At 69.4% G+C, this 55,965-nt stretch carries 60 protein-coding genes (1 of these 60 only partly in view); 21 read left to right on the top strand and 39 right to left on the bottom strand.

The features are described from left to right. Positions 1–155 precede the first annotated feature (155 nt). The 3 genes from ACAG26_RS24930 to ACAG26_RS24940 all read right to left on the bottom strand — a co-directional run bounded on the left by ACAG26_RS24930 (position 156) and on the right by ACAG26_RS24940 (position 3,341). Positions 156–1,010 (bottom strand): TIGR02569 family protein, encoded by an 855-nt coding sequence (locus ACAG26_RS24930; protein WP_370485763.1) that lies wholly within the window; start codon positions 1,008–1,010, stop codon positions 156–158. Between the two features lie 37 nt (positions 1,011–1,047). Beyond that, complete coding sequence (gene moeZ / locus ACAG26_RS24935; RefSeq protein ID WP_370485764.1) at positions 1,048–2,226, bottom strand: adenylyltransferase/sulfurtransferase MoeZ; 1,179 nt, start codon at positions 2,224–2,226, stop codon at positions 1,048–1,050. 89 nt (positions 2,227–2,315) lie between these two features. Beyond that, positions 2,316–3,341: a DUF3152 domain-containing protein gene (locus ACAG26_RS24940; RefSeq protein ID WP_370485765.1), complete on the bottom strand. Its 1,026-nt coding sequence runs from the start codon at positions 3,339–3,341 to the stop codon at positions 2,316–2,318. Positions 3,342–3,503: 162 nt separating this feature from the next. Here ACAG26_RS24940 and ACAG26_RS24945 point away from each other — a divergent pair, with 162 nt between their 5' ends. Beyond that, positions 3,504–4,163 carry a TetR/AcrR family transcriptional regulator gene (locus ACAG26_RS24945; protein ID WP_370485816.1) on the top strand — a complete coding sequence of 220 codons (660 nt, stop codon included), beginning with the start codon at positions 3,504–3,506 and terminating at the stop codon, positions 4,161–4,163. An 11-nt stretch (positions 4,164–4,174) separates the two neighbouring features. Here ACAG26_RS24945 and ACAG26_RS24950 read toward each other — a convergent pair whose 3' ends face one another. Further along, positions 4,175–4,414 (bottom strand): DUF3107 domain-containing protein, encoded by a 240-nt coding sequence (locus tag ACAG26_RS24950; RefSeq protein WP_370485766.1) that lies wholly within the window; start codon positions 4,412–4,414, stop codon positions 4,175–4,177. Positions 4,415–4,595: 181 nt separating this feature from the next. On the opposite strand from ACAG26_RS24950, the gene ACAG26_RS24955 reads away from it, so the two are divergent. Further along, positions 4,596–5,282, top strand: coding sequence for an MmpS family transport accessory protein (locus tag ACAG26_RS24955; protein WP_370485767.1), 687 nt, complete (start codon positions 4,596–4,598; stop codon positions 5,280–5,282). Positions 5,283–5,666: 384 nt separating this feature from the next. Continuing rightward, positions 5,667–6,827, top strand: coding sequence for a hypothetical protein (locus tag ACAG26_RS24960; protein ID WP_370485768.1), 1,161 nt, complete (start codon positions 5,667–5,669; stop codon positions 6,825–6,827). A gap of 34 nt (positions 6,828–6,861) precedes the next feature. Here ACAG26_RS24960 and ACAG26_RS24965 read toward each other — a convergent pair whose 3' ends face one another. Continuing rightward, positions 6,862–7,548 carry a ferritin-like fold-containing protein gene (locus ACAG26_RS24965; RefSeq protein WP_370485769.1) on the bottom strand — a complete coding sequence of 229 codons (687 nt, stop codon included), beginning with the start codon at positions 7,546–7,548 and terminating at the stop codon, positions 6,862–6,864. A 351-nt stretch (positions 7,549–7,899) separates the two neighbouring features. Here ACAG26_RS24965 and ACAG26_RS24970 point away from each other — a divergent pair, with 351 nt between their 5' ends. Next, positions 7,900–9,381 (top strand): DEAD/DEAH box helicase, encoded by a 1,482-nt coding sequence (locus ACAG26_RS24970; protein ID WP_370485770.1) that lies wholly within the window; start codon positions 7,900–7,902, stop codon positions 9,379–9,381. A gap of 23 nt (positions 9,382–9,404) precedes the next feature. Then, complete coding sequence (locus tag ACAG26_RS24975) at positions 9,405–10,619, top strand: hypothetical protein (RefSeq protein WP_370485771.1); 1,215 nt, start codon at positions 9,405–9,407, stop codon at positions 10,617–10,619. 92 nt (positions 10,620–10,711) lie between these two features. Here ACAG26_RS24975 and ACAG26_RS24980 read toward each other — a convergent pair whose 3' ends face one another. Then, complete coding sequence (locus ACAG26_RS24980) at positions 10,712–11,512, bottom strand: ParA family protein (RefSeq protein WP_095407101.1); 801 nt, start codon at positions 11,510–11,512, stop codon at positions 10,712–10,714. 172 nt (positions 11,513–11,684) lie between these two features. Between ACAG26_RS24980 and ACAG26_RS24985 the strand changes: the two genes are divergently transcribed. The 3 genes from ACAG26_RS24985 to ACAG26_RS24995 are packed head-to-tail and all read left to right on the top strand — an operon-like array spanning position 11,685 to position 13,848. Next, positions 11,685–12,287: an acid phosphatase gene (locus ACAG26_RS24985; protein WP_370485772.1), complete on the top strand. Its 603-nt coding sequence runs from the start codon at positions 11,685–11,687 to the stop codon at positions 12,285–12,287. Then, on the top strand, positions 12,284–13,381 hold the full coding sequence (locus tag ACAG26_RS24990) for an isochorismate synthase MenF (RefSeq protein ID WP_370485773.1): 1,098 nt from the start codon (positions 12,284–12,286) through the stop codon (positions 13,379–13,381). The genes ACAG26_RS24985 and ACAG26_RS24990 overlap by 4 nt, the downstream gene beginning before the upstream one ends. Positions 13,382–13,425: 44 nt before the next feature. Further along, complete coding sequence (locus ACAG26_RS24995; protein WP_370485817.1) at positions 13,426–13,848, top strand: N-acetyltransferase family protein; 423 nt, start codon at positions 13,426–13,428, stop codon at positions 13,846–13,848. On the opposite strand, the gene ACAG26_RS25000 is transcribed toward ACAG26_RS24995, so the two are convergent. Next, entirely contained in the window at positions 13,849–14,235 is a 387-nt protein-coding gene (locus ACAG26_RS25000) for a hypothetical protein (protein WP_370485774.1), read from the bottom strand. Between the two features lie 58 nt (positions 14,236–14,293). Between ACAG26_RS25000 and ACAG26_RS25005 the strand changes: the two genes are divergently transcribed. Both ACAG26_RS25005 and whiB1 read left to right on the top strand, forming a co-directional pair. After that, entirely contained in the window at positions 14,294–15,280 is a 987-nt protein-coding gene (locus tag ACAG26_RS25005) for a diacylglycerol kinase family protein (protein ID WP_370485775.1), read from the top strand. Positions 15,281–15,558: 278 nt separating this feature from the next. Continuing rightward, on the top strand, positions 15,559–15,813 hold the full coding sequence (whiB1, locus tag ACAG26_RS25010) for a transcriptional regulator WhiB1 (RefSeq protein ID WP_071027132.1): 255 nt from the start codon (positions 15,559–15,561) through the stop codon (positions 15,811–15,813). A gap of 62 nt (positions 15,814–15,875) precedes the next feature. Here whiB1 and ACAG26_RS25015 read toward each other — a convergent pair whose 3' ends face one another. Next, positions 15,876–17,351 carry a sensor histidine kinase gene (locus tag ACAG26_RS25015; RefSeq protein WP_370485776.1) on the bottom strand — a complete coding sequence of 492 codons (1,476 nt, stop codon included), beginning with the start codon at positions 17,349–17,351 and terminating at the stop codon, positions 15,876–15,878. 13 nt (positions 17,352–17,364) lie between these two features. After that, positions 17,365–17,580 (bottom strand): biotin/lipoyl-binding carrier protein, encoded by a 216-nt coding sequence (locus tag ACAG26_RS25020; RefSeq protein WP_370485777.1) that lies wholly within the window; start codon positions 17,578–17,580, stop codon positions 17,365–17,367. 120 nt (positions 17,581–17,700) lie between these two features. Here ACAG26_RS25020 and ACAG26_RS25025 point away from each other — a divergent pair, with 120 nt between their 5' ends. From ACAG26_RS25025 to ACAG26_RS25035, 3 genes are all read left to right on the top strand, one after another. Continuing rightward, positions 17,701–18,564, top strand: coding sequence for an LLM class F420-dependent oxidoreductase (locus ACAG26_RS25025; RefSeq protein ID WP_370485778.1), 864 nt, complete (start codon positions 17,701–17,703; stop codon positions 18,562–18,564). A gap of 254 nt (positions 18,565–18,818) precedes the next feature. Then, complete coding sequence (locus ACAG26_RS25030) at positions 18,819–19,475, top strand: hypothetical protein (RefSeq protein ID WP_370485779.1); 657 nt, start codon at positions 18,819–18,821, stop codon at positions 19,473–19,475. 285 nt (positions 19,476–19,760) lie between these two features. Further along, complete coding sequence (locus tag ACAG26_RS25035; RefSeq protein WP_085976515.1) at positions 19,761–19,835, top strand: 50S ribosomal protein bL37; 75 nt, start codon at positions 19,761–19,763, stop codon at positions 19,833–19,835. Between the two features lie 42 nt (positions 19,836–19,877). Here ACAG26_RS25035 and rsrA read toward each other — a convergent pair whose 3' ends face one another. Then, positions 19,878–20,180, bottom strand: coding sequence for a mycothiol system anti-sigma-R factor (gene rsrA, locus ACAG26_RS25040; RefSeq protein WP_370485780.1), 303 nt, complete (start codon positions 20,178–20,180; stop codon positions 19,878–19,880). After that, positions 20,177–20,809 (bottom strand): sigma-70 family RNA polymerase sigma factor, encoded by a 633-nt coding sequence (locus tag ACAG26_RS25045; protein WP_370485781.1) that lies wholly within the window; start codon positions 20,807–20,809, stop codon positions 20,177–20,179. The genes rsrA and ACAG26_RS25045 overlap by 4 nt, the downstream gene beginning before the upstream one ends. 312 nt (positions 20,810–21,121) lie before the next feature. Between ACAG26_RS25045 and ACAG26_RS25050 the strand changes: the two genes are divergently transcribed. Continuing rightward, on the top strand, positions 21,122–21,619 hold the full coding sequence (locus tag ACAG26_RS25050) for an aminoacyl-tRNA deacylase (RefSeq protein ID WP_370485782.1): 498 nt from the start codon (positions 21,122–21,124) through the stop codon (positions 21,617–21,619). A 10-nt stretch (positions 21,620–21,629) separates the two neighbouring features. Further along, positions 21,630–22,478: an SDR family oxidoreductase gene (locus ACAG26_RS25055; RefSeq protein WP_370485783.1), complete on the top strand. Its 849-nt coding sequence runs from the start codon at positions 21,630–21,632 to the stop codon at positions 22,476–22,478. Positions 22,479–22,480: 2 nt separating this feature from the next. Here the strand turns inward: ACAG26_RS25055 and ACAG26_RS25060 are convergent, their stop codons facing one another. Genes ACAG26_RS25060 through ACAG26_RS25075 form a run of 4 tightly spaced genes read right to left on the bottom strand, consistent with a single transcriptional unit; the run spans position 22,481 to position 24,589 of the window. Continuing rightward, the gene (locus ACAG26_RS25060) at positions 22,481–23,290 is read right to left on the bottom strand and encodes an enoyl-CoA hydratase/isomerase family protein (RefSeq protein ID WP_370485818.1); all 810 of its coding nucleotides are present in this window, start codon (positions 23,288–23,290) and stop codon (positions 22,481–22,483) included. A 20-nt stretch (positions 23,291–23,310) separates the two neighbouring features. Continuing rightward, complete coding sequence (locus tag ACAG26_RS25065; RefSeq protein WP_370485784.1) at positions 23,311–23,895, bottom strand: TetR/AcrR family transcriptional regulator; 585 nt, start codon at positions 23,893–23,895, stop codon at positions 23,311–23,313. Positions 23,896–23,945: 50 nt separating this feature from the next. Continuing rightward, positions 23,946–24,347, bottom strand: coding sequence for a PIN domain-containing protein (locus ACAG26_RS25070; RefSeq protein WP_370485785.1), 402 nt, complete (start codon positions 24,345–24,347; stop codon positions 23,946–23,948). Continuing rightward, positions 24,344–24,589, bottom strand: a complete 246-nt coding sequence (locus ACAG26_RS25075; RefSeq protein ID WP_370485786.1) for an AbrB/MazE/SpoVT family DNA-binding domain-containing protein — start codon at positions 24,587–24,589, stop codon at positions 24,344–24,346. The genes ACAG26_RS25070 and ACAG26_RS25075 overlap by 4 nt, the downstream gene beginning before the upstream one ends. 165 nt (positions 24,590–24,754) lie before the next feature. Here ACAG26_RS25075 and ACAG26_RS25080 point away from each other — a divergent pair, with 165 nt between their 5' ends. The 3 genes from ACAG26_RS25080 to ACAG26_RS25090 are packed head-to-tail and all read left to right on the top strand — an operon-like array spanning position 24,755 to position 26,369. Continuing rightward, the gene (locus ACAG26_RS25080) at positions 24,755–26,002 is read left to right on the top strand and encodes an alkane 1-monooxygenase (RefSeq protein WP_370485787.1); all 1,248 of its coding nucleotides are present in this window, start codon (positions 24,755–24,757) and stop codon (positions 26,000–26,002) included. Beyond that, a complete protein-coding gene (locus ACAG26_RS25085; RefSeq protein ID WP_370485788.1) occupies positions 26,002–26,190 on the top strand; it encodes a rubredoxin in 189 nt (62 codons plus the stop codon). The genes ACAG26_RS25080 and ACAG26_RS25085 overlap by 1 nt, the downstream gene beginning before the upstream one ends. Continuing rightward, positions 26,187–26,369 carry a rubredoxin gene (locus ACAG26_RS25090; protein WP_370485789.1) on the top strand — a complete coding sequence of 61 codons (183 nt, stop codon included), beginning with the start codon at positions 26,187–26,189 and terminating at the stop codon, positions 26,367–26,369. Before ACAG26_RS25085 ends, ACAG26_RS25090 begins: the two co-directional genes overlap by 4 nt. 92 nt (positions 26,370–26,461) lie before the next feature. On the opposite strand, the gene ACAG26_RS25095 is transcribed toward ACAG26_RS25090, so the two are convergent. After that, on the bottom strand, positions 26,462–27,235 hold the full coding sequence (locus tag ACAG26_RS25095; protein WP_370485790.1) for an SOS response-associated peptidase: 774 nt from the start codon (positions 27,233–27,235) through the stop codon (positions 26,462–26,464). 44 nt (positions 27,236–27,279) lie between these two features. On the opposite strand from ACAG26_RS25095, the gene aroA reads away from it, so the two are divergent. Next, positions 27,280–28,572 (top strand): 3-phosphoshikimate 1-carboxyvinyltransferase, encoded by a 1,293-nt coding sequence (gene aroA, locus ACAG26_RS25100; RefSeq protein ID WP_370485791.1) that lies wholly within the window; start codon positions 27,280–27,282, stop codon positions 28,570–28,572. Next, positions 28,569–29,549: a ribosome small subunit-dependent GTPase A gene (gene rsgA, locus ACAG26_RS25105; RefSeq protein ID WP_370485792.1), complete on the top strand. Its 981-nt coding sequence runs from the start codon at positions 28,569–28,571 to the stop codon at positions 29,547–29,549. Before aroA ends, rsgA begins: the two co-directional genes overlap by 4 nt. Positions 29,550–29,572: 23 nt before the next feature. Here rsgA and ACAG26_RS25110 read toward each other — a convergent pair whose 3' ends face one another. The 6 genes from ACAG26_RS25110 to ACAG26_RS25135 form a co-directional block, all read right to left on the bottom strand. Further along, on the bottom strand, positions 29,573–31,156 hold the full coding sequence (locus ACAG26_RS25110; RefSeq protein ID WP_370485793.1) for a gamma-glutamyltransferase family protein: 1,584 nt from the start codon (positions 31,154–31,156) through the stop codon (positions 29,573–29,575). A 124-nt stretch (positions 31,157–31,280) separates the two neighbouring features. After that, positions 31,281–32,624: a fatty acid desaturase gene (locus ACAG26_RS25115; protein WP_370485794.1), complete on the bottom strand. Its 1,344-nt coding sequence runs from the start codon at positions 32,622–32,624 to the stop codon at positions 31,281–31,283. Between the two features lie 81 nt (positions 32,625–32,705). After that, positions 32,706–33,839 carry a ferredoxin reductase gene (locus tag ACAG26_RS25120; protein WP_370485819.1) on the bottom strand — a complete coding sequence of 378 codons (1,134 nt, stop codon included), beginning with the start codon at positions 33,837–33,839 and terminating at the stop codon, positions 32,706–32,708. Positions 33,840–33,978: 139 nt separating this feature from the next. Then, entirely contained in the window at positions 33,979–34,494 is a 516-nt protein-coding gene (locus tag ACAG26_RS25125; RefSeq protein ID WP_370485820.1) for a hypothetical protein, read from the bottom strand. 14 nt (positions 34,495–34,508) lie between these two features. Continuing rightward, entirely contained in the window at positions 34,509–35,324 is an 816-nt protein-coding gene (ppk2, locus tag ACAG26_RS25130) for a polyphosphate kinase 2 (protein WP_370485795.1), read from the bottom strand. After that, complete coding sequence (locus tag ACAG26_RS25135) at positions 35,321–36,730, bottom strand: wax ester/triacylglycerol synthase family O-acyltransferase (protein ID WP_370485796.1); 1,410 nt, start codon at positions 36,728–36,730, stop codon at positions 35,321–35,323. The genes ppk2 and ACAG26_RS25135 overlap by 4 nt, the downstream gene beginning before the upstream one ends. Before the next feature lie 185 nt (positions 36,731–36,915). On the opposite strand from ACAG26_RS25135, the gene ACAG26_RS25140 reads away from it, so the two are divergent. Continuing rightward, positions 36,916–37,398, top strand: a complete 483-nt coding sequence (locus ACAG26_RS25140; protein ID WP_370485797.1) for an Rv3235 family protein — start codon at positions 36,916–36,918, stop codon at positions 37,396–37,398. Here the strand turns inward: ACAG26_RS25140 and secA are convergent. The 17 genes from secA to ACAG26_RS25225 form a co-directional block, all read right to left on the bottom strand. Beyond that, positions 37,395–40,235, bottom strand: coding sequence for a preprotein translocase subunit SecA (secA, locus tag ACAG26_RS25145; RefSeq protein WP_370485798.1), 2,841 nt, complete (start codon positions 40,233–40,235; stop codon positions 37,395–37,397). The two genes, ACAG26_RS25140 and secA, sit on opposite strands and share 4 nt — an antisense overlap. 123 nt (positions 40,236–40,358) lie before the next feature. Beyond that, a complete protein-coding gene (gene hpf / locus ACAG26_RS25150) occupies positions 40,359–41,066 on the bottom strand; it encodes a ribosome hibernation-promoting factor, HPF/YfiA family (RefSeq protein ID WP_370485799.1) in 708 nt (235 codons plus the stop codon). A 214-nt stretch (positions 41,067–41,280) separates the two neighbouring features. Continuing rightward, on the bottom strand, positions 41,281–41,916 hold the full coding sequence (locus ACAG26_RS25155) for a ComF family protein (protein ID WP_370485800.1): 636 nt from the start codon (positions 41,914–41,916) through the stop codon (positions 41,281–41,283). 29 nt (positions 41,917–41,945) lie between these two features. Further along, positions 41,946–43,718, bottom strand: a complete 1,773-nt coding sequence (gene lpqB / locus ACAG26_RS25160) for an MtrAB system accessory lipoprotein LpqB (protein ID WP_370485801.1) — start codon at positions 43,716–43,718, stop codon at positions 41,946–41,948. Continuing rightward, positions 43,718–45,373 carry an MtrAB system histidine kinase MtrB gene (mtrB, locus tag ACAG26_RS25165; RefSeq protein ID WP_370485802.1) on the bottom strand — a complete coding sequence of 552 codons (1,656 nt, stop codon included), beginning with the start codon at positions 45,371–45,373 and terminating at the stop codon, positions 43,718–43,720. The genes lpqB and mtrB overlap by 1 nt, the downstream gene beginning before the upstream one ends. Positions 45,374–45,440: 67 nt before the next feature. Then, a complete protein-coding gene (gene mtrA, locus ACAG26_RS25170) occupies positions 45,441–46,127 on the bottom strand; it encodes a two-component system response regulator MtrA (RefSeq protein WP_370485803.1) in 687 nt (228 codons plus the stop codon). A gap of 49 nt (positions 46,128–46,176) precedes the next feature. Then, a complete protein-coding gene (locus ACAG26_RS25175; protein ID WP_370485804.1) occupies positions 46,177–46,806 on the bottom strand; it encodes a dTMP kinase in 630 nt (209 codons plus the stop codon). Positions 46,807–46,892: 86 nt separating this feature from the next. Beyond that, complete coding sequence (gene ahcY / locus ACAG26_RS25180) at positions 46,893–48,350, bottom strand: adenosylhomocysteinase (protein WP_370485805.1); 1,458 nt, start codon at positions 48,348–48,350, stop codon at positions 46,893–46,895. 81 nt (positions 48,351–48,431) lie between these two features. Next, the gene (locus ACAG26_RS25185; protein WP_370485806.1) at positions 48,432–49,127 is read right to left on the bottom strand and encodes a TetR family transcriptional regulator; all 696 of its coding nucleotides are present in this window, start codon (positions 49,125–49,127) and stop codon (positions 48,432–48,434) included. A gap of 5 nt (positions 49,128–49,132) precedes the next feature. Next, positions 49,133–49,315 carry a rubredoxin gene (locus ACAG26_RS25190; RefSeq protein WP_370485807.1) on the bottom strand — a complete coding sequence of 61 codons (183 nt, stop codon included), beginning with the start codon at positions 49,313–49,315 and terminating at the stop codon, positions 49,133–49,135. Continuing rightward, positions 49,312–49,485, bottom strand: coding sequence for a rubredoxin (locus tag ACAG26_RS25195; RefSeq protein ID WP_370485808.1), 174 nt, complete (start codon positions 49,483–49,485; stop codon positions 49,312–49,314). The genes ACAG26_RS25190 and ACAG26_RS25195 overlap by 4 nt, the downstream gene beginning before the upstream one ends. After that, the gene (locus ACAG26_RS25200) at positions 49,485–50,696 is read right to left on the bottom strand and encodes an alkane 1-monooxygenase (RefSeq protein ID WP_370485809.1); all 1,212 of its coding nucleotides are present in this window, start codon (positions 50,694–50,696) and stop codon (positions 49,485–49,487) included. The genes ACAG26_RS25195 and ACAG26_RS25200 overlap by 1 nt, the downstream gene beginning before the upstream one ends. Before the next feature lie 110 nt (positions 50,697–50,806). After that, positions 50,807–52,306, bottom strand: coding sequence for an amino acid permease (locus ACAG26_RS25205; protein WP_370485810.1), 1,500 nt, complete (start codon positions 52,304–52,306; stop codon positions 50,807–50,809). A 166-nt stretch (positions 52,307–52,472) separates the two neighbouring features. Further along, a complete protein-coding gene (locus ACAG26_RS25210; RefSeq protein WP_370485811.1) occupies positions 52,473–52,826 on the bottom strand; it encodes a VOC family protein in 354 nt (117 codons plus the stop codon). A gap of 77 nt (positions 52,827–52,903) precedes the next feature. Then, entirely contained in the window at positions 52,904–53,824 is a 921-nt protein-coding gene (locus ACAG26_RS25215) for a cation diffusion facilitator family transporter (RefSeq protein ID WP_370485812.1), read from the bottom strand. Further along, a complete protein-coding gene (gene manA, locus ACAG26_RS25220; RefSeq protein ID WP_370485813.1) occupies positions 53,821–55,047 on the bottom strand; it encodes a mannose-6-phosphate isomerase, class I in 1,227 nt (408 codons plus the stop codon). Before manA ends, ACAG26_RS25215 begins: the two co-directional genes overlap by 4 nt. Before the next feature lie 17 nt (positions 55,048–55,064). Continuing rightward, on the bottom strand, positions 55,065–55,965 hold the 3' portion of the coding sequence (locus tag ACAG26_RS25225) for a TobH protein (RefSeq protein ID WP_370485814.1). Its footprint extends 170 nt past the window's final position; the window shows 901 of its 1,071 coding nt (coding positions 171–1,071); its start codon lies beyond the right edge, outside the window — the gene reads right to left on this strand; its stop codon occupies positions 55,065–55,067.

Below are 55,965 nucleotides of genomic sequence, written 5' to 3' on the forward strand. Positions count from 1 at the left end.
TGGCGAACACCCGCCGAAGAACTCGAGCGACTACTCTCAAACCCGTCCACATTCGTTGCAGCCACCGCTTGAATCCAAGACGAAATCCGCGACCCTGTGCGCAATCTCAACGCAGCAGCTCACGAACGCAGCAGCTCACGACGGGGCGCAAAGCCCTAGAGCACCAACCGGACCAGCGCGGCGGTGCGGGCCAGGCCGGGGAACGCCTCGGCGGTCGAGCGTGGGTGCAGCGCATGCACCGCAAGCCGAAACATTAACGCCCGCAACAGCATCTGCGGCCACTCCGGCAGCGCGTCCCACCGCTCGATGAGGCCGTCGTCGGCGTCCCCCCAGGACAGGGCGTCGACGACGACCACCCCGGCCGCCCAGGACGCCGGGCGCCAGTACGGGGTGATGTCGGTGACCCCGGGTGCGGCGGCACCGGCGAAGAGCACGGTGCCGTAGAGGTCGCCGTGCACCAGCTGGTTGGGGCTCCTGGTTTGTTTGCGCAGCCGGGCCAGTTGTTTGATCAGGTCCACCGACCGCTGCCCGTCCGCCGAGCCGGGGGCCACCCGGGCGCCCGGCGGCAGCGACTGGAAGGGCCGCTCCTCCCAGGCGGCGCGGTCGGCGGCGATGAAGACATCGACGTCGGCCCACGGTGCGGCCGGCGCCTGGGTGAGAAACCGGGGCCGCTCCAGCTTGCTGGTGGCCTCATGCAGCCGAATCGCGGCCGACACCACCTCATCATGGCGGGGCTCGGGGTTGCCAGCGACAAACGTGTCGGCCCGCCAGCCCGACACCACATAGCGCCCGTCGGTGGAGCGCACCGGCCGCGCTAAGCGCACCCCGTCGACGAACAGTGTTTCGCGGACCTTGGCCGACCAGGCGGCGCGGGCATGGTCGGCCACCAACGACAACACCATTTCGCCGCAGCGCCAGCCGCCTTCCCAGGTGGCGCCCAACGGGACCGGCCGCACCCCGCTCAAGCCGAACGCCGCTAATACATGCTCGGGCGGCCGCTCGACTGTCACCCCCTTAGCCTAACGGGGAAAGGGCAGGTTACTGGCGTTAGTACATCACCATGTCGGGCTGCATCTGCTTGGCCCAAGCAACGATTCCGCCCTGCAGATGCACGGCGTCGGAGAAGCCGGCCTTCTTCAGCGCGGCCAGCGCCTCGGCCGACCGGACCCCGGTCTTGCAGTACAGCACCGGCATCCGGTCTTGGGGCAGCTTGGCCAGACCCTCTCCGGAGTTGATCGACGACTGCGGGATCAGCTCGGCGCCCTCGATGTGGTTGATGTCCCATTCCACCGGTTCACGCACATCGATCAGGGCCACCTTGCTGCCCGAGTCCAGCAAGTCGCGGAGTTCGCGCGGGGTGATGGTCGAGCCGGCGGCGGCATCAGCGGCCTCCTCGGACACCACCCCGCAGAAGTCGTCGTAGTCGATCAGTTCGGTGATCTTCGGCGTGGCCGGATCCTTGCGGATCTTGATGGTGCGGTAGCTCATCTCCAACGCGTCGTAGACCATCAACCGGCCCAGCAGCGGCTCGCCGATCCCGGTGAGCAGTTTGATCGCCTCGGTACCCATCACCGACGCGATCGATGCGCACAGGATGCCCAGCACGCCGCCCTCGGCGCAGGACGGCACCATGCCCGGAGGCGGCGGCTCGGGATACAGGTCGCGGTAGTTGAGGCCACGCCCGTCGGGCGCGTCCTCCCAGAACACCGAGACTTGACCTTCGAAGCGGTAGATCGAGCCCCACACGTACGGCTTGTGCGCCAGCGCGGCGGCGTCGTTGACCAAATACCGGGTGGCGAAGTTGTCGGTGCCGTCCAGGATCAGGTCGTACTGGCTGAACAGGTCGACCGCGTTGTCCGAGTTCAACCGCACCTCGTGCAACCGCACCTGCACCAGCGGGTTGATTTCGGCGATCGAATCGCGGGCGCTTTGGGCCTTGGGCCGGCCGACGTCGGAGACGCCGTGGATGATCTGGCGCTGCAGGTTGGACTCGTCGACGACGTCGTCCTCGACGATGCCGATGGTGCCCACCCCGGCCGCGGCCAGGTACAGCAGCGCCGGCGCCCCGAGCCCGCCCGCGCCGACGAACAGCACCCGCGCGTTTTTCAGTCGCTTCTGCCCGTCGACCCCCACGTCGGGGATGATCAGGTGCCGGCTGTAGCGCGCGACCTCCTCGCGGGTCAGCTCGGCTGCTGGCTCAACCAGCGGTGGCAACGACGTCGACACCGAATCTCTCCTCACGCCTATCCACGATATCCATCTCAGCAGTTGGCCAGGTCAACAGCAAACAGCCGTCGAAGCTTCCCCGCGCCCGGCTAGGCGATCGGGTACGGCCACGGGTTGAACCGGCAGGTCTTCCCGTCCGGCTTGACCGACTCGGGATCGAATTTCGCGTCGTCGTCGTCGGAGGTGGAGAACGTCTGCTGCATCATCACCGGGGCCAGGCCGCCCTGCTTCTCGCAGGGTTCGTGCTGGGTGTAGCCGATGGCGTGGCCAACCTCGTGGTTGATCAGGTACTGCCGGTAGGAGCCGACGTCGCCTTGGAACGGGATGGCGCCGCGCACCCAGCGGGCCTCGTTGATGAACACCCGCGGCTGCTTAGCGGGCCCGTAGACCGGGTTGTAGCAGGAGGCCTCCAGCGGGATGTCGTAGCCGCAGCCCTCCCGCACCGTCAGCGGGGAGGTCAGCGAGACCCGGAAGTCGGGCTCGCCCAGGTCAATCCGGGTGAAGGCGAACTGCGGGTTGTGCGTCCAGCTCTTGGGGTTGGCCAGCGTCTGATCGACCATCCGGGCGAACGCATCGTCACCGCCGAACGCCGTGGTATCGATCCCGTCCTCGACCTCGACGGTGTAGGTGAACGACTTCGCGGTGCCCTCCCCGATCTTGCCGGTGGTACCCGGCACCACATGCCAGGTCTTGGCGCCCGCCTCGGTGACCGGGCCGCCGTCGGGCAGCAGCCCGGTGGGCAGGTTGACGTCAAATTCGGTCAACCCGCGCGGCGGTGCGCCGATGATCTCGGTGCCCGACGAGCCGATGGTCGGTGGCCCCTGGACCGGCTCCTCCACCGCCGGCGCGGGTGCACTGGTCCCGGTCACGGTCTGGTAGATCACCACCACCGTGACCGCCATCAGCACCGGCAGCGCATAGGCACGCCAGCCGTAGGTGGACACAAACCGGCCCAACCAGGTCTGTTTGCGCCATTGGCGGCGGGTGTCCCGGTTCGAACGCATCCGGCCCGGCCCCCCGGCCAGGGGGTCGCGTTGGGCCCGCAGCGGCTCTCGCCACTCGTCGCGAAGCACCGGCACTTGACCGCCGCCGCGGCGCGCCGGGTCGTAGGTCACCGTCCCAGGATCGCACAACCGTCCCTAGCTGGGATTCTTGGCGCGCCGTTAGCGGGGCCCTGTCGGGGAGACGGCAACGACGGCATTGGGTAGTAATGTCGTTGCGACGAGCCGCTCGCGCACAACGCCAGCTGGCGAGCATTAATGCAGATTGAGGACTCGATGAGCGAACTGGCCAACACGGCCGAACGCGCCGGCGCCAAAACGGCCACCCGCAACTCCGGCCGCCGGGGCAACCGGCTGCCGCGCGATGAACGCCGCGGCCAGCTGTTGATCGCCGCCAGTGAGGTATTCGTCGACCGCGGCTATCACGCGGCCGGCATGGATGAGATCGCCGACCGGGCCGGCGTCAGCAAACCCGTTCTCTACCAGCACTTCTCATCCAAGCTGGAGCTGTATCTGGCGGTGCTGCAGCGCCATGTGGACAACCTGGTCTCGGGGGTGCGGCAGGCGCTGCGCACCACCACCGACAACCGGCAGCGGCTGCGGGCCGCGGTCCAGGCGTTCTTCGATTTCATCGAGCACGACAGCCAGGGCTACCGGCTGATCTTCGAAAACGACAACGTCAGCGAGCCACAGGTGGCCGCCCAGGTGCGGGTGGCCACCGAATCCTGCATCGACGCGGTGTTCGACCTGATCAGCCACGACTCCGGCCTAGACCCGCACCGGGCCCGGATGATCGCGGTGGCGCTGGTCTCGATCAGCGTCGACTGCGCCCGGTACTGGCTGGACACCGACCGCCCCATCTCCAAAGAGGACGCCGTGGACGGCACCGTGCACTTCGCCTGGGGCGGACTGTCGCACGTCCCGCTGAACCGGTAGCCCGGCCCCGCTTACGCGGTGGCCGAGCCGATCCCGAAACCCACCTTGCGGCTGTCGGCCACGCCGATCTCCACGTAGGCGATTTTGCTGGTCTGCACCAGGAACCGGCGGCCCTTCTCGTCGGTCAGGCTCAGCACGTCCGCACCCTTGCCCAGCGCGGCGGTGACCAGCTCCTCCACCTCGTCGGGTGTCTGCGCGCTGGTGAAAACCAGTTCGCGCGGGCTGTCCGTGACACCGATCTTGACCTCCACGCCGGCCCCTTTCGTTTAGTAGGCGTCCCAAGCAAGAAGGCTAGTAGACGCGGCGACCCGCGGTGCGCACCAGCCGTTCGCCGTGGGCGATACCCCGGTGCGATAACGGAGCCACAACGATGCCGTAACGGGCCCGCGCGCCGCCCTGGCCAGCGGTGTTAGCGCCCATACCGTCGGCGTCGTGAGCGACCTGAAGACCTACGAGTACGTCGACTATCCCGACGACCTGGACGACGACGCGCTCTACCCGGACGACGACGACTACCGCGAGGACGACGACGACGCGCCGGTGGATCACCGCTGGCGCCCGGTGGCCGTGATCGCCGGCGGCGTGTTCCTGGCCGCAGTCGTGGCCACCGCGGTGATCCTCAACAGCGACGACCGCGGGACCCAGGCGACCGTCGTCGGGCCGCCGCCGACCCGCACGGTGGTCGCCACGCCGCCGCCCACCGCGGCGCCGCCCAGCGAGTCGCTGTCCCCGGAAACGGTGACCACGGTGACACCCAGCGCCGCCCCGTCGCCGTCGCCGGAACCCGCCGAGCCGCCGGAGCCCGCCCCGGTGCCGCAGGCCGCCGCGCCGGCGCCCCCGCCGGTGAATCCGCGCACCGTGGTCTACCAGGTGACCGGGACCAAACAGCTGCTCGATCTGGTCTCCGTGGTCTACACCGACGGCCAGGGCCTGCCGCATACCGACGTAAACGTGTCGCTGCCGTGGACCAAGTCGGTGGTGCTGGAACCCGGTGTCGGCGTGGAGTCGGTAACCGCGACCAGCCTGTTCGGGCAGCTCAACTGCTCGATCGTCAACGCCGCCGGGCAGGCGATCGCTGTATCGGCCAACAACTCGATGATCGCGACCTGCACCCGGTAGCGATTTCCGTTCGTGGCGTTAGCCTTTCGCCCCGCGGCTGCGCCCACGGCCTCGAGGCTGCAGTGCGGGCGCCGAGACTGCGCCCAGGACGCAATTTTCGTGGGAAACACGCCCGCACGGCAGGCTCGGCGCCGTGACTGCAAGCTCGGTGCCGTGAGCCCAGTCTCGACGCCCGCACCGCGGTCTCGGTGCCACCTCGACGCCATCCTCGCGGCCCAGACGGCATTTTCAAGATCAATTGGCTAGCTGCATCGAAGGTTGGCCCGAGGCAACATCCAAAAACTCGGACTAATTTGCCAAATCCTATTGTTTCCTCAGCTTACGCTCAGGTAGCGTGGCGCCTGGTGTGACGAGCACCACAGTTGAGGAAGTAAGGAGCTGGCCATGCAACTCACCCTTCGCCCCTACGTCACCGCCGGCGTTGCGCTCGCAGGCGCCAGCATGATCGTCGCCACCCCGGTGACGACACCCCTCCCCGACGTCCAACTGCCGCCGATACAACTCACCGCTGACACCGGTCTCGGCGCCATCGGCGACGTGCTGGGCACCCTCGACCAAGACGTGAGCCAGGCCATGGGCGGTGTCTTCAGCGGTGGGCTGGCCGGCCTCAGCCTGCCCAACCTCGACAACGTGCCGCTGATCGGCGAACTGTTGACGGGCACTGCCACCCCCGACGCCTTCGTCAACCCCATCACCACGTGGGTCGACGTGCTCACCGCGGCCGGCACTAACCTCTCGAACCTCGGGGCGACCTTCCTTGCGGACCCGGCACCGATCCTGGAGCAATTCATCACCAACCAGATCGGCTATGCGACCGTCATCGCCGGTGCCGGCCAAACGCTGGTCACCGGCGTGGCCGACCAACTGTCGCAGCTGCCCGCGGCCTTGCAGACGGCGTTCACCGATTTTGGGGCCGGCGACATCTCCAAGGGATTGCTCGCGATGTGGGATTGGTTCCTGCTCACGGCCCTGCAGGCGATCGGGCCGATCAATACGATCTACACCGGCGTCATTGACCCGATCGTGGACCATTTCGCGAACCTGGTGCATACCTTCGGCAACGAGTTGCTTTTGGCTGGCCTGGGTGTGCTCCAACCGGTGTTCGGCACCTTCGTCGTGGCGCCGGGCGAAATCGGCGATTCGATTGCCCAGGCGCTGAGCAGCGGAGACTTCCTCACCGCCTTCAGCGACATCCTCAACGCCCCCGCCACGCTGACCGGCGCGCTGCTCAACGGGATCAGCGTGCCTGATATCGGGTCGGCGACCGGGCTGCTCAGTGACCCCGGCGGCACCATCGCCACGTTGTTGGGAATTCGCGACGCCCTCGCGGATGCCCTCGCAACGACGACGGTCAGCCCGACGCTGGCCGGACTCGCCAGCGATCTGCTCGCCGGCCAGACCGCCGACGCCATCCCGGTGGACTTCACCGCGTTCCTGAACGCGTTCGACCTTGGTGGGGCGCTGGACGTTTCGCAGTTCGCCGGGCTCGCCGATCTCACCGCCATACCCGGCGAGATCATGTCGGCGCTGCTGAACATCTTCTAAACCGACACCACGGCGGGCAGCGCACCCGACCCGACTACGCCAGGCCGAGTTCGTGCATCCGCTCGTCGTGGGTGTGCTGCAGTCGGTCGAAGAACCCGGGCAGCTGGTTGAGCCCCTCCGGCCCGGACATCACCAGGTCGACGAGTTCGTCGTGGTCGGCCAGCACGTACTGGGCCTGGGTGATGGCCTCGCCGAGCAATCGGCGCGACCACAGCGCCAGCCGGCTGCGCTGCTTGGTGGTGGCCGCCCGCACCTCGGCGACGACGAACTGGGAGTGCCCGGTCTCCGACAGCACCGCGCGCACCACGTCGGCGGCTTCGTCGGGCAGCCCGTCGGCGATCTCCAGGTAGAAGTCCGCCGCCAGCGCGTCGCCGACGTAGGTCTTCACCAAGGCTTCCAGCCAGGTGCTCGGCGTGGTCAGCCGGTGGTAATCCTCCAGCGCCGGCGCATATTTCGACATCGCCGCCACCACGTCGACGCCCCGCCGCTCCAAGGCCTCGCGCAGCAGCTCGTAGTGCCCCATCTCGGCGGCCGCCATGGCGGCCATCGAGATGCGACCGCGCAGGTCGGGCGCCATCCGTGCCTCTTCGGTGAGCCGGTAGAACGCGGCCACCTCGCCGTAGGCCAGCAGCGCGAACAACTCGGTGATCCCGGGATGATCCGCGGACAACCGCGACGACGGCGGGTCGGTCACCTGGTCTGCGGGTGGGGGGGAACTCATGGCAACACTTTAAGCGCGCTGGCGGCGACCCGCTGCGCCCGGCAACGCCGCGCTGGCGATCGCCCCGAACCGCGCTGGCGGCGACCCGCTGCGCCCGGCAACGCCGCGCTGGCGATCGCCCCGAAACCGCGCTGGCGGGGTCCGGCGGGCGACCAAGTATCATGGTCGGCGGACAGTGCTAACTAGGGCGCTATCCGAGAAATGTGCGTGCACGCAGTTGGCCCCGCCCAGATGAGCGCAGGGCCCGCCAGCCGGCAACGTAAATCGACCGTCAGCTCGTGCGCGCCTGGTAGCTCATTGAACCTCAATGAACCGCGACGAGACTGACAACCGAAAGGCACACTGCCGCGCATGACACATCTTGACCACACCCATACCTTTGCCCACCTCGGTGTGCGCGACGAAATCGTCCGCGCCCTGGCCGAGGACGGCATCGAGAAGCCCTTCGCCATCCAGGAGCTCACGCTGCCGCTGGCCTTGGCCGGCGACGACCTGATCGGTCAGGCCCGCACCGGCATGGGCAAGACCTTCGCGTTCGGGGTGCCGTTGCTGCACCGCATCAGCACCGACACCACCCGGCCGCTGACCGGCACGCCACGCGCCCTGGTGGTGGTGCCCACCCGTGAACTGTGTCTGCAGGTGTTCGGCGACCTGTCCGCCGCCGCCCGCCACCTGACGGCCACCTCCGACGGCGCCGAGCGTCCGATGTCGGTGGTCTCCATCTACGGGGGCCGGCCCTACGAGCCGCAGATCGAGGCGCTGCAAGCCGGCGCCGACGTGGTGGTGGGCACCCCGGGCCGGCTGCTCGACCTGGCCCAGCAGGGCCATCTGCAGCTGGGCGGCCTGTCGGTGCTGGTGCTCGACGAGGCCGACGAGATGCTCGACCTGGGCTTCTTGCCCGATATCGAGCGCATCCTGGCGCAGATCCCGGACACCCGCCAATCGATGCTGTTCTCGGCGACCATGCCGGACCCGATCATCACGCTGGCCCGGACCTTCATGAACCAGCCCACCCACATCCGCGCCGAATCGCCGCACCAGTCCGCCACGCACGACACCACCGAACAGTTCGTCTACCGCGCGCACGCGCTGGACAAGGTGGAACTGCTGGCCCGGGTGCTGCAGGCCCGCGGTCGCGGCGCCACCATGATCTTCACCCGCACCAAGCGCACCGCCCAGAAGGTCGCCGACGAGCTCGGCGAACGCGGCTTCAAGGTGGGCGCGGTGCACGGCGACCTGGGTCAGATCGCCCGCGAGAAGGCACTGAACGGGTTCCGCGCCGGCGACATCGACGTGCTGGTCGCCACCGACGTGGCCGCCCGCGGTATCGACATCGAGGACGTCACCCACGTCATCAACTACCAGTGCCCCGACGACGAGAAGACCTACGTGCACCGCATCGGCCGCACCGGCCGCGCCGGGCGCACCGGCATCGCGGTCACCCTGGTGGACTGGGACGAGCTGGCCCGCTGGACCATGATCGACAAGGCGCTGGACCTGGAATGCCCCGATCCGGCCGAGACCTACTCCAGCTCCCCGCACCTGTACACCGAACTGGACATCCCCACCGAGGCCACCGGAACCGTCGGGACGCCGCGCAAGTCGTCGGGCAAGTGCCCCGACCGCGACGCCCAGAAACCCCGCCAGCGCAACAGCACCCGGACCCGGCGCCGCACCCGCGGCGGCAAGCCCGTCACCGGGCCCGCCGGCAATGGGGAGGCGAGCAACGCCGACACCGCACCCGCAACGTCCGGGGAGGCCGGAAACGGCGGGCGCCGGCGGCGTCGTCGCCCCCGCAAAGCGGCCGCCGCCGGTGCGGCGAGCACCAACTAAGCCCGGTCTTTGAGGGCCACTCGATGGTCAAACCCGAGCGCCGCACCACGGTAGACATCGCGGCCGCCATCGCGATCGCCGTCGTCATCGCGGTGGCCGCCGCCCTGATCTGGTGGACCAGCGACGCCCGGGCCACCGAAAGCCGACCGGCGACCGCCCCGGCGGCCGAGCCGACGGCGGCCCGCGAGGTGCCGGCGACGCTGAAGCTGCTGTGGACTGCGGCCAGCCCGGCGACCAGCCGCCCGCTCGTGCTGGTCGGCACGGTGATCACCGGCCTCGGACATCAGGTCGACGGACGCGACCTGGCCACCGGTGCGTCGCGGTGGAGCTACGCCCACGACGCCGACCTGTGCGCGGTGTCGTACGTGTATCACTACGTCCTCGCGGTCTACCCGGACCGCCGGGGCTGCGGTCAGGTCAGCGGCGTCGACGCGAGCACCGGGCACCGCGGACCCGCCCGCAGCAGCTACGCGGACAAGCACGTCACCGTGTCCTCCAACGGCACCACGGTGTTGTCGGCCGGGCGGACCCGGCTGGAGCTATGGCGTTCGGATCTGGTCCGGATGCTGGCCTACGGCGAGATCGACGCGCCGGTGAAGCCGTCGGTGAAGGGGTTGGGCGCCGGCTGCGCCCTGCTGTCGGCGGCGGCCGGCTCCTCGGCGGTTTCGGTGCTGGAAGCCTGCCCCGGTCAGGCCGATCTGCGGCTGACCCTGCTGCGCCCGGGCAAGGAGGACGACGAGCCGGAGGTGCGGTATGTGCCGCAGCCAGGGATCGCCGCCGATTCCGGCGCCCGGGTGCTGGCGGTCTCCGACACCCGCACCGCGGTGTATCTGCCGTCACCGAAACCGCGGGTCGAGGTGGTCGACGGCGACGGCGCCACGGTGGCCAGCACGTTGTTGGACAAGCCGCCGTCCGCGTCGGCGGCGACGTCGACGGCCGGGGACCTGGTCACCTGGTGGACCGGTGACGCGGTGCTGGCATTCGACGCCGGGAACCTGTCCTACCGCTACACCGTGCACCCGGCCGGCCAAGCGGTCCCCCAGGGGCCGGCGACGATCATGGCGGGCCGGTTGCTGATCCCGGTCACCGACGGGGTGGGGGTCTACGACCCGGCCACCGGCGACTTCGCCCGCTCCATCCCGGTGCACCGACCGCCGTCGGCGGCGGCGGTGATCCCGGCGGCGGCCGGGGCCACGCTGATCGAGCAGCGCGGCGACACCGTGGTGGCGCTGGGCTAGGTCGCCCGGTTCGCGCCGAGCGGGAATCTGACGACGCGACACGCCACGACGACGTCGCCGGATTCCCACTCGCGGGCGAAGCGGCAACCCGGTTACACCTCAGGGGCGAACGTCGGCAGCGACTTGCCGGATTTCCAGTGTTTGAGCAGCGCCGCGGCCAACTCCCGGTAGGCCTGCGCGCCCTTGTTCTTCCGCCCGGCCAGCACCGAGGATCCCGACGCGCTGGCCTCGGCGAACCGCACCGTGCGCGGGATGGGCGGGGCCAGCACCGGTAGGTCGTAGCGATCGGCCACGTCGAGCAGGACGTCGCGGCTGTGGGTGGTCCGCGAGTCGTACAGCGTCGGCAGCGCCCCCAGCAGCCGCAGGTTGGCGTTGGTGATCTGCTGGACGTCGGCGACGGTGCGCAGGAACTGGCCCACCCCGCGGTGCGCCAACGTCTCGCACTGCAGCGGCACGATGACCTCGTCGGCGGCGGTCAACCCGTTGAGGGTGAGCACCCCCAACGACGGCGGGCAGTCGACGATCACCACGTCGAACCGGTCTTCGAGCTTGTCGAGTGCCCGCTTGAGGGCGTATTCGCGGCCGGCCCGCATCAGCAGCATCGCCTCGGCCCCGGCCAGATCGATGTTGGCCGGCAGCAGCGTCATCCCCTCGGCGGTGCTGACCAGCGGCGCGTTGGGCTCGACCTCACCGAGCAGCACCTCATGCACCGACACCGGCAGTTTGTCCGGGTCCTGGCCCAGCGAGAACGTCAAACAGCCCTGCGGGTCCAGGTCGACCAGCAGCACCCGCCGCCCCTGATCGGCCATCGCCGCGCCCAGCGAGGCCACCGTGGTCGTCTTGGCCACCCCACCCTTCTGGTTGGCCACTGCCAGTATCCGGAATCCGGTCACAAGCGCCGCCCCTCCTCATCGCTTCGCCTTGCATCGTCGCCGACGGTGCCCACCGCGGCCCTCCCCGGCAACCGGGGCGGTGCCCCCGTCACCGGCGGTCATAACTGCCCATCCTGGCACGCGGCGCGGCCGCCCCGCGCCGAACGCGGCGCGTCGGGCACAATCGGTGTGCGTGGGCCCAGAACGTCACGGCGATGAGCACCGCCTGGTGCTGCTGCGCCACGGTCAGACCGAATGGTCGAAATCGGGCCAACACACCGGCCGCACCGAACAAGACCTCACCGCCACCGGCCGCGGCGAGGCGCAGGCCGCCGGACGGGCCCTGGGCGAGCTGGAGCTGCACCACCCGGTGGTGATCAGCAGCCCGCGCCGACGGGCCCTGGTCACCGCCGAGCTGGCCGGCCTGGCCGTCGACGAGGTCTCCGAGCTGCTCGCCGAATGGGATTACGGCGACTATGAGGGGCTGACCACCGCGCAGATCCGCGAAACCGAACCCGACTGGCTGGTGTGGACGCACGGCTGCCCCGGCGGGGAAAGCATCGCGCAGGTCAGTGACCGCGCCGACGCGGCCGTGGCGTTGGCGCTGCAGCATCTGCCCGCCCGCGACGTGGTGTTCGTGGGGCACGGCCACTTCTCCCGCGCGGTGATCACCCGCTGGCTGGAGCTGCCGCTGATCGAGGGCGCCCGGTTCGGGATGACCGCCGCGTCGATCGCCGTGTGCGGCTTCGAGCACGCGGTGCGCCAGCTCAGTGCGCTCGGGCTCTCCGGCCGGTGACCAGCGAGCCGCCGTTCGTGTTGTGCGGGCCGACCGGGGCGTTGATCGCCGACGGTGTCCGCACCGGCTACCCCGAGGTCGCGGCCGCACAAGCCGCGCTTGCCTCCGGCGAAGCGCCAATCGTGGTGGGCGCGTTGCCGTTTGACATTCGGTCCGCCGCCGCCCTGCTGACCCCGCACACGGTGCGGCGCACCGACGCACTGCCCGACTGGCCCGCCGCACCGCTGCCCGCGGTCGGGGTCGACGCCACCGTGCCCGCCCCCGCCGTGCACCGGCAACGGATCCGGCACGCCTTGGCTCAGCTGCGCGCACCGGAGGCCGCCCTGAGCAAGGTGGTGCTGGCCCGGGCGCTGCGGCTGGTGGCCGACGCGCCGCTGGATGCCCGCACCGTCGTGAGCCGGCTCATCGCCGCCGACCGCACCGGCTACGGCTACCTGGTCGACTTGTCCCCCGCCGGCGAACCCTATTGCGGCGCGGCGCTGGTGGGGGCCAGCCCGGAGCTGCTGGTGGCGCGCGCGGGCGCGACGGTGACCTGCCGGCCGTTCGCCGGGTCGGCGCCGCGCGCCACCGACCCCGAGATCGACCGCGCCAACGGCGCCGCGCTGGTGGCCTCGGGCAAGAACCGACACGAGCACCAGCTGGTGATCGACACCATGCGCGACGCCTTGCGACCGCTGTGCACCGATTTGCAGATCGCCGCAACGCCGGAGCTGAGCCACACCGCCGCGCTGTGGCATCTGAGCACCCCGATCACCGGCCTTCTGCGCGACACCGCCACCACCGCACTGGATTTGGCGTTGGCGCTGCATCCCACCCCGGCCGTCGGCGGGGTGCCGACCGACGCCGCCGTCGAGCTGATCGGCGCGCTGGAAGGCGACCGCGGGTTCTACGCCGGTGCGGTCGGGTGGTGCGATCGGCACGGCGACGGCCGCTGGGTGGTGGCGATCCGCTGCGCGCAGCTGTCCGCCGATCGGCGCACCGCACTGGCGCATTCCGGCGGTGGCATTGTCGCCGGATCCGACCCCGACGACGAAGTCGACGAGACCACAACGAAATTCGCCACGATCCTGAACGCGCTGGGAGTTGACCAGTGACCATCCGCCGCGCCGCGCCGGCCGACGTCGCCGACATCACCGCGATGATCCACGAGCTGGCCGATTTCGAACACGCCGCCGATCAGTGCACAGTCACCGAAAAACAGGTCCATGCCGCGCTTTTCGGTGACCCGGTGACGGTGCACGGACACGTCGCCGAGGTGGACGACGAAATCGCGGCCGTCGCGCTGTGGTTCCTCAGCTTCTCCACCTGGGACGGTGTCGCCGGGGTGTACCTGGAGGATTTGTACGTGCGCCCCCGCTTCCGCCGCCGCGGGTTGGGCCGCGCCATGCTGGCCGCGCTGGCCGCCGAATGTGTCACCCACGGCTACAGCCGGCTGTCCTGGGCGGTGCTGGACTGGAACTCCGCGGCGATCGCGCTGTACGACGCGGCCGGGGGCAAACCGCAGCACGGCTGGACCACCTACCGGGTCTCCGGCCAGGACCTCATCGAGCTGGCGCGGTGATCAGCGGTCGGCCACCCAGCGCAGCGCGGCCGGACTGAACAGCAGGGCCAGCACCGCCAGCACCAGCACGCCGATCGGGATGCCGTAGCCCCACCGGTGGGAGCCGACGGCCACATACCAGGTCACCGGCACCAGCAGCACGTTGGCGAACACCGCCACACCGCGGCCCCAGCGCCGGCCGCGCAGCAACGCCCAGCCGGCGGCCAGCACACCGCCGCCGACCAGGGCGAAACAGATCGCCAGGCTGACGCCGCCGACAACGCGCTGGTCGGCCCCGCCCAGCCCGCGCACGACCAACACCGCCGCCACCACCAGGCCCAGCACACCTTCCGCGGCGACGATGGCGCCCGCGCCGCGTACGGCGCCCGGCGCCGGAGATGTTGTCACCCGGTCAGCGTAGCCACCGGAGCCCGAAGCGCAGATTGCCCGCTTAGACTCGGGCTTCGTGCGTGCCGTGCTGATCGTGAACCCCACCGCCACCTCCACCACCCCGGCGGGACGTGACCTGCTGGCCCACGCGTTGCAGAGCCGTCTTGACCTGACCGTCGAGCACACCGATCACCGCGGTCACGCGATTGAGTTGGCCGATGCCGCCCGGCGCGACGGCGTCGACCTGGTCATCGTGCACGGCGGCGACGGCACCGTGCACGGCGTGGTGAACGGCCTGCTGGGCGAGCCCGGCCCGCTGCCGCAAGGCCAGCTGCCGGCGGTCGCGGTGGTGCCGGGGGGCTCGGCCAACGTGTTCGCCCGCTCGCTGGGCATCCCGTCGGATCCGGTGGACGCCACCAATATGCTGATCGACCTGATCAACGGCTACCGGCACCAGCCGACCTGGCGCCGGGTCGGCCTGATCGACTGCGGCGAGCGTTGGGCGGTATTCAACGCCGGGATGGGTGTGGACGCCGACGTGGTGGCCGCGGTCGAGGCGCAGCGCCATAAGGGGCGCAAAGTCACCGCGGCCCGCTACATTCGCGCGGCGATCCCCGCGGTGTTGGCCAGCATCCGGCGCGAGGCGACCCTGACGCTGCAGTTGCCCGACCGCGACCCGGTCACCGGGGTGCACTTCGTGTTCGTGTCCAACTCCAGCCCGTGGACCTACGCCAACAAGCGGCCGGTGTGGACCAATCCCGGCTGCAGCTTCGAATCCAATCTCGGGGTGTTCGCCACCCACGGGCTCAAGACCGTGCCCACCCTGCGGATCGTGCGGCAGATGTTCGCCAAGCGTCCCAAGTTCGAGTCCAAACAGCTGGTTTCCGACGACGATGTGGCCTGGCTGCGGGTGACCGACAGCGGTTCCGGCGAGGAACCGGGGATCGCCACCCAGATCGACGGCGACTACCTCGGACTGCGCACCGAGATGACGTTCCGGTCGGTACCCGATGCCCTCAACGTCGTCGCGCCGCCCGTGGGGACCCCCGCTGAACAGCGGTAATCGAATTTCTCAGGGAAAAATGAGACACAGGTCACGGCGAGTGTAGTACAAACAGAAGGTGGATCCGGCAGCGGATCGCCCCACCACGCCCGACGTGAGATTGACCACGTGCGAACGGACACTATTGACATCTGTTCAGCCTGTGAAACGATCTAAACATCGGATGCAAACCGTAAGGATTTCTTGCGCCCGCTAACAGCCGAAGAAAAAATGCTCGTGCGCTGCTGCGCACACAGCACTGCGCCGTGCAGCGCACACAGTTAAAGGAGTAAGCAGGTATGGATTGGCGCCACAGGGCGGTTTGTCGCGACGAGGATCCGGAACTGTTTTTCCCGGTAGGAAACAGTGGCCCGGCGCTCGCGCAGATCGCTGACGCGAAACTGGTCTGCAACCGGTGCCCGGTGACCACCGAATGCCTCGCCTGGGCGCTGGAAACCGGCCAGGACGCTGGCGTGTGGGGCGGTATGGGCGAAGACGAGCGCCGCGCCCTCAAGCGGCGCAACGCCCGGACCAAGGCGCGCACCGGGGTCTAACCACCCGGTCGACGAAAAGCATTGCGGCCCCGACGATGTCGGGGCCGCTTTGTGTGAGGTCGTCACTGCGCCAACCGAACTCGGCGACCGATCGGCACCCGCAGCACCATCTCGGTTCCGCCCCCGTGGGCGTTCCGCGTGCTCAGCGTGCCGTCCAACTCGGCCGACACCAGGGTGCGCACGATCTGCAGGCCCAACCGGTCGGAGGCCTCCAGGTTGAAGTCGTCGGGCAGCCCGCGGCCGTCGTCGCGGACCACCACGTCCAGCCAGCGCGCCGACCGTTCGGCGCAGATCGTCACCGACCCCCGGGGAACCGCCGGGTCAAACGCGTGCTCGATGGCGTTCTGGACGAGTTCGGTGATCACCATGATCAGGGCGGTCGCGCGGTCGGCGTCCAGCACCCCCAGCGCGCCGCTGCGGTTGATCCGGATCGGGGTGTCCACGGTGGCGACGTCGTTCATGATCGGCAAAATCCGGTCGATCACCTCGTCGAGGTTGACCTCCTCGTCCACCGACATCGACAACGCGTCGTGGACCAGCGCGATCGACGACACCCGCCGCACCGACTCCAGCAGCGCCTCGCGGCCCGCGGCGTTGGTGGTGCGGCGGGCCTGCAGGCGCAGCAACGCGGCCACCGTTTGCAAATTGTTCTTCACCCGATGGTGGATCTCACGGATGGTGGCGTCCTTGGACAGCAGCGCGCGGTCGCGGCGCTTGACCTCGGTGACGTCGCGGACCAGCACCGCCGCGCCGGCGGCGGCGCCGTGCACCACCAACGGCAGCGTCCGCAGCAGCACCGCCGCACCGCCGGCCTCGACCTCCAGCCGCATGCTGGACCCGCCGGCCAGCGAATCGTGCACGTGCTCGGCCAGCTCCTGGGCTTCGAACGGATCCGAGATCAACGGCCAGGTCACCGCGACTAGGTCGTGGCCCTCCAGTTCGGCGGTCAACCCCATCCGGTGGTACGCCGACAGTGCGTTGGGACTGGCGTAGGACACCACCCCCTCGACGTCGAGGCGGATGAAGCCGTCACCCACCCGGGGACTCGACCGCGACATCGCCAGATCCCCGACGTCGGGAAACGTGCCCTCCGACAGCATGTGCACCAGATCCCGCGCGCAGTCCAGGTAGGCGGTCTCCAGCGGGCTGGAGGCGCGTTCGGCGGCCAGCGCCGTCTGATGGGTCAACACCGCCACCACCTGGTCCGCGTAGCGCACCGGGACCGCTTCGACGTTCTGGTCTCCGGTATCGCTTTGGTGCCCGATGCTGCCGGAGTCAAATGCCGCGGTCACCAGCGGCAGCTTGTCGGCGCTGACCACGGTGCCGACGACGTCACGGTCCAGGATCGTCGGCGCGGTGTTGGGCCGGCATTGCGCCACGCACACCAAGACGCCGTCGTCGCGGCGGACCCACATCAGGTAGTCGGCGAACGACAGATCGGCCAGCAGCTGCCACTCCCCGACGACGGCATGCAGGTGGTCCACGGCATTGCCCGGCAAGACCGTGTGTTCGGCGAGCAGGTCACCGAGGGTGGACATCTGCTGGAGACGGTCAGCTGATCACGGCGATCAGATCACCGGCCTGGATGACGTCACCCACCGAGACGTTCACTTTGGTGACCGTGCCCGCAGCTTCGGCTAGGACCGGGATTTCCATCTTCATCGACTCCAGCAGCACCACGGTGTCGCCCTCGCCGATCTGATCGCCCTCGCGGACCACGACTTCAAGCACGCTGGCCACGATCTCCGCGCGAACATCCTCGGCCATCTTCACCTCGTTCATAACCCAGCCGGTGTTTGGCAATTCTGCCGCTCCATCGAACCACAATGGCCCTGCACCGGTGAGCTGGGAGTGTCCCGGCGGCTCCGCTGTGGCACCGTAGCCACCATGACGAATCTTTCTGGTGTGGGCATCTGGAGTGCACAGCTGCGCTACGGCGATTCCGCCGAGGCGGCCGAGGCGGCAGCCGAACTCGAGGAGCTCGGGTACCCGGCGCTGTGGATTCCCGACGTCGGCGGGCCGGTCTTCGACGCCGTGGGCCATCTGTTGGCGTCCACCCGCACCGCGACCATCGCGACCGGAATCCTCAACTTGTGGATGCATACCCCGCAGGAGACCGCCGAGGCGTTCGCGGCGCTGACGGCCACGCACGGCGACCGGTTTTTCCTCGGGATCGGCGTCAGCCATGCACCGCTGATCGACTCGCGGCAGCCGGGCCGCTACCGCAAGCCGCTGCAGGCCACGGCCGCCTTCCTCGATGGGCTTGATGCCGCGCCGCAGCCGGTACCGACCGAAAGCCGGGCCTTGGCCGCATTGGGGCCCAAGATGCTGCAACTCGCCGCCGAACGCACCCGCGGCGCCCACCCGTATTTGGTCACCCCCGAACACACCCGCCGCGCCCGGGAGGTGCTCGGCGCCGGGCCACTGCTGCTGCCCGAGCAGACGGCGATCCTGACGACCGACCGCGACGAGGCGCGCAGCATCGGAACCGATTGGCTGCGTTCGTATCTGGCGATGCCGAACTACGCCAACAATTTGCGACGCAGCGGCTTCTCGCCCGACGAGATCGCGTCGGTGAGCGACCGGTTGCTCGACGCCATCATCGTCTGGGGTGATGAGGAGGCGGTCAAGCGCCGGGTCGACGAGCATCTGCAGGCCGGCGCGAACCATGTCTGCGTGCAGATACTCACCGCCGACCCGAACGCGTTCCCGCGGGAGCAGTGGCGCCGGCTGGCGCCCGCGGTGGTGTAACGCCGGCGCGGATGGGCGGGTCGCCGCCCAGGTCAGGGTCACCGGACGGCTCCGCGGGCGAGAGCGCGCAGGGTAAGCGGATTCGAAGAGAAGTAAGCGAACCTATAGAAATCGTTCTGTGATCGTGTCGTGTTTCAGTTGTGACTAACGAATACCAGTGTTACCAGGGTGACTTGAGTGCCTGAAACACGTCGGGTGCCTCAGCTGAGTTGAGGAGCATTCCCTTGTCTACCAACATGTTTGAGACTTCCACGATGCGCGCATCGCTGGCCCGTGCCGCCGTGGGCGCCGGGCTGGCCCTGGCCGTCTGTGGCGTGATCGGCTACGGCGGCGCGGTCGCCGGCGCGTCTCCGGCGCCGGCCGACGATCCGGTGCCCGCCCCGGCCCCAGCCCCGGCCCCGGCGGCGTCGGACCCCAGCTCGCCCGTCAACGTCGCCAATGCGCTGCTGACACCGCTGAATGCGATCCTGAACAAGTTCTTCCCGGGGCTGGAGCCCACCGCCCCCACCTCGCAGTTGCCGGCCACCGGCTATCCGGGCTCCACCGTGCCGGGCTATCCCGGCACCACGCTGCCCGGCCAGACCCCCGGCTATCCCGGCGCCACGCTGCCCGGCCAGACCCCCGGTCAGTTGCCGGGCCAGACCCCGGGCTACCCGGGCACCACGCTGCCGGGGCAGACCCCCGGCTACCCCGGAACCACGGCGCCGGGGCAGACCCCGGGGGTCTCGGGCTATCCGAATGCCACCGCACCCGGCCAGCCCGCCGTGCCCGGTCAAGCACCCACGGCGCTGCCCGGCCAGCCCCCGGCGTCGCCGGGGCTCACCAGCCCCACACCGCCGGGACTGACCAGCCCCGCACCGCCCGACCCGGCCGACACCGCGCCGGCCGATCCGAGCGTGCCGGTCGTCTGACCGGTCGCGGCGCGAGCCACGCAGTTGTTCGCGCCCAGCCTGCGGTCGCGGCATCGAGGCCGCACTGACGGCGCCCAGCCTGAAGCCAGGGCGTGAATTCTTGTGCAAACACGCGCTCAGTACGGTCTCGACGCCGTGAGCGCAGCCTCGGCACCGTGACCGCAGCCTCGGCGCCCGCCCACCCAGTCGGGTCGCCATCGGCCCCCAGGATGGGGTGTGACCTGGCACCCCGCCAGCCCCATGAGAGACTGCCTTACAAGGAAAACCGATTAAGGAGGGCGAACTATGGCCAAGCGTGGCCGCAAGAAACGTGACCGCAAACACAGCAAAGCCAACCACGGCAAGCGGCCCAACTCCTGACGGGCCGCTTCGCCGTTTGGGCCGGGCGCGTGACGGGGCCGCTCAGCCGCCGCGGATGATGATGGTTCGGCTGATCTCCAGCCGCAACCGCTCGCGCAAGCTCTGCGGGGCTTTCTCGCCACTGCACTTGCGGGCGATCAACGCCTTGATCCGCTCCTCAAGCCCGTAGTGCCGCAGACAACCGGGGCATTCTTCGAGGTGCTGGCGCAGTTTCGCCTTGGTCTCCGCGGTGCATTCGCCGTCGAGCAGCGTCCATACCTCAGCGACCACCTCAGCGCAGTCGGGCCGGGCGTCAGACGTGCCCGCGCGGTCAGCGGGGTCTCCCCCGCACGAGAACTCGGTCACGACGACACCTCCTCGGCCGCCTGATCACCACGTATGAACCCGCGGTCCCTGGCCACATCGGCCAACAGGCCACGCAACTGGCGTCTGCCGCGGTGCAGCCGCGACATCACCGTCCCGATCGGGGTGTCCATGATCTCGGCGATCTCCTTGTACGGGAACCCTTCGACGTCGGCGTAGTACACCGCCATCCGAAACTCTTCGGGGAGCTGCTGCAGCGCATCTTTGATCTCGGTATCCGGCAGCGACTCGAGTGCCTCGACCTCCGCCGAGCGCAGCCCGGTCGAGGAATGCTCGGCGCTGGCCGCAAGCTGCCAATCGGTGACCTCGTCGGTCGGATAAACCCCTGGTTGGCGCTGTTTTTTGCGGTAGCTGTTGATGTAGGTGTTGGTCAGGATCCGGTACAGCCACGCCTTGAGGTTGGTGCCCTCCTTGAAGGAGCGAAACCCCGCATAGGCCTTGACCATGGTTTCTTGCAGCAGGTCCTCGGCATCGGCCGGATTGCGAGTCATGCGCAGCGCGCCGCCGTACAGCTGGTCCAACAGCGGGATCGCATCGCGCTCAAAGCGCGCAGTCAGCTGGGCGTCGGTCTCCTCGGAACGAGCGGGCCCGGTCGCGCCTTCGTCGGCCATCGTGATTGACACTGTCCCTTCTGTCGCGGTGCCCTCAACCAGCCTCGGCAGCTGCACCAGACGCTCGGCGTGCCGAGCCAACCGCTCCTCGCCTAACAGGCTCATCGCTGTTGACACCCGACTCCCCTTCGTCCGATCTTACGGCGGCGACCGACCATGTCACCTGCCGGTCGTCTTCGCCCGTACCCGGCGCGCCGGCGGCCCCAGCCGCCGCGACGCAACTGCCTCAGATAACAGCGCCGGCCCGGCGGCTATTTCCGGTCGCGATCCGGGCGGCGGACCGCGGTCCCGGGCGGGCTCTAGTCTGGGCCGGTGGCACGTGCGGCGACCCCAGCGATCGCGGCCCTGACGGCGGCCGCGGTTCCGCACCAGGTGCTGCGGTATCGGCACGACCCGCGTCAGCAGGCGTTCGGCGCGGAGGCCGTCGAGGCCCTAGCCCAGCTCGGCGTCGACGGTGTAGTGCCCGAGCAGGTATTCAAGACGCTGATTCTGACGCTGCCCGACGGCCTGGCGGTGGCGGTGTTGCCGGTCCCGTCCACGCTGTCGCTGAAGGCGGCCGCCGCCGCGCTGGGGTCGCCGAAGGCGGCACTGGCCGACCCGGCGGCGGCCCAGCGATCCACCGGCTATGTGGTGGGCGGCATTTCGCCGCTCGGTCAGCGCAGAGCGCTCCCGACGGTGGTGGACTCCTCGGCGCTGCAGTGGGATCGGGTGTTTTGCAGCGCCGGCAAACGAGGCTGGGAAGTGGCGCTGGCCCCGGCCGACCTGATCGCGCTGACCGATGCGGTCACGGCGGCGATCCGGGCGACATAGGGTGACGAGCATGTCGCTTTCCGGGAAAACCATGTTCATCTCAGGGGCCAGCCGCGGAATCGGGTTGGCGATCGCCAAACGGGCCGCCCGCGACGGCGCCAACATCGCGTTGGTCGCCAAGACCGCCGAACCACACCCCAAGCTGCCCGGCACGGTGTACACCGCGGCCAAGGAGATCGAGGACGCCGGCGGCCAGGCACTGCCCATCGTCGGCGATGTCCGCGATGGCGAGTCGGTCGAGGCCGCGGTGGCCCAGGCGGTGGCCCAGTTCGGCAGCATCGATATCTGCGTCAACAACGCCTCGGCGATCAACCTGGGCTCCATCACCGAGGTGCCGCTCAAGCGCTTCGATCTGATGAACGGCATCCAGGTGCGCGGCACCTACTCGGTGTCGCGGGCCTGCATCCCGCACATGAAGGGCCGCGACAACCCGCACATCCTGACCCTGTCACCGCCGATCAGGCTGGAGTCCGAGTGGCTCAAACCGACCGCGTACATGATGGCCAAGTTCGGGATGACGCTGTGTGCGCTGGGCATGGCCGAGGAATTGCGCGCCGACGGGATCGCGTCCAACACGCTGTGGCCGCGCACCCTGGTCGCGACCGCGGCCGTGCAGAACCTGCTCGGCGGTGACGAGGCGATGTCGCGGGCCCGCAAACCCGACGTCTACGCCGACGCCGCCTACGTCATCCTCAACAAGCCCGCCACCGACTACACCGGCAACTCGGTGCTGTGCGAGGACGTCCTGGTGGAATCCGGGGTGACGGACCTGTCGGTGTATGACTGCACCCCGGGCGGCGAACTCGGGGTCGACCTGTGGGTCGACACCCCCAACCCGCCCGGATACACCCAGCCGTAAATTCAGCGCAGTAGGGCGGCCACGCTGGCGGCGAACGCCGCGGTGGTGAAGCAGGTGGGTTCGGCGAATTCTTCGAGGGTCAGCGCGTCGTTCCAGTTGGCGTCGGCGGCGGTGCGCAGCAGCGGTTTGGTCATCGCCACCGCATGCGCTGGCAACGCGGCCACCCGGGAACACCATTCGTCGGCCGTGGTCAGCAACCGCTCGTGGGCCACCACCTCATGAACCAGCCCCAATCGTTGCGCGGTGGCCGCGTCGATGTGCTCGCCGCGCAGGTAGTAGGCCAGCGCGCCCTGATAGCCCAGGCGCCGGGTCAACGCCCAGCTGGTGCCGACCTCCGGAAGCAGACCCAGCCGACCGAATGCCGGCACCAGCACCGCGCGTTCGCTGGCGATGGTCATGTCGCAGGTCAGCGCCCAGGCCAGCCCCACCCCGGCGGCCGCGCCGTTGAGCGCGGCGACGAAAATGGTGTCGGAGGTGGCGATAAGCCGTGCGATGCCGCCGAATTCACGACGGATCCACCGCCACACGTCGGCCGCCCCCTCCGGCTCGGGGTCGGCGCGCCGCTCGGTGACGTTGCGCATCATCTTCAGGTCGCCGCCGGCGCTGAATCCGGGCCCGGCACCGGTCACGACGACCGCGCGGACCTCGGCGTCGGCCGCCAACTCCTCGAGCGCGCGCCGCAGTTGCCGCACCAGCGGCGCAGACAGCGCGTTGAGCCGGTCGGGTTCGTCGAGCGTGACCACCGCGCGGTCACCGCGATGCTCGATCCGGACCCGACGCGGCGCGTGCGGGTCGTCACCGTCAGCGACCATCCGGGTGTAGAGCGATTCTGTCACCGGTCGTCCTCCTCGCTAACGTTGGCGCGCAACGCCGTCCACGCGGCGTCGGCGAAGATGTTGATGGCGCCGCGCGGCATTTTCGGCTCGCCGCCGGCGATCCAGTGTCGGCTGAACTCCTGCGCGGGGCCGAACCACAATGCGGCGGTGATCCCGGGCTGCATCCGCCGCAGCACGCCGTAGGCATGATGCGGCCGCCACCAGTCCCGGACGGCGGCGAAGAACGCGCGGTTGGACTCCCGCAACGCGGCGCTGTCGAGCCGATCGCCGAGCAGCAATGCCGCCTCGGCGCGGTGCGCCGCCACCCACCGCAGGTGATGCTCGACGCCGCCGCGGATCCCGCCCTCGGCGTTGCCGTGTTCGCGCAACATCGCGATGAATCCGTCCTGATATTCGGCCATCACCTGGGCGTAGACGGCCGCAGCCAGCGCCGGTTTATCGGGGAAATGGTGATACAGCGCACCGACACTCACGTTTGCCTCACGCCGGACCTCGTCCAGCGTGGCGGCCAGCGCACCGTCGACCGCGAACCGGCGGCGCGCCACGTCCAGCAGCTTGCCCCGCGCGTCCGATGTCGGCACGAGGAATACTCTACCGTTACCGAGAAATCCTCGGTAGGTCCTCGACGGCGTCAGACCTGTGGTGGTTCGATCCGCGCAATGGTGTTGATCCGATCGATAGACCGGTCGAAGGACACGACCCGACCAACGCCGGTGCTTTCGGCGCACGCGACCAAATACGCCTCGGCGAAGTCGATTCGGTCGGTCTCATACACCTCAACCGCGCGAAGCAGCAGCGCCGGATCTACGCAGACGATCGAATCGAACGCGATGAGTGACCGCATCGCTTGGGCGATTTGGTCACGCGGCGCGTCGTAGAACGACTCCAGCACATACACCGTCTCGGCCACGGCGAGGTCGGTCAACAGCAGCTCCTGGTCGCCGCCCAGATACGACGTCGCGCGGGCCGCCATCTCCGGCGGGTCACCGGTCAGATGGCGAACCAGGATGTTCGTGTCGATGAAAGCGTTCACCGTCGAGCGGCGCGATCCGATCTGGTCCGTCGAATCACGTCATCCCAGGCGACGTTGCGCTTGGCCGCGGGCACCCGGACCGTGCCCGCCAGAGCCAGAAAGTCCGGTGTCCGGGCCAGCACGGCGCGATCTCCCTCGACGCGGAACACGACCTCGTCCCCCGCCTTGATGGCGAGTGCATCCCGAACCACCTTGGGGATCGTGACCTGCCCCTTTGAGGTCACCGTGGCGGCTGCGTCCATCCTGGCTCCTTACTTGACTCCTTGGGTAAGGATAACTCGCGCGTGCGTTTGGTCCCGGAAGACAACAGAACGCCGGAAGTTGAGTGGTTCACGACGTCGTCGCGGCGCGGTGCCGCTGCCAAAGTGAACCGCACTGTGACATCCCTTATCGAGAGGTAACCCGACATGACAACGCAATTCCGCACCGACGCTGAGGGCACCGTCGGCGCCCCTGCGGGTGGTTGGCGAGACAAAAAGCGCTATCTGTGGCTGCTGGGGCTGATCGTGCCCACCATGCTGTTCCTGATGCTGCCTATCGTGTGGGAGCTCAACACCCTCGGCTGGCACACCGCAGCGCAGCTGCCGTTGTGGATCGGGCCGATCCTGCTGTATGCCCTGTTGCCGACGCTGGACCTGTGCGTCGGCGCCGACGGCCAGAACCCACCCGATGAGGCGATGCACCGGCTGGAGAACGACCGTTACTACCGCTACGCGACCTACGCCTACCTTCCGTTCCAGTACGCCAGCGCCATCTTCGGCGCCTACCTGTTCACCGCGTCGGATCTGGGCTGGCTCGGTTTCGACGGTGCCCTGGGCTGGCTGGGCAAGATCGGGGTGGCGATGTCGGTCGGCACCGTCGGTGGGGTCGGCATCAACACCGCTCACGAACTCGGTCACAAGCGCGAAAACCTGGAGCGGTGGCTGGCCAAGATCACCCTCGCGCAGGTCTGCTACGGGCACTTCTACATCGAGCACAACCGCGGCCACCACGTGCGGGTGGCCACCCCGGAAGACCCGGCGTCGTCGCGGCTCGGCGAAACGTTCTGGGAGTTTTTGCCGCGCACCGTGTTCGGCAGCCTGCGTTCGGCGGTCGAGCTAGAAGCCCAGCGCATCCGCCGACTCGACAAGAATCCGTGGCACCCGTCAACGTGGCTGGGCAACGACGTGCTCAACGCCTTTGTGATGTCGGTGGTGTTCTGGGGCGTGCTGATCGCGGTGTTCGGCCCCGCGCTGGTCCCGTTCGTGCTCATTCAGGCGATCTACGGCTTTTCCCTGCTGGAATCGGTCAACTACCTCGAACACTACGGGCTGCTGCGCCAAAAGCTGCCCAACGGCCGCTACGAGCGCTGCACGCCGCAGCACAGCTGGAACTCCGATCACCTGGTGACCAACCTGTTCCTGTACCACCTGCAGCGGCACAGCGACCACCACGCCAACCCGACCCGGCGCTACCAGACGCTGCGCAGCATGGACGGCGCACCGAACCTGCCCGCCGGCTACGGCTCGTTGATCGCGGTGACGTACTTCCCGCCGGTGTGGCGCAAGCTGATGGACCACCGGGTGCTGGCGCACTACGCCGGCGACATCACCCGCGCCAACATCCACCCGCGCGTCCGCACCAAGGTGCTGACCCGCTACCAGGTGGCGGCCTAATGGCCGGCTACGCCTGCCCGGGCTGCGGCTACGTCTACGACGAAACCGTCGGCGCGCCGCGGGAGGGCTTTCCGGCCGGCACGCCCTGGGCGCAGATCCCCGACGACTGGTGCTGCCCGGACTGCGCGGTCCGGGAAAAACTCGACTTCGACCCGGTAGCCAACAGCGGAATAGGAGCAAGGAAATGACCGATTACAAACTGTTCGTCTGCGTGCAGTGCGGCTTTGAGTACGACGAAGCCAAGGGCTGGCCCGAAGACGGCATCGCCCCGGGCACCCGCTGGGACGACATCCCCGAGGACTGGAGCTGCCCGGACTGCGGCGCCGCCAAATCCGACTTCGAGATGGTCGAAGTCGCCCGGGTTTAGGCGAATGCAGACTCGAAAGTCCCCGAAACACGGCGGTTTCGGGGACTTTCGCCGTGGATCCAGTACGGCCCGCGGCGCAACCCGTCAAGCCGCTACAGCAGGGTGGCCTGCTCGGCCTGCGGCTGGGCCGGCTCGATCAACTCGGGGCCGTTATTGCGCACGCTGTTGACCAGGGTGGACACCTCGCGCAGCGCCAGGCCCGCCACGTCGGGCGGTTCGGCCAACAACTGCAGATCCGCGTCGGCGTCCGGGTCCAGCCAGGTGTCCCAATCGCTTTCGGGCACCACCAACGGCATCCGATCGTGGATGTCGGCCAGCTCCCCGACCGCGTCGGTGGTGATGATCGTGCAACTCAGCAGCGGTTTGGCGCCCTCCGGGCCCTTCCACACCGACCACAGCCCCGCCATGAACAGCATCTCGCCGTCGGCGCGATGCAGATAAAACGGCGTCTTCCCGGCCTTCTTGCCGGCGGGGGTATCCGGGTTGACGCGCCATTCGTAGTAGCCGTCCATCGGAATCAGGCAGCGTTTGGATTTGGCGGCCGACCGAAACGCCGGCGAGGTGGTGACCTTGTCGGCGCGGGCGTTGATCAGCAGCGGCCCCTTGCCGTCGGGCGCCCCGTTGGGGCCCGGCTTCACCCACGGCGGCACCAGCCCCCAACGCATCAACCGCACCCGGCGGGTCGGCTCGTCGGCGGGCTCGCGGTGCCGAGCAACCACGGCCGTGATCGTCGAGGTGGGCGCCACGTTGTAGTTCGGACCGCCGGCCCGCTCCCCGTCGGGCACCGCACCGGTCGCCTCGTCGATGGCCTGGATTTTCTCGGCCAGCAGCGCCGGGTCGGTGGTCACCGCGAACCGTCCGCACATGCCTTCCATGGTGGCAGAAGCAGCCGACAGGGCAGGATGGAGCGGTGAACACCTGGCCGGCCCCGTCCACGTCGTCCCCGATCACCGCCACGGTCACCGTGCCCGGTTCGAAATCACAGACCAACCGGGCGCTGGTACTCGCGGCGCTGGCGGCCGCGCAGGGGCAGGGCGACTCCACCATCGTCGGGGGGCTGCGCAGCCGCGACACCGACCTGATGGTCGGCGCGCTGCGCACCCTGGGCCTGCAGCTGACCGAGGACCAGGCCGAGCTGACCGTCGGCGGCGCGTTGTCCCCGGCACCGGGCGCCCGGGTGGATTGCGGCCTGGCCGGCACCGTGCTGCGGTTTGTCCCGCCGCTGGCCGCCCTGGCCGAGGCGGTGGTGGAGTTCGACGGCGACGAGCAGGCCCGGGCCCGGCCCATCGCGCCGCTGCTGGAGGCGCTGCGCGGCCTCGGCGTCGACATCGCCGGCACCGGCCTGCCGTTTACGGTGCGCGGCACCGGCGCGGTCCGCGGCGGCACGGTGTCCATCGACGCGTCGGCGTCGTCGCAGTTCGTCTCCGGGCTGCTGCTGTCCGGTGCGGCGCTGACCGAGGGGCTGACCATACAGCACACCGGCGCGGCGCTGCCGTCGGCGCCGCATATCGCGATGACCGTGACGATGTTGCGCCAAGCCGGCGTCGACGTCGACGACACGGTCCCCAACCGCTGGCGGGTCGCGCCCGGTGCGGTGGCGGCCCGGCGCTGGGAGATCGAAGCCGACGTGTCCAACGCGCTGCCGTTCCTGGCCGCCGCCGTGGTCAGCGGCGGCACCGTGAGCATCACCGGCTGGCCCACCGCCGGCGTCCAACCCACCGACGCCATCCTGGGCATCCTGCGTCGGCTGAACACCGTGGTGTCGCAATCGAACTCCTATCTCGAGGTGAGCGGTTCGCGGGAGTACGAGGGCTTCGACGTCGACCTGCGCGACGTCGGTGAGCTCACCCCGACGGTGGCCGCGCTGGCGGCGCTGGCCGCCCCCGGTTCGGTGTCCCGGCTGACCGGGATCGCCCACCTGCGCGGCCACGAGACCGATCGGCTGGCGGCGCTGAGCACCGAGATCAACCGGCTGGGCGGCGACTGCGCCGAAACCCCGGACGGCCTGGTGATCACCGCGACCCCGCTGCACGGCGGGGTCTGGCATGCCTACGCCGATCACCGGATGGCCACGGCCGGCGCGATCGTCGGTCTGCGGGTCGACGGCGTGCAGGTGGACGATATCGGCACCACCGCCAAGACGCTGCCGGAGTTTCCGCGGCTGTGGGCGGACATGCTGGCCGGTCAAGGGCGCGACGATTGAGACCCGGCGACTACGACGAATCCGACGTCAAGATCCGCGCGGGCCGGCGCACCCGGCCGCGCACCAAGACCCGCCCCGAGCACGCCGACGCCAAGGCCGCCATGGTGATCGGCGTCGACCGGGGCCGCTGGACCTGCGCGCTGGGTCGCGACCCGCGCCACCCGGTCACCGCGATGCGGGCCCGTGAACTGGGCCGGACCCCGATCGTCGTCGGCGACGAGGTCGACGTGGTCGGGGACCTGTCCGGGCGCCCGGACACGCTGGCCCGCATCGTGCGGCGCGGGATCCGCCGAACGGTGTTGCGCCGCACCGCCGATGACACCGACCCCAGCGAGCGGGTGGTGGTCGCCAACGCCGACCAACTGTTGATCGTCGTCGCGCTGGCCGACCCGCCGCCGCGCAGCGGGCTGGTGGACCGGGCGCTGATCGCCGCCTACGCCGGCGGGCTCACCCCGATCCTGTGCCTGACCAAAACCGACCTGGCCCCGCCGGCGCCGTTCGCCGAACAGTTCACCGGCTTGGACCTCACCGTGGTCACCGCCGGCCGCGACGATCCGCTGGCGGCGGTGGCCGATCTGCTGGTCGGCCAGATCACCGTGTTGCTCGGGCACTCCGGTGTCGGCAAATCCACCCTGGTGAATCGCCTGGTGCCCGAGGCCGGTCGGGCCACCGGCGACGTCTCCGGGGTCGGCAAGGGGCGGCATATCTCGACGCAGTCGGTGGCGCTGCCGTTACGCGACGGCGGTTGGGTGATCGACACCCCGGGCGTGCGCTCATTCGGCTTGGCCCACATCGAACCCGACGATGTGCTGATGGCGTTCTCCGATCTAGCCCAGGCGATCGCCGAGTGTCCCCGCGGCTGCGGCCATCTGGGGCCGCCGGCCGATCCGGAGTGCGCGCTGGATACGCTCAGCGGCCCGGCGGCCCGGCGGGTGGCCGCGGCCCGACGGCTGCTGGCCGCGTTGACCGAGGCCTAGCCGGGCCTCCGCGCGCGGGCGGGTTAGAAGCCGGCGGCTTGGCCGTCGCGGCGGGGATCGCTCGCGGCGAAATAACCGGCGTCGAGCCGCCAGATCGCTTGGCAGCTTCCGAACTCGGTGGAGTCGTCGACGACGACCAGGTCATGGCCGCGCCGGTGCAGTTCGTCGAGCGTCGCCCGGGGAAACCCGGGCTCGCACGCGACGTGCAGACCGTGCATCCAGCGAAACCGGGGGGCGTCGCACGCGGCCTGCGGGTTTTGACCATGCGCGGCGATGCGCACCACAAGTTGCACGTGGCCCTGCGGCTGCATGGTGCCACCCATCACCCCGAAGCTCATCACCGGTGCGCCGGCTTGGGTCAGGAAGCCCGGAATGATCGTGTGGTACGGACGCTTATTGGGGCCGACCCGGTTCGGATGCCCCGGTGTCGCCACGAAATCCGCGCCCCGGTTTTGCAGCGAGATGCCCGTGCCGGGGACCACCACACCCGAGCCGAATCCCCAGTAGTTGGACTGGATCATCGACACCATCATCCCCGAGGAATCCGCGGCGGTGAGATACACGGTGCCCCCGCGGGGCGTTCCGGCGGCCGCCGGCTTAGCCCTCATCCGATCGATCAACCCGGCACGCTGTTTAAGGTACTCGGGGTCCAACAGATCGTCGGGACGCACGCGCATGTAGTCCACGTCGCCGACATAGGCCTGCGCGTCGGCGAACGCGAGCTTGACGGCTTCGATCTGCAGATGCACGCTATCGGCGGAATCCACGGGGACGTCGGTCATATCGAGCTGCTCAAGAATGCCGAGGGCAATGAGCGCGACGATCCCCTGCCCGTTCGGCGGGAGCTCATGAACGGTGTAGCCGCGGTAGCCGGCGCCGACGGTGCCCACCCAGTCGGCGCGGTGCGCGCCGAGGTCGGCGGCCCGCAGGGCGCCGCCATGGGCCGCCGCGTGCGCCGCCATCTTGGCCGCCAATTCTCCGTGATAGAACGCCTCACCCCGGGTGGCGGCGATCTGCTCCAGGCTGAGCGCATGGTCGGGTAACGTGACCAGCTCGCCCGGCCGGGGCGCTCGACCACCGGGCATGAACGTTTCGGCGAAACCTGGCTGGGACGCAAGCCGCGGTACCTGTGCCGCCCATTGCTGCGCAACCGTGGGTGAGACCATAAAACCGTTGCGGCCGTAGGAGATCGCCGGTTCGAACAGCCGCGTGAACGGCAGCTTTCCGAAGGTGGCGTGCAGCTCGGCCCACGCCGACACCGCGCCCGGAACCGTGACCGAATTCCAGCCGAGGTCCGGGACTGCGTTGCCCTCGAAGTACTCTGGCGTCCACGTCGCCGGCGAGCGGCCCGACGCGTTCAGTCCGTGCAGCCGCTGCCCGTCCCAGACAATGGCGAACGCGTCCGAGCCGATCCCATTGGAAACCGGTTCCACCACCGTCAGGGTGATGGCGGCGGCGACGGCCGCGTCGACGGCGTTGCCGCCCTCGGCAAGCATCCGTAGACCCGCTTGAGCGGCCAGCGGCTGCGAGGTACACACCACGTTTCCGACCAGAACGGGTTTCCGCGGCCAGGCATACGCCGAATCCCAGGTGAACGGCACGGACACCCCCGGATCGTCGCACACCGGCGACTCTCAGCGGTACCACCGGCGCGGCGTGGCTGCGCAGCCCGCCGTCCCCGTCCGCATGCACCGCCGTCGGAATTCCGGCGCCGGCCGACAGCTTGGCCCGCTACGCAGCGTCAGAAGCATCGCCCCGGCGAGCGTGCGCAGAATCGGGGTTCGGCACGGCGTGCCGGCCGGGGACACGCACGCTCGCGCGAGAACGAGAGAGCCTGGACTCGCGGCGCCACTTCCGGGCCGCGGCGATCGCGCTCTTGAGCCCGCGCCGGCGCCCGGTGACCGGATCGGTCTGGGCGAAACCCTCACCTAGGGCGGTGAACATCTGCTCGCTGCGGGTCTCCGGGGCGTCGTCGGCGGTGTCGCGCAGGAAGTGATCCGGCAACGACAGTTTGGCGATGGTGCGCCAGGTCTTGGCGTACTGCAGCAGGAACGGCCCGGAGGTGTAGGGCAGGTCGTATTTGTCGCACACCGCCCGCACCCGCACCGCAATCTCGGGTAGCCGGCTGCTGGGCAGATCCGGGTACAGGTGGTGTTCGATCTGGTGCGACAGGCTGCCGCTCATGAACCGCATCACCGGCCCGGCGTCGATGTTGGCGCTGCCCAGCATTTGCCGCAGGTACCACTGCCCCTGCGACTCGCCGATCATGTCGGTCTTGGTGAATTTCTCGGCGCCGTCCGGGAAATGGCCGCAGAAGATGATGGCGTTGGACCACACGTTGCGGATCACGTTGGCCACCGCGTTGGCCGTCGCGGTGGACTTGTAGCTGGCCCCCGGCGACAACGCGGTCAGCGCCGGGAACGCGACATAGTCCTTGAATAGCTGCCGGCCGGCCTTACCGGAGAACTCCCGCAGCCGCACCAGGGTGGCCTCACGGTCCGAGCGGCCCTTGAAGATCTTGCCGATCTCCAAATGCTGCAACCCAACTCCCCACTCGAACCCGATCGCCAAGATGGTGTTGAACACCAGGTTGAGCAGGTTGAACCGCTTCCAGGGCTGATCGCGGGTGACGCGCAGCATGCCGTAGCCCACATCGTCGTCCATGCCGAGGATGTTGGTGAACTTGTGGTGCGCGAAGTTGTGGGTGAACCGCCAGTGTTTGGACGCCCCGCTCATGTCCCACTCCCAGGTGCTGGAGTGGATCTCCGGGTCGTTCATCCAGTCCCACTGGCCGTGCATGACGTTGTGGCCGATCTCCATGTTCTCGATGATCTTGGCCACGCCCAGCGTCACCGTGCCCGCCCACCAGGCGCCCCGCCGGGAACTGGCCGCCAGCAACAGCCGGCCGACCAGCTCGAGGCCCCGCTGCGCGGCGATGGTGCGGCGGATGTAGCGCGCATCCCGTGCACCGCGCGAGTCCTCGATATCGCGACGGATGGCGTCGAGTTCGGCGGCCAGGTTCTCCACATCGGCGTCGGTCAGATGCGCGAATACTTCGACGTCAGTGATCGCCACTAATCCTGCCTTCCCATTCTCCCGACCCGTGAACCTACGTTAGCGTAACCTACGACACCGTAGGTTACCAGTGGGTAGCCCCTAGATGTCGAGTACACAATCGCCCGACGCGGCCGAGATGCAGGTTTGGATCCGGGTGCCCGGTTCGTGTTCGGCGCCGTTGCGCAGGTCGCGGACGTGGCCCTCGACCAGGTCGACCACGCACGACTGGCAGATCCCCATCCGGCACCCGAACGGCATCTGCACCCCCACCCGCTCGCCGGCGTCCATCAGCGAGGTCGCCGCGTCGGCGACCACACTGCGGTCGCTGCGCGCGAAGGTCACCGTCCCGCCGGGACGGCCCTTGGTGTCCACCCGAGCCAGCGCGAACCGCTCCAGGTGCAACCGGTCGTCCAGACCGGCGGCCGCCCATAGCCGCTCGGCGTCGTTCAACATCGCCCCGGGCCCGCAGGCCCAGGTCTGCCGCCGCCGCCAATCCGGCACCGCCGCGTCCAGGGCGTCGATGCGGCTCAGGTCCAGCCGGCCGTGGCTGCGGGTGGTGCGCAGCTGCAGCCGGTAGCCGGGGTGGTCGCGGGCCAGGTCGGCGAGCTCGGCGCCGAACAGGACGTCGTCGGCCGTCGGCGCCGAATGCAGGTGCACGATGTCGGTGATCTGGCCGCGGCGGACCAGGGTGCGCAGCATCGACATCACCGGGGTGATCCCGGACCCGCCGGTGAGGAACAGCACCGCCGGCGGCGCCGGGTCGGGCAGCACGAAATTGCCTTGCGGCGCGGCCAATCGCACGATGGTGCCGGGAGCCAGGCCGGCCACCAGGTGGCTGGACAAGAAGCCCTCCGGCATGGCCTTGACGGTGATGGTCACCGTGCGCGCCCCGGTCACCGGGGTGGAGGTCAGCGAATACGACCGCCACCGCCACCGGCCGTCGACCAGCACGCCGATGCCGATGTACTGGCCGGGCTGGTAGTCGAAGCCAAAGCCCCAGCCGGGTTTGATCACCAGCGTCGCCGAATCCTCGGTTTCCCGGCGGACCTCCAGCACCCGGCCCCGCAACTCGCGCGCCGACCACAACGGGTTGGCCAGCTGCAGATAGTCGTCGGGCAGCAGCGGCGTGGTGATCCGGGCCGCGATGCGGCGCAGCGCATTCCAGCCCGGATGCCGGTCCGCGCCCGCGATGCTGGGGCGTCGGGTATCGCCCACGTTGGCGGTAATTTTCATGTATTTCTTGCCCACTAGAAGCTCCTGCTCACCACCCGGCTCCCCCGGACAACGTCAACAACCTACGCTACCGTAACCTACGGTACCGTATCCGGGTCGTGCCGGCCGGGTGCGCCGGATCCGACGGTGAACCCGCAGCTCAGAGCAGTTCCAGCAGGAACGGCAGCTCCTGGGTCGCATACCAGGCCAGGTCGTGGTCCTGGGCGTCGCCGACGGTCAGTTCGGCGTCCTCGTCGCCGAGATCAGCGTCGTCGATGACGGCCACGGCCGCGGCCACCGCGGGTTCGGCGGCGGCGTTGTCCACATAGGTCGCGACCACGTCGCTGATCGCCACCGGCCCCGCCAGCCGCACGACGGCGTCGTCGAGGTCGGGGCGGGCGGTGACCTTGGCGGGGTCGTCAATGTCGGCGACCAGCACCGCGCGGCGGGTCGGCAGGCCGGCCGGTTCGGTTGCCTCGGTGGCCAACAGCCGCAACGACGCCAGCGCCGCCTCGCCCAGCGCGACCTCGGCGAGTTCCTCGTCGTCACCGTGCGCATACGCCTCGCGCAGCCGGGGCGTCACCGCGAACGCGGTGCCGCTGACCGGCCGCAACGAACCGTCGGCGACCAGTTGCTGCAGCATCGCCAGCGTCGCCGGGATGTAGACCCGCATCAGCTGACCTTAACCGGCTATTCCCGATCACCCAGCAATGTGGCCACGTGGTCGTCGACATAGTGGTAGCGCTCCCGCGGCGGCCGGTGATAGGTGCCGCTGGCGACCACGCGTTTGGGCAGCTGCACCCGGGGTTGCTCGACCGGGTGGTAGTCGATGGTGGACAGCAGGTGCGCCATCATGTTCAGCCGGGCGTGCCGCTTGACGTCGGATTCCACCACGTACCACGGACTGGCCGGGATGTCGGTGTGTTCCATCATCTCGTCCTTGGCCCGCGAGTAGTCCTCCCACCGGTAGATCGATTCCAGATCCATCGGGCTGAGCTTCCACTGCCGGACCGGGTCCTTGCGCCGCTTGCGGAACCGGCGCAGCTGCTCCTCGTCGGACACCGAGAACCAGTACTTGCGCAGCACGATCCCGTCCTCGATGAGCATCTGCTCGAACAGCGGGGTCTGCCGCAAAAACAGCGCATGCTCGGCGGGGGTGCAAAACCCCATCACCTTCTCCACGCCGGCCCGGTTGTACCAGGACCGGTCGAACAGCACCATTTCCCCCCGGGTCGGCAGCCGTTCGACGTAACGCTGGTAATACCACTGGCCGCGTTCGCGCTCGGTGGGCACCGGCAGCGCGGCGATCCGCACCACCCGGGGGCTCAGATATTCGGTGATGCGTTTGATCGTTCCGCCCTTGCCGGCGGCGTCGCGGCCCTCGAACACCACCACGATGCGGGCCCCGGTGTCCCGCACCCATTCCTGCAGCCGGACGAATTCGGTTTGCAGACGGAACAGTTCGGCTTCGTACACATCTTTGGAGAGGGTGGTCGGTGCGCTCACTTCGCGGCCTCCAGCAACTCGTCCAGCGATTCGGCCAGCAGCGCCGGCAGCATATCGACGTCGCTCATCGCTTGCCGGTCGGCGTTGATCCCGAAATACACCATCCCGTTGTAGGACGTCACCCCGATGGCCAGCACCTGGTTGTACAGCAGCGGGGGCACGGCATAGGTTTCGAGCAGTTTCGTGCCGGCGATGTACATCTGCGCCTGCGGGCCGGGCACATTGGTCATCAACAGATTGAACACCCGAGCCGAGTAGGTGGTGGCCACCCGGGTGCCCATCGCGTGCAGGGTGGACGGGGCGAACCCGGACAGGGTGATGATGGTGCGCGCGTCGACCGCCGTGCCCGCCGCCGAATGCGATTCGGTGGCGTGCGCGATCTGGGACAGCCGGATCACCGCGTTGGGTTCCCCCACCGGCAGGTCGACCAGCAGCGGGGTCACCGCGCTGATGGCCTGGCCCTGGCCGGGCGGGTCGACGCTGCCGTCGGGGTAGACCGACAGCGGCGCCATCGCCCGCACCGTCGCCGTCGGCGCCACCGGCTCGCCGCGGGACAGCAGCCAGTTGCGCAGCGCCCCGGACACCACCGCCAGCACCACGTCGTTGACCGTGCAGCGGTACCGCGCGTGCACGGTGCGGTAGTCCTTGAGCGCGGCTCGGCACACGGTGAACCGGCGGCTGCGCGTCACGGTGGTGTTCAGCGGGCTGCTGGGGGCGGTGCCGCGCACCACGGTCCGCGCCAGGTTGGCCACGTTGCGGCCCATGTCGGCCAGGTAGCCGGCGTTGGTGGCGACGTCGCTGAGCGTCGACCGGGCCATGCCGACCGAGGCGACCGGCCGCGCCATCCAATCCGCGACCGCGCCGACGACCAGTTCCGCGGTGCCCGGTTCGCGTCGGGGGATCCAGATGTCCTCCCCGAACGGGGGCGGATGCTGCACCCGGTCGACCATGACGTGGCCGATCTCCAGCGCCGACATGCCGTTGACCAGCGCCTGATGCGATTTGGTGTAGAGCGCCAGCCGGTTGTTGGCCAACCCCTCGACCAGATACATCTCCCACAGCGGCCGCGACTTGTCCAGCGGCTGCTGCGCCAGCCGGGCGATCAGGCCGTGCAGCTGCTCATCGCTGCCCGGCGACGGCAGCGCCGAGCGGCGCACGTGGTAGGTGATGTCGAAGTCGCCGTCGTCGATCCACACCGGCCGGGCCAGCCCCATCGTCACTTCCCGGACCTTTTGCCGGTAGCGCGGTATCTGCGGCAGCCGCTCCTCCACGGTGGCCAGCAACTTTTCGTAGCTCAACCCGGTGCGCGGCCGCCGCAGGATCGACAGCGCGCCCACATACATCGGCGTGGCGGTGTTTTCCAGCCGGTAGAAGGACGCGTCCGACGCGGACAACCGGGTCACCATCGCGGCCCGTCCTCCCTGGCTCGTTCGGCCCGTCGCGGGCTGGAAAAGCTAACCCGCCCACCGTAACCGGCGCGCCGGCCGCGGCGCAGCGCAGGTACACACAAATCCGCCCGTTGTGCGATGATGACCGCAGCGTCTGCCACTCTCCAGCAGGCCCGTCGGTGTATTCGATCTGGAGAGTTGACGTGCTCAGCAACCGCCCCACCCTCGCCGTCGTTCCGGTCGTCGACTACGAGCCGCCGCCGCGGGCGGTGCACCATCCTCGCCCGTCGTGCCCGGCCCGGCGCCGGGTGCGCGGCCCGCACCCGGCCCCGGCCGCGGTGCTCTCACCGGCGCTGCGGGCCGCCGGCGTGTTCGCCGACACCGCACTGCGCCGGGTCCTGGAGGTCGTCGACCGGCGTCGCCCGGCCGCCCAACTGCGTCCGCTGCTGACCGCGTCGCTGGTCGACGCGGTGCTGTCGATGCGTCCGGCGGTGGTCGGCGCCGGCGGTGCGGCGACGCTGCGGCGGCTGCGGCTGCAGCCGGTGGGGCCCGACGACCCGCCGTGCGCGGTGGAGGTATTCGGCAGCTACAGCCGCGGCCCGCGCACCCACGCGGTGGCGTGCCGGGTCGAACCTGTCCCCGACGACGACACCCGGTGGCAGGTGGTCGCCCTGCACATCGGCTAGCGCTTCTTGGTGGACTTCGGCTGCTTGGGGCCGCGGCCCTGCCGCCGCGCCGCCTCGCGGCGCTCGCGCCGGGTGCCGCCGGTCGCGGCGGACTGCCGGCCCTGGCCGTTGCCCCGCTGCACCTGGGCCGACCCGTCCTCGGCGGGCCCCGAATACGTCAGGGCCCGACCCGCGTCGTCGTCGATCCCCTTGGCGCGCAACGCCTGCGGTGCCGCGGGCCGGGTTTCGCCAGCGGCGGGCGCGGCGGCCGGCACCCGCTGCTGGGCGGTGGCCGCGGCGGCCGCGGCGAACTCCGTCAACGGCGACTCCACCGGGGCCACCGCCGGCGCCGGGGCGGCCTCCACGGACACGTTGAACAGGAACCCGACCGACTCCTCCTTGAGCCCGTCGAGCATGCCGATGAACATGTCGTAACCCTCCCGCTGGTACTCCACCAGGGGGTCACGCTGGGCCATCGCGCGCAGCCCAATGCCCTCTTTGAGGTAATCCATCTCGTAGAGGTGCTCGCGCCACTTGCGGTCGATGACGTTGAGCAGCACGCTGCGCTCCAGCTGGCGCATGGCACCGTCGCCGGCCAGCTCCTCCAGCTCGGCCTCCCGCGCCGCGTAGGCGCGTTCGGCGTCCTCGATCAGCGCCTCCAGCAGCTCCTCGCGGGTCAGCTCCCCGGGCTCGCCGATCTCGGTGGAGTCCAGCAGATCCTTGTGGTCGATGCCGACCGGGTACAGCGTCTTGAGCGCGGTCCACAGCGCGTCGAGGTCCCAGTCCTCGGCGTACCCCTCGGCGGTGGCGCCGTTGACGTAGGCGGTGATCACGTCGCGGAGCATGTCGAGGGCCTGCTCCCGCAGGTTCTCCCCCTCCAGGATCCGGCGACGCTCGGCGTAGATGACCTTGCGTTGCTGGTTCATCACCTCGTCGTATTTGAGGACGTTCTTGCGGACCTCGAAGTTCTGCTGCTCGACCTGGGTTTGGGCGCTCTTGATGGCCCGGGTCACCATCTTGGCCTCGATCGGCACATCGTCGGGCAGGTTGAGCCGGGTCAGCAACGCTTCCAACGTCGCGCCGTTGAAGCGGCGCATCAACTCGTCGCCCAGCGACAGGTAGAACCGGGATTCGCCGGGGTCGCCCTGACGCCCGGAGCGCCCGCGCAGCTGGTTGTCGATGCGCCGCGACTCGTGCCGCTCGGTGCCCAGCACGTACAGCCCGCCGGCCTCGACGACCTCTTTGGCCTCGTCGGCGGCTTCGGCCTTGACCTGCGGCAGCACCTCATGCCAGGCCGCCTCGTACTCGTCGGGGGTTTCCACTGGGTCCAGGCCCTGTTCGCGCAGCCGCTTGTCGGCCAGGAAGTCGGGGTTACCGCCCAGCACGATGTCGGTGCCGCGACCGGCCATGTTGGTGGCCACCGTGATCGCCCCGCGCCGGCCGGCCTCGGCGATGATGCCGGCCTCCTGCTCGTGGTACTTGGCGTTGAGCACGTTGTGCGGGATGCGCCGCTTCTGGAATTGCCGGGACAGATACTCCGAGCGCTCGACGCTGGTGGTGCCGATCAGCACCGGCTGGCCCTGCTCGTAGCGTTCGGCGACGTCGTCGACGACCGCGAGGTACTTGGCCTCCTCGGTCTTGTAGATCAGGTCGGAGCAGTCGGTGCGGACCATCGGCTTGTTGGTCGGGATCGACACCACACCCAGCTTGTAGATCTCGTGCAGCTCGGCGGCCTCGGTCTGGGCGGTGCCGGTCATGCCGGCCAGCTTGTCGTAGAGCCGGAAATAGTTCTGCAGGGTGATGGTGGCCAGCGTCTGGTTCTCGGCCTTGATCTCGACGTGCTCCTTGGCCTCGATGGCCTGGTGCATGCCCTCGTTGTAGCGACGCCCGATCAGCACCCGGCCGGTGAACTCGTCGACGATCAGCACCTCGCCGTCGCGGACGATGTAGTCCTTGTCGCGGGCGAACAGCTCCTTGGCCTTCAGCGCGTTGTTGAGGTAGCTGACGAGCGGCGAGTTGGCGGCCTCGTACAGGTTGTCGATGCCGAGCTGATCCTCGACGAACTCCACCCCCAGCTCGTGCACGCCGACGGTGCGCTTGCGCAGGTCCACCTCGTAGTGGGTGTCCTTTTCCATCAGCGGCGCCAGCCGGGCGAACTCGGTGTACCAGTTCGAGCCACCGTCGGCGGGCCCGGAGATGATCAGCGGGGTGCGGGCCTCGTCGATCAGGATGGAGTCGACCTCGTCGACGATCGCAAAGTTGTGGCCGCGTTGCACCAGGTCTTCCAGCGAATGCGCCATGTTGTCGCGCAGGTAGTCGAAGCCGAACTCGTTGTTGGTGCCGTAGGTGATGTCGGCGTTGTAGGCGACCCGCCGCTCGTCGGGGGTCATGCCGGACAGGATCACCCCGACCTCCAGACCGAGGAAGCGGTGCACCCGGCCCATCCACTCGCTGTCGCGTTTGGCCAGGTAGTCGTTGACGGTGACGACGTGCACGCCGTCCCCGGCCAGCGCGTTGAGGTAGGCGGGCAGCACACAGGTCAGGGTTTTGCCCTCACCGGTCTTCATCTCGGCGACGTTGCCGAAGTGCAGCGCCCCGGCACCCATCACCTGCACGTCGAACGGGCGCTGGTTGAGCACCCGCCACGCCGCTTCGCGGGCCACCGCGAACGCCTCGGGCAGCAGGTCGTCGAGGGATTCCCCGTCGCCGAGCCGCTTGCGGAACTCGTCGGTTTTGGCGCGCAGCTCGGCGTCGGTCAGCTTCTCCACGTCGTCGGACAAGGTGTTGACATAGTCGGCGACGCGCTTGAGGCGCTTGACCATGCGACCTTCGCCAAGGCGCAGCAACTTGCTCAGCACAGCTTGTCCCCTAGGGATCGGAGTCTTTGGCGTCCCCCATCGTAGGCGACGAACTGGAGGTAGCCGCCGCAGCGGCGATCACGAGGGCGGTGCAGCCGGGCGCTCCGGCTGCACCGCCGTTCGTCAGGCCAACCGGATCAACCCGTAGTCGTAGCCGTGCCGGCGGTAGACGACCGACGGCCGCTCGCTCTCCTTGTCGAAGAACAAGAAGAAGTCGTGGCCCACCAGCTCCATCTCGTAGAGCGCGTCATCCACCGACATCGGCACCGCGGCGTGCTCCTTGGTCCGCACGATCCGTCCCGGCTCCCGGTCGGTGCCGTCGAGCGCGGTGTCCACCTCGACACCATCACGCTGGTGCGGTCGGGTGGCGTCGACGTCCCAGGCGCTCGGGGAGGGCTCGGGCGGCGCGGTGGGGGCGGTGGCCTCGAACACCGAGACCGGCCTCTTGTCGCCGTAGTGGACCTTGCGGCGATCGTTGCCGCGCCGCAGCCGGCTTTCCAACCGGTCCACGGCGGCCTCGAAGGCCGCGTAAAAGCTGTCGGCGCGGGCCTCACCACGCACCACCGGCCCGCGGCCCCGGGCGGTGATCTCCACCTGCTGGCAGGACTTGCGTTGGCGTCGGTTGCGGGCGTGTTTGAGTTCGACGTCGAAGAGGTAAACGGAGCGGTCTAATCGTTCCAGGCGGGACAGCTTCTGCGAAACGTAGATACGGAAGTGATCGGGGATCTCGACGTTGCGGCCCTTGACCACGACGTCGGCGCGAAGCGTCGGTTCGGCCTGGTCGTCGGTGTCGGTCGACACGGGGCTGGTATCCACGAATTGGCTTGCCATACTCCACACTCGTTTCTTCATCACGTCGCACGCACGGGGCGTGTTGGGGTTGTCATGCGGAAACCGCTACGAGATGTCGAAGACTCACCTCCTACCGGAGAGTCGCCGCCGTCAGACGGGTGCTTGACCCCGACGGTAGCCCGTGTTCACCGGTCTGTGCCACTACTTTCGCAGACCTGTTGCGAGTTCTTCACGCGGTTGACGCGCCGGCAATTTACGCGGCCGCGATCACCAGCACACCGGCCACCCGGGCCCCACCCGCCCGCAGCATCCGGACCGATTCGGCGGCGGTCGCCCCGGTGGTGACGATGTCGTCGACCAGCAAAATCTCGGTGCCGACCGGGGTGCGTCGCCGCCGCGCCACCCGCCCGGCGATATTGCGTTCCCGGGCGGCGCTGCCCAGTCCCGCCGAGTCCCGGGCCAGCGCCGTCATCCGCAGCGCGGGCACCACGACGACGCCGGGATGGTCGGCCACCGCGGTCCGCGCGATCCGGGTGACCGGGTCACCGCCGCGGCGGCGGGCCGCGCAGCGCCGCGTCGGCGCCGGCACCAGGGTCAGCGGCACGTCGACCATGCCCCAGCTGAGCAGGCGGTGCAGCCCGATCGCCAGCGCCCGGGCCAGCGGGGCGATTAGGTCGGCGCGGCCGCGTTCCTTGACCGCCACGATCGCCTGCCGCCGTGCGCCGGCGTAGCGGCCCAACGCGAACACCGGTACCCCCGGGTCCAGCCGCGGGCTGATCAGGTGCGGCCGGCCCGGTTCGACGGTCAGCTCGGCGGCGCAGGCCGCACACCACCGGGTCGACGACGCCCCGCACCCGCCGCAGACCAGCGGTAGGGCCAGATCGAGCATGGGCCCAGTGTGGCGGCGGGGTGTGACAGTTAGCCCGGCAGCACCGGCACCGCCCCGGGCACCATGAACGGGCCCACCGGCGACCAGCCCTGCTTGGCGTCGGCCGAGCTGGACAGCTGCAGCACCCCGCGCGGGTCGGCGACGTACACCGTCGACGGGTTGGCGGCGATCGCGGTCACCGGAAGCTGCAGGTTGCCGCCGGCGGCGTCGGAGTTGACGCCGTCGATGTTCACGTACGACACCGGGTGCGCGGAATCGGTGCGGCTGACCACGATGTCGTCGCCGGTGCGCCAGGACAGCGACACCACCGAGGTGCCCAGCCCGAACCCCAGCCGGCGCGGGTAGGTCAGCGCGAACTGGCCGGCCTTGTTCTGCTCGACGCTGGCCAGGATCACCTGACCCTCGATGACCAGCGCGGCTCGGGTGCCGTCCCGGGACAGTTGCAGGTCGGTGATCGGCCCGGGGAACCGCGCGGCGACCGCGCCGGAGTCCACCGGGATGCGGGCCGGCTGCCCCGATGCGGGTTCTTGGATGGCGCGCAGCACATTGTTGCCGTCCACCACCACCCACACCGCGTCGTCCAACGACCAGCTGGGGCGCGAGACGGTGTGCCCGTCGGCGGCCTGGGCCGCCTCCCCGCCGAGGTCCCCGATCCACAACGACGCCGCCATATCGGGGGCGCCGGGGCGGGCCACCACCACCGAGGCCACCTGGCGCCCGGTTCGCGACAGCGCCGCCGACACCTGGTCGGTCGCCCGGCCGAACGCCCCGGGCACCGTGGTCGACCGCTTCCCGTCCAACGCCACCAGCGAGCCCCCTACCAGGGCGTGCACCCCGGCGGCGGCGCCGTCGGCCGCGCCCGGGTCGGTGGCCGCGACATCGGAGGTGGTCCAGCCGTCGGAAAACCGGTCGTCGAGGGCGGCGCCGTCGGCGTTGATCACATACGGCCCCTTGATGTCGGCGCGGGCCAACGTCCAGATGATCTGCGCGGCAAGCAGTTGCCGGCTGTGCGGATCGGTGGTCGACAAGTTCTCCAGGTCGATCCGCGCCCCACCGTAGCCGCGGCCGATGCCGCTGGAGCCGCCGTCGGCGCGGGTCACCGGCCCGTGCAGCCGCAGCGGCCCGGCCAGCAGGTTGCGCACCGTGTTGGCCATCTCCGGCCGCGGCCCGGCGATCAGCTTGGACACCAGCTCGGTGGGCAGCTGATCGGGGTCGGACACCGCGACGTAGCGCGGGTCGGGCACCACGGTCTTGCCGGTGGGGTCGGCGAAGTACAGGGTGTGCCGTTTGTAGGTGGCCTGGAATTGCTGCCAGTCCAAAAACACCCCGTTGGGTAGCCGGTCGATGCGCCAGCCGCCGGAGGTTTTGACCAGCTCGATCGGGCCGGGATCGGGCAGCTGCCCCGCCCCGGTCTCGAACACCCCCATATCGGACAGCGACCCCAGGATGTCGGCGCGCATGGCCACCGACACCCGGTCGGCGCTGCGGGTTTCGACGAACACCACGTTGTCGACCAGCATCGCGCTCCCGGCGTCGTCCCAGGCGTCGGAGGCCGACTGGGTGAGGAATTGCCGGGCCGCCAGGTGCCGGTTGGCCGGATCGGCGGTGGCCTTGAGGAATTCGCGCAGCAACAGGTCGGGGTCCATGCCCGGGGTCGGTTTGGGCAGGTTCGACGGCGCGGGACGTTCGACGGTGCCGATGGCCTGCGGCGCCGACGAGCTGGGCACCCCCGCGCAGCCGGCCAGCACCGCGGCCAGCACGCAGGCCAGCACGGCGACCCGGCGATCGCAAGCGCGCCGCATCATCCGCTCCTCTCCGCGGGCTCGTGCTGGCGGCCGCGCCGCTTCGCCTCGGGCGCAATCGGTTTCATCGGCAGCGGGCTGGTGGTGACCTTGTGGCCGCGCACCAGCGGCAGCGTCAACCGGAAGCAGGCGCCGTTGCCGGGCTCGCCCCACGCCTCCAGCCGGCCCTGGTGCAGCCGGGCGTCCTCGACGCTGATCGCCAACCCCAGCCCGGTGCCCCCGGAGCGGCGCACCCGGGACGGGTCCGAGCGCCAGAACCGGCTGAACACCAGCTTCTCCTCGCCGGGCCGCAGCCCCACCCCGTAGTCGCGCACGGTGACCGCGACGGTGTCCTCGTCGGCGGCCATCCGGATCCGCACCGGCTTGTGTTCGGCGTGGTCGATGGCGTTGGCGATCAGGTTGCGCAGGATGCGCTCCACCCGACGCGGGTCGACCTCGGCGATCACCTCGTCTTCGGGCATGTCCACCTGCAACGTGATCTCGGCCTCGTCGGCCAGGTGCCCGACGTTGTCCAGCGCGCTGCGCACCGTGGACCGCAAATCGACGGCCTCCACCGACAACTCGGCCACCCCGGCGTCGTGCCGGGAGATCTCCAGCAGGTCGTTGAGCAGCGTCTCGAACCGGTCCAGCTCGCTGACCATCAGCTCGGTGGAGCGGGCCAGCGCCGGGTCGAGGTCCTCGATGTGGTCGTAGATCAGGTCGGCGGCCATCCGCACCGTGGTCAGCGGGGTGCGCAGCTCGTGGCTGACGTCGGAGGTGAACCGGCGCTGCAGGTTGCCGAATTCCTCCAGCTGTTCGATCTGCCGGGACAGGCTTTCGGCCATGTCGTTGAACGACACCGCCAGCCGGGCCATGTCGTCCTCGCCGCGCACCGGCATCCGCTCGGACAGGTGGCCCTCGGCGAACCGTTCGGCGATCCGCGACGCCGACCGCACCGGCAGCACCACCTGCCGCGACACCAGCAGCGCGATCCCGGCCAGCAGCACCAGCAGCACCAGCCCGCCGGTGGCCATGGTGCCGCGCACCAGCTTGATGGTGCTTTCCTCGTTGCCCAGCGGGAAGATCAGGTACAGCTCCAGGTTGGAGACCTTGGACAGTGTCGGGGTGCCGATGATCAGCGCCGGCCCGGAGAACCCGTCGGAGTGCACGGTCGCGTACTGGTAGCTGACCTGCCCGGCCTTGACGAAGTCGCGCAGGCTGGCCGGCACCTGGTCGATGGGGCCGGCCGCGGTCGCCGCGCGCGGGCCATCGCCGGGCACCACCAGCACCGCGTCGAACGCCCCGGCCGGGCCGACCGACGAGGTCGGGTCGGTTTTCGAGGTCAGGGTGTTGCGGGCCAGCTGCAGGCTGGAATCCAGCGAACGGGCCTCCTCACCGCCGACGATGCCGCTGACGGTGGTGCGCGCCCGCTGGATCTGCTCGGTGGCGGCCCGGACCTTGATGTCGAGCACCCGGTTGGTGACCTGGCTGGTCAGCACGAAGCCGAGCACCAAGATCACGGCCAGCGACAGGCCCAGCGTCAACACCACCACCCGCAGCTGCAGCGAGCGACGCCAGGCGACGGCCACGGCGCGCGTCAACGCGTTCATGCCGTGCAACAGCGGACCGGAGCGCCCCCAGCGACCTCGAATGCGTCGCCGCGAGCCGAAAATCATCGGCGCCGCCTCACCTCATGGCGCCGCTCCTCCTCATCGCTGCGCTCTGCATCGTCGCAGGCGCGGATCACGGAGGTCCGGCCTTGTAACCCACTCCTCGAACGGTCAGCACCACGGTCGGGTTCTCCGGGTCCTTCTCCACCTTGGCCCGCAACCGCTGCACGTGGACATTCACCAACCGGGTGTCGGCGGGGTGCCGGTAGCCCCACACCTGTTCGAGCAGCACATCACGAGTAAACACCTGCCGGGGTTTGCGTGCCAGCGCCACCAGCAGGTCGAATTCCAGCGGGGTCAGCGAAATCTGCTCGCCCCGCCGGGTGACCTTGTGGGCCGGCACGTCGATGTCCACATCGGCGATCGACAGCAGCTCGGCGGGTTCGTCGTCGTTGCGCCGCAACCGCGCCCGCACCCGCGCCACCAGCTCCTTGGGTTTGAACGGCTTCATGATGTAGTCGTCGGCGCCCGACTCCAGCCCGAGCACCACGTCGACGGTGTCGGTCTTGGCGGTCAGCATGACGATCGGGATGCCGGAGTCCGCGCGCAGCACCCGGCACACGTCGATGCCGTTCATGCCGGGCAGCATCAGATCCAACAACACCAGGTCGGGACGCAGCTCCCGCACCGCGGTGAGCGCCTGGGTGCCGTCGCCGATCACCGCGGTGTCGAAACCCTCCCCGCGCAGCACGATGGTGAGCATCTCGGCCAGCGACGCGTCGTCGTCGACGACAAGAATCCTTTGCCTCATGGTGTCCATGGTGTCACCAGATCGGGACAAAACGTGGGCACCACGCGCGTGTTTCGTGCTAACAACCCAGCGCGGTGGCCAGCGCGGCGGCGTCGACGTCGCCGCCGACCACCCGCCAGCGGCCGCCGAAGCCGTGTTCGGCCAGCCCGCGGTACACCGCGCCGGTGCGACGCTGCAGCCCGTCGTCGCGTTCGTAGCTGTCGCGGGCGCGCAGCGCGTCCTGGTTCTCGCGGTGCCGGGCCCGCTCGGCGGCCAGTTCCGTCGAGACGTCGAGCAGCACCTGCCAGTCGGGGCTGGGCAACCCCAGGCGCTGGTATTCGAGCCGACGCACCCACTGCACCACGGCGCCGTCGGCGTCCTGGTGCAGCCGCGCCGCACTGTAGGCGGCGTTGGAGGCCACGTAGCGGTCCAGGATCACCACGTCGTGGTCACGCTGCAGCCCGGTGATCTCGCTCTTGGCGCCGGCGCGGTCCAGCGCGAACAGCATCGCCATGCCGTACACCGAGTCGGCCAGGTCGCCGTGCTCGCCGTGCAGGGCTTCGGCGGCAATATCGGCGGTCACCGAATCGCCGTAGCGCGGGAACGCCAACGTCGCGACCGAGCGCCCGCGGGCCTGCAGCGCCGCCCGCAGCCCATCGGACAGGGTGCGTTTGCCGGCGCCGTCGACGCCCTCGATCGCGATCAGCACGGGCCCAGCCCCGCCGAGATCGACGTTTTCGCGCGGTCTACTCGCACTTCGTCACGCTAACGTCGATCTCGGCGACAGAGCCGGGCTCAGTACCGGTAGTGGTCGGCCTTGTAGGGGCCCTCGACGTCGACGCCGATGTATTCGGCCTGGTCCTTGGTCAGCTTGGTCAGGGTGCCGCCGAGCGCGGTGACGTGGATGCGGGCCACCTTCTCGTCGAGGTGCTTGGGCAGCCGGTAGACCTCGTTGTCGTACTCATCGTTTTTGGTCCACAGCTCGATCTGAGCGATCACCTGGTTGGAGAAGCTGTTGCTCATCACGAACGACGGGTGCCCGGTGGCGTTGCCGAGGTTGAGCAGCCGGCCCTCGGACAGCACGATGATCGAGCGGCCGGTGTCGCCGAACGTCCACTGGTCGACCTGCGGCTTGATGGTGTCGCGGGTGGCCCCGGACTTCTCCAGCCGGGCCATCTGGATCTCGTTGTCGAAGTGGCCGATGTTGCCCAGGATGGCCTGGTCCTTCATCGCCTTCATGTGCTCGAGGGTGATGATGTCCTTGTTGCCGGTGGTGGTGACGACGATGTCGGCTTCGGCGATGGCCTGCTCGACGGTCTTGACGTCGTAGCCGTCCATCAGCGCCTGCAGCGCGTTGATCGGGTCGATCTCGGTGACGGTGACCCGGGCGCCCTGGCCGGCCAGCGATTCCGCGCAGCCCTTGCCGACGTCACCGTAGCCGCAGACCAGCGCCTTCTTGCCACCGATCAGCACGTCGGTGCCGCGGTTGATCCCGTCGATCAGCGAATGCCGGCAGCCGTACTTGTTGTCGAACTTGGACTTGGTCACCGAGTCGTTGACGTTGATGGCCGGGAAGGTCAGCTCGCCGGCGGCGGCGAACTGGTAGAGCCGCAGCACCCCGGTGGTGGTCTCCTCGGTGACGCCGCGCACCGACTCGGAGATCGTCGTCCACTTGGTCTTGTCGGCCTCGAAGCGCTCCCGCAGCCGGCCCAGGAAGATCTTCCACTCTTCGGGGTCGTCGTCCTCGGCGGGCGGCACCACGCCGGCCTTCTCGTACTGCGCGCCGCGCAGCACCATCATGGTGGCGTCGCCGCCGTCGTCGAGGATCATGTTCGCCGGCTCACCCTCCCAGGTCAGCGCCTGCTCGGCCGCCCACCAGTACTCCTCGAGGGTCTCGCCCTTCCAGGCGAACACGGCAGTGCCCTTGGGCTCCTCGGGGGTGCCGTGCGGGCCGACGACGACCGCGGCGGCGGCGTGGTCCTGGGTGGAGAAGATGTTGCACGACGCCCACCGCACCTCGGCGCCGAGGCTGACCAACGTCTCGATCAGCACCGCGGTCTGCACGGTCATGTGCAGCGAACCCGAGATGCGGGCACCCTTGAGCGGGGCGACGTCGGCGTACTCCCGCCGCAGCGACATCAGACCCGGCATCTCGTGTTCGGCCAGCCGGATCTCCTTGCGCCCGAACTCGGCCAGCGACAGGTCGGCGACCTTGTACTCGATGCCGTTGCGGTTATCCGCGGTCAATGTCATAGGGGCCCCTTCGTCGCGTCAACTAGTTAGCTCGCATATACATTAGTCGCGGCGCAGCCCCCGCGCGACTGCCGGGTCAGCCTAGGGCCCGGTGTCTTCGCTGGCCCATTCGTCCACGTCGTCGCGCAGCGATCCGTAGCGTTCGGCGGCCGGGGTGAACAGTCGCGCCAAATCGGCCGCGACATCGTGGTCAGCCTCCGGCGGCATCGACACATAGCTCATCGCCAGCCGCACGATCGCCCGCGCCAGGATGCCGGCGTCGTCCTCGCTGGCCTGCAACCAGCTGTGCATAAACGTCGCGGTGAGGCGGCCCGAGGCGCGGGTGATGATCGGGCCGCTGTCGGTGGTGATGATCTGCAGCAGGTCGGGTTTGGCCACCCCGGTCAGCAGCGAGATCACCAGCGGGTCGGCCGCCGACTCGGTGAAGAACGCCCGGAAGCCCTCCAGGAATGCGGTGTAGACGTCGCCGACATTGTTGTAAATCGCCGCGTCCACCGCGTCGACCAACCGATCGGCCAGCCGCAGCGCGTAGCCCTGCGCCAGCCCCTGCCGGGACCCGAACTCGTTGTAGATGGTTTGTCGGCTGATCCCGGCGGCGCGGGCCACATCGGCCAGCGTGACCGCCGACCAGTCGCGGGTGAGCAGCAGGTCCCGCATGGCGTCGAGCACCGAGTCGCGCAGCAACGCCCGGGACGCCTCGGCGTACGGCACGCGTGCCGGCTTGCTCGGATCGTCTGCCCGTGTCACATGCGCGACACTAGCCGCTGCGGCGCGCATGGGGCTCACGGCCGGGCGACTTCGACCATCTCGAAGTCGGATTTGGCGGCGCCGCAGTCCGGGCAGCTCCAGTCCTCGGGGATGTCGTCCCAGCGGGTGCCCGGGGCGATGCCGTCGTCGGGCCAGCCCTTGGCTTCGTCGTACTCGAAGCCGCACTGTACGCAGACGAACAACTTGTAATCGGTCATTGCGCTACCTCCATCGGTTCGAAGTCGGGTTTTTCCCGGACCGCGCAGTCCGGGCAGCACCAGTCGTCGGGGATCTGCGCCCAGGGCGTGCCGGCCGGAAAGCCTTCCCGCGGGGCGCCGACGGTTTCGTCGTAGACGTAGCCGCAGCCCGGGCAGGCATAGCCGGCCATCAGGCCGCCACCTGGTGGCGGGCCAGCACCTTGGTGCGCAGCCGGGGCTGAATATTCGCCCGGGTGATGTCGCCGTCGTAGTGCGCCAGCACCCGGTGGTCCATCAGCTTGCGCCACACCGGCGGCAGGTAGGTCACCCCGATCAGCGAGGCGTAGCCGCTGGGCAGGTTCGGTGCGCCGTCCATGCTGCGCAGGGTTTGGTAGCGCCGGGTCGGGTTGGCGTGGTGGTCGCTGTGCCGCTGCAGGTGGTACAGGAACAGGTTGGTCACCAGGTGATCGGAGTTCCAGCTGTGCGCCGGCGTGCACCGCTCATAGCGGCCGTTGGGCAGCTTTTGGCGCAGCAGCCCGTAGTGCTCGAGATAGTTCACCGACTCCAGCAGGGAAAAACCGTAAACCGCCTGAATAAGCACGAACGGGATCAGTGCCGGGCCGAACACCGCGATCAGCGCACCCCAGAGCACCACCGACATCAGCCAGGCGTTGAGCACGTCGTTGCTCGGGTGCCAGGGACTCTTGTCCAACCGGCGCATCCGGGCCGCCTCGAGTCGCCACGCCGAGCGCAGGCTGCCGACGACGCTGCGCGGGAAGAATTCCCAGAACGTCTCGCCGAACCGCGCCGACGCCGGGTCTTCGGGGGTGGCCACCCGCACGTGGTGGCCGCGGTTGTGCTCGATGTAGAAGTGCCCGTAGCAGGTCTGGGCCAGGGTGATCTTGGCCAGCCAGCGCTCCAACTCCTCCTTCTTGTGGCCCATCTCGTGGGCGGTGTTGATGCCGATCCCGCCCAGTGCGCCAACCGTGAGCGCCAACCCGATCTTGGCCGGCCAGCTGAGCGACCCCTCGACGCCCAGCCAGCTCAGGTCCGACGCGGTGAACAGGTAGGCGCCCAAGATCACGCTGGCGTACTGGAACGGGATGTAGATGTAGGTGCAGTAGCGGTAGTAGCGGTCGTTCTCCAGCCGCTGCATCACCTCATCGGGGGCGTTCTGACCGTCCGGCCCAAAACGCAGGTCCAGCAGCGGCAGCAGCACGTACACCAGGAACGGACCGATCCAGAACAGCGCCTGGGACGCCGTGTGCCACCCGGCCCGGTTCATCGCCCACACGACGGGCAGCACCACGAACAGCGCGGTCGGGGCGACCAGCCCCAGCAGCCACAGGTAGCGCTTCTTGTCCCGCCACGCCACCGCCTCGGTGGCTGGTTGGGTGCTCATCCTCGCCGAACCTCCTCGTGAGTTGTGACTTCCACCACGTGAGGTTGGACGTTACCCCGAGCTACGTCCGATGTCTAGACATTCAGCCATGCTTTGTAAAACAAATGTGCTTAAGGCACCTTTATGTCCTCCGCGTCCTCGGTGGGTGCCGCCTCCCGGCGCGCCAGCACCGAGTGCCGGTAGCCGTACCCGAGGTAGATCGCGACACCGAGGACCATCCAGACGCCGAACCGGATCCAGGTGACCGCGGTCAGGTTCACCATCAGCCACAGGCACGCGCAGATCGACGCGATCGGCAGCACCGGCACCCACGGCGCCCGGAACCCGCGGGGCAGGTCGGGCCGGGTGCGGCGCAGGATGACCACCCCGGCCGACACCAACACGAACGCGAACAGGGTGCCGACGTTGACCATTTCCTCGAGCTTGCCCATCGGGAAGGCCGAGGCGGTGACCGCGACCAGCACCGCCACCAGCGCGGTGATCCGCACCGGGGTGCCGTGCGCACCGGTGCGGGCCAACCGCCGCGGCAACAGCCCGTCGCGTGCCATCGCGAACAGCACCCGGCACTGGCCCAGCATCAGCACCATCACCACCGTGGTCAGCCCGGCCAGCGCGCCGACCGAGATGACCGTGGACGCCCAGTGCACCCCGTTGGCCAGGAACGCGGTGGCCAGGTTGGCGTGGGTGCCGTCGGGCGCGTCCCGCAGGGCGGTGTAGGGCACCATGCCGGACAGCACCACCGAGACCGCGACGTAGAGCACGGTCACGATCGCCAGCGTCGCCAGGATTCCGCGCGGCACGTCACGCTGCGGGTTGCGGGTCTCCTCGGCCATGGTGGCGACCACGTCGAAGCCGATGAACGCGAAAAACACGATCGCCGCCCCGGCCAACACCCCGTACCCGCCGTAATGGCTGGATGTCGCCCCGGTCAGCAGCGACAGCACCGACTGGTCCACCCCGGTGCCGGCGCGGTCGGCCTGCGACGGCGGGATGAACGGGGTGTAGTTGGCGGCTTTGATGAAAAACGCGCCGACGACCACCACCAGCAGCACCACGGCGACCTTGATCGCGGTGACCGCGGCGGAAAACCGGGACGACAGTTTGGTGCCCAGGGCCAGCAGCGTGGCGACCAGGGCGACGACCAGCAGGGCGCCCCAGTCCAGGTGGACGACGCCGAGCGTCACGGTGCCGCCGGCGAAGCCGAACATGGTGCCCAGGTAGGTGGACCAGCCCTTGGCCACCACCGCCGCACCGATCGCCAACTCCAGCACCACATTCCAGCCGATGATCCAGGCCAAACACTCGCCGAAGGTGGCGTAGGAGAAGGTGTAGGCGCTGCCGGCCACCGGCAGCGTCGAGGAGAACTCCGCGTAGCACACCGCCGCCAGCCCGCAGGTGATCGCGGCGATCAGGAACGAGATCCAGATGGCCGGGCCGGTGATGTTGCCCGCGGTCGAGGCGGTGACGGTGAAGATGCCGGCCCCGATGACCACCGACACCCCGAAGACGGTCAGATCCCACCAGGTGAGGTCCTTGCGCAACCGGGTGCCCGGTTCGTCGGTGTCGGCGATGGACTGCTCCACCGACTTGATCCGCCATCGACCCGCCATCTGCGCGCCCCCTCCGCCGTGCCTGCTTTCGCGGCAATGTACCGGTCACAGCGGGACTGCGCGCAGCGTCAAGCGCGGGCGGGCGGGCTCGTTCACTCTGCGGCTACCAGGCCAAAGTGCGAGTAACCCGCCTGGTACACGCAGAGTCAGCTGCCGGGAAGTCTGTTCAGCGCGCCAGCGGTTTGTAGAAGACCAAGCCGTTGCCCTTGTTGTCGTAGACGACGGCGCGGCGCTCGTGGGCGTCGTCGTACGGGCCCTTCACGATGCCACCGCCACTGGCCTCGACCGCCTTCGCCGCGGCGTCGACATCGGCGGTTTTGATGCCGACGACCACCTGCCCGTGGATGGGATGGTCCACCGCGGTCGCCAGCGCGACCGTGACCGACCCGCCGTCCAGGGCGGCGAAGTGGGCTCCGTCGCGGAACTTCAGCGGCATCCCGAGGGTCTCGCTGTAAAACCGGATCGATTCATCCAGGTCATCGGTCGACAAGACGATCATCTTTACGTCGTGCTCGGTCACTGGTGCCTCCTGTGGCTCAACAGTTTCCAGGTTAGGCCGCGGTGGGCCGCTCCGGTGCTGAACCACGCTGTCCGCTGCTAGTGCTGCAGCGCCTTGTCCAGGTCGGGTTCTAAGTAGATGACCCGCGCCGCCGGGACGACGGCGCGCACCCGCACCTCGGCGGCGTCAATGGTGGCCGCGACGGTGGCCAGATCCACCTGCGGCGCCAACGCGATCTTGGCGGCCACCAGCAGCTCGTCCGGGCCCAGGTACTGGGTGCGGATATGGATGAGGCGTTCGACGTGGTCGGTGGACTCCAACGCCGCCCGGATGGCCCGGTCCTCGTCGGCGGTGGCGCCCTCACCGATCAGCAGGCTGTGCATCTCGACCATCAAGATGACCGCGACCACCCCGAGCAGCGCACCGATGGCGACGGTGCCGATCCCATCCCACACCGCATCGCCGGTGAGCACCGTCAGCCCGACACCGGCCAGCGCGAACACCAGCCCGACCAGGGCGGCGGTGTCCTCCAGCAGCACCACCGGCAGCTCGGGGCTGCGGGAGTTGCGGATGAACCGCCACCACGACTGGTCGCCTTTCAGCGGCCGCGACTCGACCATCGCCGTGCGAAAACTGAAGGCCTCCAAGCTGATCGCCACCAGCAGGATCACCAGCGCAATGAGCGGCGCACTGAGCTCCTCGGGGTGGATGATCTTGTGGTAGCCCTCGACGAGGGCGAACACCGAGCCGAGGGTGAACAGCACCAGCGCCACCACGAACGACCAGAAGTAGCGGCTGCGGCCGTACCCGAACGGGTGCAACCGGTCCGCGCTGCGCTGGGAAACCCGCTGCCCGAACAGCAGCAGGGCCTGGTTGGAGGTGTCGGCCACCGAGTGCACAGCCTCGGCCAGCATCGAGGAGCTGCCGGTGATCAGGTAGCCGATGAGCTTGGCGGCGGCGATCCCGGCGTTGGCCGCCAGCGCCGCCAGGATCGCCCGGGTGCTGCCGCCGGCGCTCACAGACCGACCGTGGCGCGGAACAGCGTGCTGGGCCGCGCCGCGACCAACCGGATCGGCCCGTCGTCGGCGCCGACCCAGGCCGCCATCCCGCGGTGCAGCGTCAACGCCCCGGACTTGCCGTGCACCGTCGCCGAGCCCTCGGTGCACAGCAGGATCTGCGGACCGTCATGGCGGCACGGCGCATCCACCTCGTGGCCCAGGTGGTCGCCGTCGAGGCTCAGCATCGACACGGCGAACTCCTCGGCGGGGGTGTCGTAGCTGCGTTCCAGCCCGTCGCAGTAGGTCGCCGGGCGCAGCGCGTCCGCGGTGGCGGGGGTAAAGTCCAGCACCCGCAACAGCTCTGGCACGTCGACGTGCTTGGGGGTCAACCCGCCGCGCAGCACGTTGTCGGAGTTGGCCATCACCTCCAGCCCGATGCCGCGCAGGTAGGTGTGCAGGTTGCCGGCCGGCAGGAACAGCGCCTCGCCGGGGTCCAGGTTGATCCGGTTGAGCAATAACGCCGCCAACACGCCGGCGTCGCCCGGATAGCGCTCCCCCAGCTCCAGCACCGTCTTGGCTTCGGCCGCGAATTCCGTTGCCCCGGAACTGACATAGTGGATGGCGCCCTCGAGCACCGCCGGCACCAGCACGTCCAGGTCGGGCTGCGGGGCGGTGATCCAGGTGGTGAACAGCGCCCGCAGCCCGTCGGCGTCGGACTGGCCGTGCAACAGGTCGATGAACGGGTCCAGGTCCGAGACCGCCAAGGCCTGCAGCAGCTCGACGGTGCGCGCCGCCGGACGGAATCCGGCCAGCGCCTCGAACGGCTGCAGCGCCACCAGCAGCTCGGGTTTGTGGCTGCTGTCGCGGTAGTTGCGGATCGGCGAGGTGATCGGCACCCCGAGCCGCTCCTCGCGCTCGAAGCCCTCCACCGCCTGCGCGGCGCTGGGATGGGCCTGCAACGACAGCGGTTCGTCGGCGGCCAGCACCTTCATCAAAAACGGCAGCGCATCACCGAACCGGGCCCGTGCCACCGCCCCCAGCTGCCCCTCCGGGTCGGCGGCCAGCCCGTCCAGCAGCGAGACTTCCCCGTCGGCGGTGTGCAGCCAGGCGGGATCACCGGGATGCGCGCCCAGCCACAGCTCGGCTTCGGGATGGGTGGTCGGCACCGCGCGCCCGGTGAATTCGGCAATGGCGGTCCGCGATCCCCAGGCGTAGGTCCGTATCGCTCCGCGTAGCAGTTCCACTGTTCTGGTATTCCCCGTTATCCCCGCATCAGCCGCCCGTACACGGCGGCCATCTCTAGCCGAACGGCTAATACTGCCAGCTGCAGCTCGGCGCGCCCCACACCCCCTGACGCTAGTGGCGCATCGGGGGCGTCCTGGACTCCGACCAGGTCGACGTCGGTCAGCCCGCCGATTCGTGCCGCCACCACCGGGCGCTCGGCGGCCAAGGTCAGCGCCAGCACCCGCAGCCGCGCGGCCACCGGCCCGTCGATCTGCTCGTCGTGAAACAGGTCGGCCGCGGCGTCGCCGCCGGCGTGCTGGGCGTGCACCGCCACCAGCGCATCGGCCAACCCGGTGGCCGCCGCCACGGTGTCGGCGGTCCGCAGCAGGATCATCGCGGCGTGCCGGGCCAACGCCAGCGTCGCCGCACAGTCCCCGGCCAGCACGACCCGGCGCCCGGCGAGACGGTCGGCCAGGTTCTTGGCGGCGTTGGTGAACACCTCCCGCCCGGCGCTGTTACGCAGCGCCTCGGCGTCCAGTTCGTCGGCCAGCGCCGCCAGGTCGGTGCGCAGCCCGTCGTCCACGCTGTTCAGCACGGCCAGCCCGGCGGCCAGATACCGGGGCAGCCCGAACTCGTCGGGAACGCTGAGCCGCGGCTCCAGCACGGCGACCCGGCCCGCGGTGCTATCGCGCAGCGGACCCGTGTAGGGGGCGGCCACCGCCACCCGCGCGCCGCGGCGCACCCCGGTGGCGGCGGCGGTGACCAGCGCCGGGTCGCCCGGGTCGTCGCCGGCGGCGACCAGCACGTCCAGCGGCCCGATCCACGGCGGCACCTCGGCGGCCAGCACGATCGGCGCGGCGGTCACCCCGCCGGCCGCGGCGGCCAGCATGGCCCCGGCGGTCTCGGCGGTGCCGCGGCCGGCCACCCAGATCAGGGTG

The sequence above is a fragment of the Mycobacterium sp. pUA109 genome (genome assembly GCF_041287095.1).
Classification (GTDB): domain Bacteria; phylum Actinomycetota; class Actinomycetes; order Mycobacteriales; family Mycobacteriaceae; genus Mycobacterium.

Excerpts from the sequence above, each read along its gene's own strand:
- ACAG26_RS25020 (WP_370485777.1), bottom strand. The coding sequence starts at position 17,580 with ATGGCCGAGGATGTTCGCGCGGAGATCGTGGCCAGCGTGCTTGAAGTC.
- ACAG26_RS24960 (WP_370485768.1), top strand. The coding sequence starts at position 5,667 with ATGCAACTCACCCTTCGCCCCTACGTCACCGCCGGCGTTGCGCTCGCA.
- ACAG26_RS25090 (WP_370485789.1), top strand. The coding sequence starts at position 26,187 with ATGACCGATTACAAACTGTTCGTCTGCGTGCAGTGCGGCTTTGAGTAC.
- whiB1 (WP_071027132.1), top strand. The coding sequence starts at position 15,559 with ATGGATTGGCGCCACAGGGCGGTTTGTCGCGACGAGGATCCGGAACTG.
- ACAG26_RS25200 (WP_370485809.1), bottom strand. The coding sequence starts at position 50,696 with ATGAGCACCCAACCAGCCACCGAGGCGGTGGCGTGGCGGGACAAGAAG.
- ACAG26_RS24965 (WP_370485769.1), bottom strand. The coding sequence starts at position 7,548 with ATGAGTTCCCCCCCACCCGCAGACCAGGTGACCGACCCGCCGTCGTCG.
- ACAG26_RS25135 (WP_370485796.1), bottom strand. The coding sequence starts at position 36,730 with ATGGTGACCCGGTTGTCCGCGTCGGACGCGTCCTTCTACCGGCTGGAA.
- ACAG26_RS25085 (WP_370485788.1), top strand. The coding sequence starts at position 26,002 with ATGGCCGGCTACGCCTGCCCGGGCTGCGGCTACGTCTACGACGAAACC.
- ACAG26_RS25045 (WP_370485781.1), bottom strand. The coding sequence starts at position 20,809 with ATGGCCGACGAAGGCGCGACCGGGCCCGCTCGTTCCGAGGAGACCGAC.
- ACAG26_RS24970 (WP_370485770.1), top strand. The coding sequence starts at position 7,900 with ATGACACATCTTGACCACACCCATACCTTTGCCCACCTCGGTGTGCGC.
- ACAG26_RS25205 (WP_370485810.1), bottom strand. The coding sequence starts at position 52,306 with ATGGCGGGTCGATGGCGGATCAAGTCGGTGGAGCAGTCCATCGCCGAC.
- mtrB (WP_370485802.1), bottom strand. The coding sequence starts at position 45,373 with ATGATTTTCGGCTCGCGGCGACGCATTCGAGGTCGCTGGGGGCGCTCC.
- ACAG26_RS24995 (WP_370485817.1), top strand. The coding sequence starts at position 13,426 with ATGATCCACGAGCTGGCCGATTTCGAACACGCCGCCGATCAGTGCACA.
- ACAG26_RS25030 (WP_370485779.1), top strand. The coding sequence starts at position 18,819 with ATGCGCGCATCGCTGGCCCGTGCCGCCGTGGGCGCCGGGCTGGCCCTG.
- ACAG26_RS25095 (WP_370485790.1), bottom strand. The coding sequence starts at position 27,235 with ATGTGCGGACGGTTCGCGGTGACCACCGACCCGGCGCTGCTGGCCGAG.
- ACAG26_RS25195 (WP_370485808.1), bottom strand. The coding sequence starts at position 49,485 with ATGGCCGGCTATGCCTGCCCGGGCTGCGGCTACGTCTACGACGAAACC.
- ACAG26_RS25075 (WP_370485786.1), bottom strand. The coding sequence starts at position 24,589 with ATGGACGCAGCCGCCACGGTGACCTCAAAGGGGCAGGTCACGATCCCC.
- ACAG26_RS25185 (WP_370485806.1), bottom strand. The coding sequence starts at position 49,127 with ATGCGCGCCGCAGCGGCTAGTGTCGCGCATGTGACACGGGCAGACGAT.
- ACAG26_RS25025 (WP_370485778.1), top strand. The coding sequence starts at position 17,701 with ATGACGAATCTTTCTGGTGTGGGCATCTGGAGTGCACAGCTGCGCTAC.
- ACAG26_RS24975 (WP_370485771.1), top strand. The coding sequence starts at position 9,405 with ATGGTCAAACCCGAGCGCCGCACCACGGTAGACATCGCGGCCGCCATC.
- ACAG26_RS25120 (WP_370485819.1), bottom strand. The coding sequence starts at position 33,839 with ATGAAAATTACCGCCAACGTGGGCGATACCCGACGCCCCAGCATCGCG.
- hpf (WP_370485799.1), bottom strand. The coding sequence starts at position 41,066 with ATGGCAAGCCAATTCGTGGATACCAGCCCCGTGTCGACCGACACCGAC.
- lpqB (WP_370485801.1), bottom strand. The coding sequence starts at position 43,718 with ATGCGGCGCGCTTGCGATCGCCGGGTCGCCGTGCTGGCCTGCGTGCTG.
- ACAG26_RS25190 (WP_370485807.1), bottom strand. The coding sequence starts at position 49,315 with ATGACCGATTACAAGTTGTTCGTCTGCGTACAGTGCGGCTTCGAGTAC.
- ACAG26_RS24945 (WP_370485816.1), top strand. The coding sequence starts at position 3,504 with ATGAGCGAACTGGCCAACACGGCCGAACGCGCCGGCGCCAAAACGGCC.
- ACAG26_RS25060 (WP_370485818.1), bottom strand. The coding sequence starts at position 23,290 with ATGGTCGCTGACGGTGACGACCCGCACGCGCCGCGTCGGGTCCGGATC.
- ACAG26_RS25055 (WP_370485783.1), top strand. The coding sequence starts at position 21,630 with ATGTCGCTTTCCGGGAAAACCATGTTCATCTCAGGGGCCAGCCGCGGA.
- ahcY (WP_370485805.1), bottom strand. The coding sequence starts at position 48,350 with ATGACATTGACCGCGGATAACCGCAACGGCATCGAGTACAAGGTCGCC.
- ACAG26_RS25155 (WP_370485800.1), bottom strand. The coding sequence starts at position 41,916 with ATGCTCGATCTGGCCCTACCGCTGGTCTGCGGCGGGTGCGGGGCGTCG.
- ACAG26_RS25015 (WP_370485776.1), bottom strand. The coding sequence starts at position 17,351 with ATGTCCACCCTCGGTGACCTGCTCGCCGAACACACGGTCTTGCCGGGC.
- ACAG26_RS25080 (WP_370485787.1), top strand. The coding sequence starts at position 24,755 with ATGACAACGCAATTCCGCACCGACGCTGAGGGCACCGTCGGCGCCCCT.
- mtrA (WP_370485803.1), bottom strand. The coding sequence starts at position 46,127 with ATGGACACCATGAGGCAAAGGATTCTTGTCGTCGACGACGACGCGTCG.